This is a genomic window from Kineosporia sp. NBRC 101677 (assembly GCF_030269265.1).
GTDB classification, from domain to species: domain Bacteria; phylum Actinomycetota; class Actinomycetes; order Actinomycetales; family Kineosporiaceae; genus Kineosporia; species Kineosporia rhizophila.
On record NZ_BSTA01000011.1, the window covers coordinates 1 to 57,671 of the forward strand.

A 57,671-nucleotide genomic window follows, 5' to 3' on the forward strand; every position below is an offset into this window, starting at 1 on the left:
GGGTCGGAGAAACCTGACGAACCAGAGACCATCAGCCAAGTGACCAGAAAATCTTCTGGCCGATTTGGCATCGGTTGTTCAGATGCACTGTTGAGTTCTCAAGGAGCGGACGCTCACCATCCCCCACCTCTCGGTGGCTTCCGGGGCAACCTTTCCAACCTACCCGGCTGACCGGGCGGTGTAAACCTTACCAGAAGATTTTCACTGCCTTGTCCATCCGGCCCCAGGCGGCCTTGAGCGACTCGAACCCGGCGAGGGCCAGAGCTGCTCAGACTTCCAGGGGAGTTGGCTTCGGGACCGGCCACTTTCGTGTCCGTCGCTCCCGCGCTGCCAACACGTAGAACATTACGGATGGCCGACCAGCAGGTCAAATCGCGATGTCAACCTCCACCCGACCAGGCTAAATAACCGTACGTTCACCTGATCTCACGTAACGCAAGAACGGACGAAGGGCTTGCCCACCAGCCGGCGGACAAGCCCTTCGTGAGGCAAGGAGCGAACGACCTACTCCCCCACCAGCTCTACCGCCGCGAGCTGACGCCGGCCCCGGCGCACCAGGATCCACCGGTCGTGCAGCAGGTCCGACGTGCTCACCGTCGCCGTCTCGCCTTCGGTCACCTTCACGTTGTTCACGTAGCCACCGCCGTCGCCCAGGGTGCGCCGAGCCTCCGACTTGCTCTTGGACAGACCAGTGGCCACCAGCAGGTCGATCACCGAGTGCTCGCCCCGCGGCAACTGAGCCTTGGGCAGCTCGGCTAGGGCGTCGGCGAGCGTGCCCTCGTCCAGCCCGGTCAGCTCACCGCCGCCGAACAACGCCTTGCTCGCCTCTTCCACCCGCGTTGCCGCCAGCTCACCGTGCACCAGCCCGGTCATCTCCCGGGCCAGCGCCCGCTGCGCCTCACGTGCCTGCGGCCGGGTGGCCGCCGACTCCGCCAATTCGGCCAGCTCTTCCTCCGAGCGGAACGAGAACACCTTCAGGTAGTCGGCCACCTTCGCGTCCTCGGCGTTCACCCAGAACTGGAAGAACGCGTACGGCGAGGTCATCGTGGGGTTCAGCCAGATCGCCCCGCCCTCGCTCTTGCCGAACTTCGAGCCGTCGGCCTTGGTGATCAGCGGCGTGGCCAGCGCGTGCACGGTCTGCTCGGGGCGCACCCGGTGGATCAGGTCGATCCCCGCGGTCAGGTTGCCCCACTGGTCCGACCCGCCGATCTGCAGCGTGCAGCCGTGCCGCCGGTTCAGCTCCAGGAAGTCCAGCGACTGCAGGATCTGGTAGCTGAACTCGGTGTAGCTGATCCCTGCGTCGGAGTTCAGCCGGGCGCTCACCGCGTCCTTGGCCAGCATCTTGCCCACCCGGAAGTGCTTGCCCAGGTCACGCAGGAACTCGATCGCGCCCAGCCCGGACGTCCAGTCCAGGTTGTTCACCATCTGCGCCGCGTTGGGGCCGGTGAAGTCGAGGAACGGCTCGATCTGACCGCGCAGCTCGTCCACCCAGCCGGCCACCACCTCGGGCGAGTTCAGCACCCGCTCGGCGGTCGGGCGCGGGTCGCCGATCAGCCCGGTGGCGCCGCCGACCAGGGCCAGCGGCCGGTGCCCGGCCTCCTGCAGGCGGCGCATGGTCAGGATCTGCACCAGGTGGCCGATGTGCAGGCTCGGCGCGGTGGGGTCGAAGCCGCAGTAATAGGTGACCGGGCCGGCTCCGAGCGTCTTCTTCAGCGCCGCCTCGTCGGTCGACGTCGAGATCAGATTGCGCCGGCTCAGCTCGTCCCAGACGTTGGCCGCAGGCGCGGAGGTCACGGATTCTTCGGTACTCGCGGTCACCCGCCCAACCTTAGGGCCGACGTCGCCCCGGGCGAGAACCGATTAGTGCCTGAGGACGTCGGTGAGCACCGATGTCCTCAGGCTCCCTATGTGGTCGGTCGCCTTTTGCGAGCAACCGCGGGCCGGTACACCGACACCGTCGGCTCTCCGTCGATCCAGTAGCGCCAGGGCGAATCGGCTCCCGCCGCCACGCCCACCCGGGGGCCGGTGCGCACCTTCGACTGGGGCACCGCCTCCCCCGGCAACACCTGGAGCGAGCTACCCCCACAAAGGTCGCGCCCATCGTCTTCACGCCCGAACCCCAACGCACTGGCGAGCCGCGCCGGCCCCCGAGCCAGATCGATGTCGCGCTTGCTGGTCGGGCGACGCGAGCGCGCGACGTCGATCCCCGAGACCACCTCGCCGGCCCGCATCAGCACCGCCCCCGAGATGCCGGACGGACGGCAGACCAGGTTGGCGCAGTAGTGCATGCCGTAGGTGAAGTAGACGTACAGGTGGCCGGGCGGCCCCCACATCACCTGGTTACGGGGGCGCAGACCGCGGTGCGAGTGGGAGGCCGGATCCTCGCCCTCACCGAGGTAGGCCTCTACCTCGGTGAGCCGGATCTCCACGGCCTGCCCGTCGCGCTCGTGCCGGATCACCGTGCCGAGCAGCGCCGGCGCCACCACCAGAGGCTCGCGGTCGAAGAAGGACCGGGGCAACGGGGCGGGCTGGGCGGTGGGCACGACGGCGATGCTAGGGCCTGGTGACCGGGAGCGCTCCCGGAGTTCCAGCACTTGCGGGCACCACGAACAGACCCTTCATCAGGGCCATCTGATCGCAATCTCCTGCGGCTCGTAATAGCGCGCTGCGGGCGGCTGTTCGACGAGATGGGAGGTGAGTCTGATGCGTGGACCGCGCCATTGCGACCCACGCAGGGCCCAGTCTTACCCCTGCTCCCACAGACGTAAAGACACCATTTTGCCGGGTTCAGCCAAACCCCTTGCTGCACAGCCGTTTTGCTATTTCAGAAATGTTTCGCGGAGGGTTCACGGCGGTAGCTTTGCGTAACAACACTGACCGGTTGTCACAATCTGCCGCCGTGGACCCTCCGCGTTACCGCTCACCCGCGCTGATCGAATCCGGCACCGGCGGAACGGGTTTGATCACGGTTCGGCCTCAGTTGGTGGCCCACTCCCGCAGGCTCTTGATCTCCGCAGCCAGCTCTGCCATCTGCTCCGCGACCCGGCGCGGCGAGGTGCCGCCCCGGCCGTCGCGCGAAGCCAGGGCACCCTCGACGTTAAGCACAGCGCGCACGTCCGGCGTGAGGTGCGGCGAGACCGCGGCCAGGTCCTCGTCGGTCAGGTCCCACAGCTCCACCGGACGGCCCTCGGCGGCGGCCCGCTGCTCGCAGCGCTGCACGCAGGCCCCGGCGATCTCGTGGGCGTCGCGGAACGGCACCCGCTGCCGCACCAGCCACTCGGCGATGTCGGTGGCCAGGGCGAAGCCCTGCGGGGCGAGCTCGGCCATCCGCTCGGTGTGGAAGACCAGGGTGGAGACCATGCCGACCAGGGCGGGCAGGACCACCTCGAGGGTGTCGGCCGCGTCGAAGACCGGCTCCTTGTCCTCCTGCAGGTCCCGGTTGTAGGCCAAGGGCAGGGCCTTGAGCGTGCCCAGCAACCCGGCCAGGTCTCCGATCAGCCGGCCGGCCTTGCCCCGGGTCAGCTCGGCCACGTCCGGGTTCTTCTTCTGCGGCATGATGCTCGAGCCGGTCGACCAGGCGTCGTCGAGGGTCACGAAGGAAAACTCCTTGGTGGCCCAGATGATCACGTCCTCGGCCAGGCCGGAGATGTCCACCCCGACCATCGCGGCCACGAAGGCGAATTCGGCGCCCAGGTCGCGGGAGGCGGTGCCGTCGATGGAGTTCGGCACCGAGGCGCGGAAACCCAGGTCGGTGGCGACGGCTTCGGGGTCGAGGCCCAGCGTAGATCCGGCCAGCGCACCCGATCCGTAGGGCGAGACCGCGGCCCGGCGGTCGAAGTCGCGCAGCCGGTCCACGTCGCGCAGCAGCGGCCAGGCCCGGGCCAGCAGGTGGTGGGCCAGCAGCACCGGCTGGGCGTGCTGCATGTGGGTGCGGCCGGGCATCGGCGCGGTCGGGTGCGCGGCGGCCTGTGCGGCCAGCGCCTCGGCCAGGTCGAGCAGCAGGTTGGCCACCACCCGGGCGTGGTCGCGCAGGAACATCCGCAGCAGGGTGGCGATCTGGTCGTTGCGCGAGCGCCCGGCCCGCAGCCGCCCGCCCAGCTCCGGCCCGAGCCGCTCGATCAGGATGCGCTCCAGGGCGGAGTGCACGTCCTCGTCGTGCGGGGCCGGGCCGACCGCACCCGAGGCCACGTCGGCGTCCAGGCCGTCGATCCCGGCCAGCAGGCCGGCCAGGTCCTCGTCGGTCAGCAGCCCGGCCCGGTTCAGCGCCCGGGCGTGGGCGCGCGAGCCGGCCAGGTCGTAACGGGCCAGGCGCCAGTCGAAGTGGGTCGAGACGGACAACGCGAACATGGCGTCGGCCGGGCCGGCGCTGAAACGTGAACCCCACAGGACCTTGGGCTCGGCGGTCACGGCTTGCTCCTTAGATCGGTTCGCACAAAAGTTCGCACAAAGACGGGTGACGCAGGCCCGGAAAGAGGCCCACGTACGTCTCTAGTTCGAAGTACCGGCGGCCAGCGAGAGGAAACGGTCGGCGACCGCGTCTCCGCCCACCGGGTCGCGGGTGACCACGAGGACGGTGTCGTCGCCGGCGATCGTGCCCAGCACGTCGGGCAGGACCGAGTGGTCGATCGCCGAGGCCAGGAACTGGGCCGCCCCCGGCGGGGTGTGCAGCACCACCAGGTTGGCCGAGGCCTCCGCGGTGACCAGCAGTTCTTCGCAGAGCCGGGACAGCCGGGCGACCAGCATCTCCTGCTCCACCCCGGCCTGCGGGGTGCGGTCGCCGCCCTCTCCGGGCACCGCGTAGACCAGCCCCCCGTCGGGGTGACGGACCTTGACCGCGCTCAGCTCGACCAGGTCGCGCGAGAGCGTGGCCTGGGTGACCGCGACCCCCTCGCCGGCCAGCATCCCGGCCAGCTCGACCTGCGAGCGCACCTGGTTGCGGCGCAGCAGCTCGACGATCCGACGGTGCCGGGCGACCTTGGTGTGGGCCGTCCGGCTGCGGTCGGGCACACTCATCCCGATCGCTCCAGCAACCAGGTGAGCAGCGCCTTCTGGGCGTGCAGCCGGTTCTCGGCCTCGTCCCAGACCACCGACTGGGGGCCGTCGATCACCGGCGCGCTGATCTCCAGACCCCGGTAGGCGGGCAGGCAGTGCAGCACGATCGCCCCCGGCGCAGCCTTGGCCAGCAGTGCCTCGTCCACCGAGTAGTCGGTGAAAATACCGACCCGCTCGCTCTTCTCGGACTCCTGCCCCATCGACACCCAGGTGTCGGTGGCGAGCACGTCGGCGCCGTCGGCGGCCGCCGCCGCATCAGTGGTGACGGCGACCGAACCACCGGTGCTCGCGGCCAGCTCGGACGCCCGCTCGACGACCGCGGGGTCGGGCCGGAAGCCCTCGGGGGCGGCGACCCGCACGTGCATACCCGCGTTGGCGCCGGCCAGCAGGTAAGAGTGCGCCATGTTGTTCGCGCCGTCGCCGAAGTAGGCCAGCGTGAGCCCGGTCAGGCTGCCCTTGTGCTCGCGCACGGTCTGCAGGTCGGCCAGCAGCTGGCAGGGGTGGTACTGGTCGGTGAGGGCGTTCACCACCGGGACGGTGCTGTGCGCGGCCATCGCCTCGATCCGGCTCTGGTCGCCGGTGCGCCAGACGATCGCGGCGGCCTGACGGGTGAGCACCCGGGCGGTGTCCTCGATCGGCTCGCCGCGGCCGAGCTGGCTGCTGCCGGAGTCGATGATCAGCGGGTAACCGCCCAGCTCGGCGATGCCGATGCTGAACGAGACGCGGGTGCGGGTGGAGGACTTGTCGAACAGCACGGCCACGGCCTTCGGCCCGTCGAGGGGCCGGGTGGCCAGGACACCGGCGGCGCGGTCGGCCTTGAGCCGGTCGGCCAGGTCGAGCACCTCGATCAGCTCGTCCGGCGAGAGGTCGTCGTCTTTGAGGAAGTGCCGGGGGCTCATGAGATCTCCTGCGCCGCAAGGTCGAGGGCGGCCGGGAGGGCCGCGATGAACGAGTCCGCCTGCTCGGCGGTGAGAATCAGCGGCGGGGCCAGCCGGAGCGCGTCGGGGGCGACGGCGTTCACGATGAAACCGGCCTCCAGAAGGTGGCTGGCCACGGCGGCGGCCACCGGCTGGGTGAGCTGGACGGCCCGCAGCAGACCGCGGCCGCGCACCTCGGTGACCATCGAATGGCCGGAAAGCCCTTCGGAAAGGCGCTTTCCGATGGTGGTGGCGTTCTCCAGCAGACCGTCCCGCTCGATCACGTGAAGGGTGGCCAGGCCGGCCGCGGCGGCGATCGGGTTGCCGCCGAAGGTGGTGCCGTGCTGGCCCGGGGTCAGCCGCTGGGCGTTCTGCGGCCCGTAGACCACCATCGCGCCGACCGGGATGCCGCCCCCCAGGCCCTTGGCCAGGGTCATCGCGTCCGGGACGACCCGCTCGGACTCGAGCTGGTGGGCGAACCAGGCGCCGGTGCGGCCCACTCCGGTCTGCACCTCGTCGAGGATCAGCAGCGCGTCGTTCGCCTGGGTGAGGCGGCGGGCGGCGGCCAGATACCCCTCGGGCGCGAGCCGGACGCCGGCCTCGCCCTGGATCGGCTCGAGCACCACCGCGGCCGTGTCCTGGTCGACGGCGGCGGCCAGGGCCTCGACGTCGCCCCAGGGCACGTGCACCACGTCACCCGGGAGCGGGGCGAACGGATCACGGTAGGCCGCCTTGGACGTGAGCGCGAGCGCGCCCATCGAGCGACCGTGGAATCCGCCCTGGGCGGCGACGACCTTGGTCCGGCCGGTGCGCCGGGTGAGCTTGAACGCCGCCTCGTTGGCCTCGGTGCCGGAGTTGCAGAAGAACACCGCCGACCCCTCCGGCGCCCCGGCGAGCTCGAGAATGCGCTCGGCCAGGGCGATCTGGAGCGGGTGGGTGAAGAAGTTGGAGACGTGGCCGAGGGTGGCCAGCTGCGCGGTGACGGCCGAGACCAGGAACGGGTGGGCGTGGCCGAGGGCGTTCACCGCGATCCCGCCGAGCAGGTCGAGGTAGCGCCGGCCGTCGGCGTCCCACACGTAGGCGCCCTCACCACGCACCAGAACCCGCTGCGGGGTGCCGAAGACGCCCATCACCGAACGGCCGTAACGCTCGAGCAAGGCGGCCGAGGACTGGCCGGTGAGGTCGACGAGGCTGGTGGACGGGTTGCTGAGATCGGCGCTCATGCGGTGGTCCCGTTCTGGTTCGGGGTGGAGGGGACGACCATGGTGCCCACGCCCTGCGCGGTGAAGACCTCCAGCAGCAGGCTGTGCGCCTCACGGCCGTCGATGACGGTGGCGGTGGGCACGCCGCCGCGCACGGCGCGCAGGCAGGCCTCCATCTTCGGCACCATGCCCGACTGCAGGCCGGGCAGCATCTTCTCGAGCTCGGTGTCGGTGATCTCGGACAGCAGCGAGGAGCGGTCCGGCCAGTCGGCGTACAGGCCCTCGACGTCGGTGAGCACCACGAACTTGCGCGCCTGGAGGGCGATCGCGAGCGCCGCCGCGGCGGTGTCGGCGTTCACGTTGAGCACCTGGCCGTCGTCGTCCGGGGCCACGGTGGAGACCACCGGGATGCGGCCCGCGTCGACCAGGTCGAGCACCGCCGCCGGGTCGACCTCGACCACGTCGCCGACCAGACCCAGGTCGACCGGGGCGCCGTCGATCACGGCATCGCGCTTGGCCGCCAGGAACAGGCCGCCGTCCTCACCGGACAGGCCGATGGCCAGCGGCCCGTGCTGGTTGATCAGCCCGACCAGCTCGCGGCTGACCTGACCGGTGAGCACCATCCGGACCACTTCCATGGTCTCCGGCGTGGTCACCCGCAGGCCGCCGCGGAACTCGCTCTGGATGCCGAGCTTCTTGAGCATGGCCGAGATCTGCGGCCCGCCGCCGTGCACCACCACCGGCTTCAGCCCGGCCGCGCGCAGGAACACCACGTCCTCGGCGAAGGCGCGCTTGAGATCGTCGTCGATCATCGCGTTGCCGCCGTACTTGATCACCGCGATGGCGCCCTGGAACCGCCGCAGCCAGGGCAGCGCCTCGACCAGGACCTCGGCCTTCTGGCCGGCGCTGAGCTTCTCCAGGTCGATCACGACGAGTACGCGCTGTTCTCGTGCACGTACGCGTGGGTGAGGTCGTTGGTCCAGACCGTGGCCGTGGCGTCGCCGGCCTTCAGGTCGATGGTGACGCTCACCTGGCGGGGGTTCAGGTCGATCTGCGCCGGGTCCTCGCCCGGCTCGCTCTTACGGCAGACCCAGACCCCGTTCAGGGCCACGTCGAGGTCGGCCGGGTCGAACTTGGCCGTGGTGGTGCCGACCGAGGCCAGGATCCGGCCCCAGTTCGGGTCCTTGCCGAAGATCGCGGCCTTGAACAGGTTGCTGCGGGCCACCGAGCGGCCGACCTCCACCGCCTCGTCGACCGAGGCGGCGTTGAGCACCTCGATCGCGATGTCGTGGTCGGCACCCTCGGCATCGGTCAGCAACTGCTGGGCCAGGTCGTGGCAGACGGCGGTGACGGCGGCGGCGAACTCGGCGCCGCTGGGCGTGATTCCGGAGGCCCCGGAGGACAGCAGCGCGACCGTGTCGTTGGTGGACTGGCAGCCGTCGGAGTCGAGCCGGTCGAAGGTGACCCCGGTGGCGGCCCGCAGCGCGGCGTCCAGCCCGGCCGAGTCGACCTGCGCGTCGGTCGTGATCACCACGAGCATGGTGGCCAGGGCCGGGGCGAGCATGCCCGCACCCTTGGCCATCCCGCCCACCGTCCAGCCTTCCGGCGAGACGACCGAGGCCTGCTTGGACACCGTGTCGGTGGTCATGATGGCCAGCGCCGCGTCGGCGCCGCCCTCGGGCCGCAGCTCGGCACTGGCGGCGGCCACCCCGGCCAGGAGCTTGTCGCGCTCCAGCAGCGGGCCGATCAGGCCGGTCGAGCAGACCACCACGTCGAGCGGGTCGACCGCGTTGCGGCGGCCCACCTCCTCGGCGGTGGCGTGCGTGGTCTGGAAGCCCTCCGGACCGGTGTAGCAGTTGGCCCCGGCCGAGTTCAGCACCACCGCCCGCAGCCGGCCGTCGGCGATCGCCCGCTCGCTCCACAGCACCGGGTTCGCCTTGCAGCGGTTGCTGGTGAACACGGCGGCGGCCGCGTCGTTCGGGCCGTCGTTGACTACCAGGGCCACGTCGGGGGCGCCGGTGCTCTTCAGCCCGGCGGCCACCCCGGCGGCGCGGAAGCCCTTGGCCGCGGTGACGCTCATGATCTGTTCCTCTTTCCGGAAGGGCTATTCGGCGTTTTCGGTGACGGTGTAGCCGGCGTGGCGCCAGACCGAGGCGGCGACCACCGACTGGGCCGCGGGCACGAGCACCCAGTCGGTGTCGAAGGTGGACACGTTGAGCACCGGGATCCCGGCGTCGGCCAACGGTTTCAGCATCCGCAGGAGCACCCCGATCTGGGAGAACTCCTGCGCCCCGGCGGCCCGGGTGACGGTGAAGGGCCCCTCGACCGGACCGGGCACCGGCTCGGGCAGGCTGCTGGTCGGGCAGACCACGCTGATCTCGTCGGCCGTGCGCGAGACGCTGACCAGCGGGCCGCCGTGCACCCAGTCGGGATCGGGACTTTCGGGAGGCAGACGGACCAGGGCCATCGCCTGCCGGTACTGGATCAGATGCACGAGGCCACCTCCCGGCTCACGGGGCCACCCCGACCAGCGGCAGGCCCAGGGTCTCGGGCAGGTCCAGGGCCAGGTTGGCGGACTGGATCGCACCGCCGGCCGTGCCCTTGGCCAGGTTGTCGATCGCGCTGACGGCGATCACCCGGCCGACCCGCTGGTCCACCGCCACCTGGACCAGGGCGGTGTTGGCGCCGAGCGTGTCGGCGGTGCGGGGCCAGCGGCCCTCGGGCAGCACGTGGACGAAAGCCTCGTCTGCGTAGGTGCTTTCCCAGGCGGTGCGCACCTGCTCGACGCTCACCCCGGGCTTCAGCCGGGCGGTGCAGGTGGCCAGGATGCCCCGGGACATCGGGGCCAGGGTGGGGGTGAACGAGACCCGCACCGGCTCGCCCTGGTTTCCGGCGGCCAGGCCGAGGTTCTGCTCGATCTCCGGAGTGTGGCGGTGCACGCCGCCCACCCCGTAGGGGGTCATCGAGCCCATCACCTCGCTGCCGATCATGTTTGGCTTGGCCGACCTGCCGGCCCCGGAGGTGCCGCTCGCGGCGACCACCACCACGTCGTCGGGCTGCAGCAGACCAGCCGCGAAGCCGGGGGCGAGGGCCAGGCTGGAGGCCGTGGGGTAACAGCCCGGCACCGCGATCCGGCGCGCGCCCCGCAGGGTTTCGCGCTGACGTTCGCCGTCGGGGCGGGGCAGCTCGGGCAGGCCGTAGGCCCAGGTGCCCGCGTGCTCACCGCCGTAGAACTCCTCCCACGCCTCGGCACTCACCAGCCGGTGGTCGGCACCACAGTCGACCACGACGGTCTCGGCCGGGAGCTCGGCGGCGATCTTTGCACTGGCCCCGTGGGGCAGCGCCAGGAAGACCAGGTCGTGCCCACTGAGCTGCTCGGCCGTGGTCGGCCCGAGCACCCGGTCGGCCAGCGGCAGCAGGTGCGGCTGGTGCTCACCGAGTCGCGAGCCGGCGTTGCCGCCCGCGGTGAGCGCCCCGATCTCGATCTGTGGGTGCTGCAGGAGCAGTCTCAGCAGCTCACCGCCGGCGTACCCGCTCGCCCCTGCCACTGCCGCCGTGAAGCCCATAGCGCATGACTATACACAGCGGCGAAATTGTATGCATAGTGCTTTGCGCCACCACCCGGTCACCAATGGTGGACGATCCTGACCGGGAGTCAAGTCGTACGTCGGTGGAATGGTGCGAGGCCCGCGGCCCCGCACCATCACCGGAAACTGCTTACGCGCACAGTGTCGGCGTGCGGGTGGCCTGGTAGGTGCCGGAGACGGTGAACTCCGTGTGGCAGCGCACCACGAAGCCGCGGTAGGTCTTGCGCTCCCCGGTGTGAGGACGCACGACCTCGATCGAGAAGGCCCTGTGCAGATCCAGGTTGGCTCCTGCGCAGTTACCGGGCTTGATCCAGCCCATGTGGCTGCCGTCCAGGAAGTACGGGTGGATCTCGATCCCGACCCCCCGGTTGCAGAACAGGGTGTGCTGCCAGGCCTGGGCCGAGACCGTGTCGGCCGGGGCCACCTCGGCCTTGGCCGAAGCGCCCGCCGCCGGAAGCAGAACGAGGGTGGCAAGAGCCAGGAGAGCAACGACCAGGCTCGAAAGACGACGCATGGTGAGTCCTTTTCGGTGGGTTTCGGGAGCAATGGGCACACGGTTCAGGGCCACCGGAAGTTCACCAAAAGCGAAATGGTGGACGTCTGTGCGCAAGTCGCGCACAGACGTCCACCATTGACGGGGTCGGGTCTACCCCCGCAGAACTGCCCCCGTGCGTTCAGCCGCCAGGGCGACCGCGGCATCGCGAGCTGCCGCAGTCTCTTCCGCGGTCAGCGTGCGGTCCGGGGCCCGGAAGCGCAGCGCGAACGCGAGGGACTTGTGGCCCTCGGGCACCGAGGTGCCGGTGTACACGTCGAACAGCCGCACCGACTCCAGCAGCTCCCCCGCCCCGTCGACCAGGGCGGTGTGCACGTCCTGGGCCTGCACCGCGTTCTCGACCACCAGCGCCACGTCTTCCTTGGCCAGCGGGAACGAGGAGATCGGCCGGGCCGTGACGATCTGGCCGGAAGCGGCGATCAGCACGTCCAGGTCGACCTCGGCGGCGACCGTGCGCGGCGGCAGCCCCAGCGCCGCTACCACCTTCGGGTGCAGCTCACCGGCGTGACCGAAGAGCTGACCGTCGATCTCCAGCCGCGCGCAGCGACCCGGGTGCCACGGCGCGTGGTTCTCGTCCTTCGTGACCGTGGGCTGCACGTTGACCGTGCGGGCCACCAGCAGCGCCGCCTCCAGCGCGTCGGACCAGTCGGCCGGGCGGCCCGGGCCTTCCCAGCCCGGCAGCTCGCGCTGACCGGCCAGGACGATCGCGGCGCGCAGCGGCTGGTGCGGGATCGCCGCGTTCAGCTGCTCCAGCTCGGCCTCGGAAGGACGCTGGGCGACCCCCGGGTGACCGGCCTTCGGCTCGGAGCCGGTGGGCCGGACGACCGCGCCGATCTCGTAGAGCGCCAGGTCGGTGAACCCGCGACCGACGTTGCGCTTGGCCGCCTCGACCAACGTGGCCAGCAGCGAGGTGCGCATGTACGGCTGCTCGTCGGACAGCGGGTTGGCCAGCTTCAGCGCCGTACGACGGGCATCGTCCTTCGGCAGGCCGAACGCGTCGTGCACGGCCGCACCGATGAACGGGTAGGTCAGCACCTCGACCCCGCCGTACTCGGCCAGCGCCCGGGCGACCGAGCGGCGCACCCGCTGGCCGTGGGTCAGACCCCGGCCCGCCGGGGCGACCGGCAGCACCGCGGGGATCTGGTCGTAGCCGCGCAGCCGCGCGACCTCCTCGGCCAGGTCGACCGGCACCAGCAGGTCGGGACGCCAGCTCGGGGCCTGCACGGTGAGCACGTCGTCGCCGGAGACCTCGCAGCCGATCTGCTCGAGGTTCTCCACCACCTGCTCACGGGTGTAGTCCAGACCGACGATCCGGCCCGGGAAGTCGGCCGGCATCTCGATCGTGGCGCCGGGAGCGGCCTCGCCCACGTCGGTGACCGGGCCGATCTCGACCTTCTCACCGCCGTACTCCACGAGCAGGCGCACGGTGAGCTCGGCGGCCACGTCGGCCAGCCGGGTGTCGACCCCGCGCTCGTAACGCTTGCCCGCCTCGGTGCTCAGCTTGTGCCGGCGCATCGTGCGGGCCACCGTGATCGGGTCCCAGTGCGCGGCCTCGACCAGCAGGTTCGTGGTCTCGGCGGAGACCTCGCTGCTGGCGCCGCCCATCACCCCGGCCAGGCTGAGCACCCGCGAGCCCCGGCCCTGCGGGGAGTCGGTGACCAGCAGGTCCTCGGTGTGAAGGGTGCGCTCCACGTCGTCGAGCGTGGTGAGCTTCTCGCCCGCGACGGCCCGGCGCACCACGATCGGCGCGGCCAGCTTGTCCAGGTCGAAGGCGTGCAGCGGGTGCCCCACGGCCAGCATCACGTAGTTGGTGACGTCGACGGCCAGCGAGATCGGGCGCATCCCGGCCTGTTCCAGCCGCTTCTGCATCCAGCGCGGGCTGGTGGCGGTGGCGTCGACGCCCCGCACGACCCGCGCCACGAAGCGGTCGCCGCCGGGCACACCGTTGATCGGGGCCTGGTCGTCGAGTTCCACCGCGAAGCCGTCGGCCGAGGCAGCGGGCACCTCGACCAGCGCCGGGTCGGTGAACCGGGCGCCGGTGGCGTGCGAGTACTCCCGGGCGATCCCGCGCAGGCTGAAGCAGTAACCGCGGTCGGGCGTGACGTTGACCTCGACCGTCTCCTCGGCCAGGCCGAGCAGCGCGATCGCGTCGTCGCCGGGTGCGGCGTCGTCGAAGCCCCACTCGGTGAGCCGGATGATCCCGTCGTGGTCCTCGCCGAGGCCGATCTCCTTGGCGCTGCAGATCATTCCGTCGGACTTGTGGCCGTACGTCTTGCGTGCGGTGATCGCGAAACCACCCGGCAGCACCGCCCCGGGCAGGCACACCACGACCAGGTCGCCCTCGACGAAGTTGCCCGCGCCGCAGACGATCCCGCGCGGGGTGCCCTCACCGACGTCGACCTGGCACCAGCGGATCGTCTTGCCGTTCTTCTGCGGCTCGGGGGTGAACTCCAGCACCCGGCCGACCACCAGCGGGCCGGTGACGTCGCCACCGTGCACCGCCTCCTCCTCCAGCCCGACCCGGACCAGGTCGGCGGCGACCTCGAGAGCGGTTGCGCCGGAAGGCAGCTCGACGTACTCGGCGAGCCAGTTCAGCGGGGCGCGCATCACGCCTCCATTCCGTAGTGCCGGCTGAAGCGGACGTCACCCTCGATCATGTCGCGCATGTCCTCGACGCCGTTGCGGAACATCAGGGCCCGCTCGATCCCGGCCCCGAACGCGAAACCGGTGTAGACCTCCGGGTCGATCCCGCACGCGCGCAGCACGTTCGGGTTGACCATGCCGCAGCCCAGCCACTCGATCCAGCCGGTGCCGCCGCAGGTGCGGCAGTCGTCGAGCTTGCCGTCGCAGACGAAGCAGCGCAGGTCCAGCTCGGCGCTCGGCTCGGTGAACGGGAAGAACGCCGGCCGCAGGCGGGTGGTGACCTCCCGCCCGATCAGGGTGCGGGCGAAGTGGTCGAGCGTGCCCTTCAGGTGGGCCATGGTCAGGCCCTTGTCCACGGCCAGACCCTCGATCTGGGTGAACACCGGGGTGTGGGTGGCGTCCAGCTCGTCGGTGCGGAACACCCGGCCGGGCACCACCACGTAGATCGGCGGTTCACGGTCGAGCATGGTGCGCGCCTGCACCGGCGAGGTGTGGGTGCGCAGCACCAGGCCGCTGTCGACCGGGTCGGCGAAGAAGGTGTCCTGCATCTGCCGGGCCGGGTGGTCCGGGCCGAAGTTCAGGGCGTCGAAATTGAACCAGTCGGCCTCGACCTCCGGCCCCTCGGCGACCTCCCAGCCCATCGCCACGAAGATGTCGGCCATCCGCTCCGAGACGGTCGAGAGCGGGTGCCGGGCCCCGGCCGGGCGGCGGCCGGCCGGCAGGGTGACGTCGACCGACTCCTCGACCAGCACCCGGGCGTCGCGCTCGGTCTCCAGCTCGGCCTGACGGCCGGCCAGGGCCTTGTTCACCTGGCCGCGGGCCTGGCCCACGCGCTTGCCGGCGTCGGCCTTGGCGGCCGGCGGCAACGCGCCGATCTCGCGGTTGGCCAGGGCCAGCGGGCTGCGGTCGCCGGAGTGCTCGAGCCGGGCCTGCTTCAGCGCGTCCAGGTCGCCGGCCGCGGCGAAGGCCGCCAGGGCCTGCGCGACGAACTCGGCCAGCTTCTCCTCGGAGAGCACCGCGACCTGTTTCGGGTCGTAGTCCTTGGTACTCACAGTGTGATCCTCACGTGCTTCATCTTTTCAGACGGTGGCCAGTGGATATTCGGGCAGGAGTGAGGAACGGCGGAACCCGGGGGCTGTTCAGCGGGCCGGGTCCGCCTTGGTAAATCGTTCCTGCCGGCGCTGCTCGCGACGCTGCGCGCGGGCGGTGGCGTACAGGCACACCGTGGCGGCCGTGCCCAGGTTGAGGCTCTCGGCCCGCCCGTGCACCGGCACCCGCACCACGGCGTCGGCCAGTTCGCGGTCGGTCTCGGGCAGGCCCCACGCCTCGTTGCCGAACACCCACGCCACCGGGTTCTCCAGCCAGGGATCACCGATTACGGACGTTTGTGGGCGGCGGTCGGTGGGTGGCTGGACCGCGCGGTCCTCGGCGTCGTCGGCCAGCACGTCGAGGTCGTACTTACCGGCGCCGTCGGCCGCCAGCACACTCACACCCTGGGCCTTCAGCTGCTGCACGGCCTCGGCCAGGGGTACCCCGGCCACGATCGGGAGGTGGAAAAGGCTTCCGGCGGTGGAACGTACGCACTTGGGGTTGTGCACGTCGACGCTCGCGTCGGTGAGTACCACGGCGTCGGCCCCGGCGGCGTCGGCGGCCCGGATCACGGTGCCGGCGTTGCCCGGGTCACGAACCTGCGAAAGCACCGCCACCAGGCGGGGTCTGGCCGCCAGCACGGTTTCGAGGGGCACGGTGATCAGGTCGCAGACCGCCAGCAGCCCTTGCGGCGTGGTGGTTCCGGCCCCGGCCAGCATGGCGGCGAGCACCTCGTCGGTGACGGGGCGCGCGGGCACACCCGCTTCGGCCGCCGCGTGCAGAATCTCGGGGTGCCTCTGGGCGGCCTCGGGGGTGGCGTACAGCTCGCGCAACCCGCCGGGAGCCTCCGGCGCACTGCGCCGATCGCTCGTGAAGGACGTCTTCAGGTTGGTTCTGGCCAGCTGTTCGGCCACTGCCTCCCGCACCGCCTGCGGACCCTCGACCAGGAACCGGCCGGCCCGCAGACGTGCGGAACGCCCGGACAGCCGGGCCACTGCCCTCACCCGGTCGGACCGGGGATTGGACAGCGCCTCGGGCGCCGGGCGTTCCGTCGTCATTTCGCTTCGCTGCATCCGCTGCCCGCTACGGGCGGCGAGGAGCTCAGGCCGCAGAGGTCTCGGCGGCCGCCGGGAGGGCGGCCTTGGCCAGCACGACCAGGGCCGCGAAGGCGGCCTCGTCGTTGACGGCCAGCTCGGCCAGCATGCGACGGTCGACCTCGATCTCAGCAGCCTTCAGGCCCTGGATGAAGCGGTTGTACGTCATGCCGTTCGCGCGGGACGCGGCGTTGATGCGCTGGATCCACAGCTTGCGGAAGTCACCCTTGCGCGCACGACGGTCGCGGTAGGAGTAGACGAGCGAGTGGGTGACCTGCTCCTTGGCCTTGCGGTAGAGGCGCGAGCGCTGGCCGCGGTAACCGCTGGCGCGCTCCAGGACCTCGCGACGCTTCTTCTGGGCGTTGACTGCCCTCTTCACGCGTGCCACGTGAGTACTCCTTGTTTCTGATCACCGGCCGGGACCGGCGACGGGGGTTACGGAAAAGGGAAGGTCAGCGGCCGAGCAGGCGCTTGGCGGCGCGCAGGTTGCCCGGGGCAACCGGCTCGTCGGACGCCAGGCGGCGGGTGCGGCTCGAGGGCTTGCTCTCGAAGTTGTGACGGCGGTTGGTCTGCTCACGCATGAGCTTGCCGCTGCCGGTCACCTTGAACCGCTTCTTCGCACCGCTGTGCGTCTTGTTCTTCGGCACGTCTGTGTCTCCTCATCGATCCGCGAGCGGGCACTCCGGCACGCGGAAGGTGTGTCGGCGCCGGGCGGACGGCCGGTGAAGGCCGCCGCCCGGTGCCTGGCTTACGTCGGCAGCCGTCAGGCGTCGGCTGCCGCTTCCTGCTCGGAGGACGCCGGCTTGCCGGCTTCCTCCGCGGGCTTCGTCTCGGCCGCGGGTCCCGGGGTGGGACGCGGGCCGGGACGCGGGCCGGGGCCCGGGGTCGGTCGCGGACCCGGGGTGGGACGCGGGCCCATCCCGGCGGGCGTGGGGCGCGGCCCCATCCCGGCCGGGGTCGGCCGCGGACCGGCCGGACCCGGGTTGGGACGGGCCCCCGGAGCCGGGGCGGAGCCGCCCGGCGCGGCGGCCGGACGCGGGCTCGGACCGGCCGCAGCCGGACGCGGAGCCCCGCTCGGAGCCGGACGGGACGTCGGCCCACCGGGACGGTCGCCCGAGGGGCGCGGACCCGAAGGACGCTCGCCACGAGGACCGGAGGGACGGTCGCCGTAGGACGGACGGTCGCCACGCGGGCCGGACGGGCGGTCGCCGTAGGACGGACGGTCGCCACGCGGGCCGGACGGGCGGTCGCCGTACGACGGACGGTCGCCACGGGGGCCACCGGGACCGCCGGACGGGCGGGAGGAGTAGGAGGACGGCGCACCGGAGGCAGCGGGCGCGGCGGCAGCCGGCGGCGGCGTGGTGCGCTTGATGAAGATCGGCTCGTCGTCGCTCTCGCCGACGATCTCGGCAGCAGCGGCGGCCGCGACAGCAGCGGTCTTCTCGGCGGCCAGGGCCGCCTCTTCACGGCGGCGCTCGGCGCGGGCAGCCCGCTCCTCGTCCAGCCCGGCCTTCTGCTCGGCCTTGGCCTCGGCCTTCTTCTTGTGCGGGCCGATCACCATGACCATGTTGCGGCCGTCCTGCTTGGGGTTGCTCTCGACGTAGCCGTCCTCGGCGACGTCGGCAGCCATCCGCTGCAGCAGGCGGTAGCCCATCTCCGGGCGCGACTGCTCGCGACCACGGAACATGATCATGACCTTGACCTTGTCACCGGCCTCGAGGAACCGAACGACGTGACCCTTCTTGGTCTCGTAGTCGTGCGGGTCGATCTTCAGCCGGAGCCTGATTTCCTTGAGGACCGTGTGGGCCTGGTTCTTCCGGGCCTCGCGATCCTTGATCGCGGACTCGTACTTGAACTTGCCGAAGTCCATGAGCTTGCAGACCGGCGGCCGCGCCTGGGGCGCGACTTCGACGAGGTCGAGGTCGGCCTCCTGGGCGAGACGCAACGCGTCCTCGACCCGGACGATGCCGACCTGCTCCCCGTTGGGGCCGACCAGCCGCACCTCTGGGACGCGGATACGGTCGTTGATCCGGGGCTCGCTGATGTGTTACTCCTTCGTACGGTCTCGGAGACCGCCGGCAAACAGGAGAAGGCTCCCGGTCGCAGGCGCTCGGGAGCCTCATCAACGGTTCTACGGCAGACGATTGTTCCGTCGCCGTACAGCCCCGCCAGGTACGGCGAGGTGACTCCTCCTGGTCGGGAGGAGCGGACCGGGACCCGAAGCCGTTTCACCCCGAACCTTCCGGGGCGACGGCGCCGGGTGGGAGAGACTCCACTTGGCGCACCGGGCCCTGTCGGTGAACTCGCCGGTTGGGGCAGGTTCGTGACGGGACTCGGTCGGTCAGTGGACCAGAGTAGCAGCCCCGTCGAGGTGCCCGCGACCGTACGTCCCCTGGGTGCTCACCACGGACGTCCGGGATCCGTGGTGGGCACGGATGCCGCCGGCCCGGGCCGCCGAGCAGTCTCGTACCGAGGCCGGTCCGAGGGGGACCGGCACCACTGCGAGGGGACCTCCCGTGACCATCACTTCAGTCGACGAATCCCGGCTCCACGCGTTCGTGGGGCAGGCGGTCATCGACATGGGCGCCGCCATCTCCGGGCTGATGCTGCACCTCGGCGACCGGCTCGGGCTGTACCGCGCCCTGGCCGACGCCGGCCCGATCACCCCCGGCGGGCTGGCCGGGCGCACCGGCACCGCCGAGCGCTACGTGCGCGAGTGGCTGGCCAACCAGGCGGCCGGTGGCTACGTGGTGTACCACCCGGCCGAGGGCACCTTCGAGCTCCCGGCCGAGCAGGCGATGGTGGTGGCCGACGAGACCAGCCCGGTCTTCCTGGGCGGCGCGTTCGAGGCGATCGCCTCCTGCTACGCCGATCACGACCTGCTGGCCGCGGCCTTCCGCAGCGGCGAGGGGATCGGCTGGCACCAGCACGACGGGCGGCTGTTCTCCGGGGTGGTGCGGTTGTTCCGTCCCGGCTACGCCGCGCACCTGGTGGAGAGCTGGCTGCCGGCCCTCGACGGGGTGGTGGCCAAGCTGCGGGCCGGAGCGAGCGTGGCCGACGTGGGCTGCGGGCAGGGCGCCTCCACGGTGATCATGGCGCAGGCCTTCGAGCGCTCCACCTTCGCCGGGTTCGACCTGCACGAGCCCTCGATCGAGCAGGCCCGGCGCAGTGCCCAGGAGGCCGGCGTGGACCACCGGGCCCGGTTCGAGGTGGCCGCGGCCAAGGAGGTGCCGGGCGCCGGGTACGACCTGGTCTGCCTGTTCGACGCCCTGCACGACATGGGTGACCCGGTCGGCGCCGCCCGCCGGATCCACCGGGCGCTGGCCCCGGACGGCACGCTGATGCTGGTCGAGCCGAACGCCGATGACGGCCTGGAGAACAACCTGAACCCGGTCGGGCGCACCTACTACGGGCTGTCCACGGCGATCTGCACGCCCGGCTCGCTGGCGCAGGAGGTCGGGCTGGGGCTCGGCGCGCAGGCCGGGCCGGCGGCGCTGACCGCGGTGCTGACCGAGGCCGGGTTCAGCTCGGTGCGCCGGGCCACCGAGACACCGTTCAACATCGTGCTGGAGGCCAGGCCATAGGGGTGGTCCCGAGCCGGGCCAGTTCGGTGGTGTCGCCCAGCATCGCCTGGGTGCGGGCCCACTGGTAGCGATAGCTGCGCAGGGCTGCGGCCACGGCCTGCAACCGGTCGTGGCCCTCGTGCAGCGGTCTGCCGCCCTGGTGCAGTTCGGCGGCTCGGTCGACCAGGGCGGCGGCCAGCGGGTTGCCGCCGGTGCAGGTCCGGGCCCGCTGGATCCGGCCGGCCGCTCCGGGGAGCTCGGCGAGCACCCCGGCCTCGGCCCAGAGCGCCGCGTACCAGGGGCGCCACAGCCCGTTGAACCACGTCGTCAGCTCTTCCGGCGGGGTGGCCAGCAACCGCACCGCCTCGGCCGGGCGGCCCTGGTGCAGGAGCAGTTCGGCGTCGAAGAACTCACCCGCGTGGATCATCGACATAGGACGTCCCGGGGTCGCCAGGGCGTCCACGATGCCGAGCCATGCGGTGCGGTTGGTCTCGTCGCCCCGCAGCCCGTACATGGCGGCCGCGGCGTAGGCGGCCCGGCTGAAGTTGCCCGCCTGAGGGCGCCCGGCCCGGTCCCAGCCCGCGCGGAAGCCGTCGGCCAGCGCGACGGCCTGGTCCCAGTCGCCGGAGAACACCGTGACCAGCATCAGCCGGGCCGAGGCCAGGTGCCCCTCCTCACGGTAGAACGGCAGATCGCGCAGGCGTTCGGCCAGGGTGCGGGCTCCGGCCAGGTCACCGGCGGCGACCGCTCCGTCGACCGCCATCTGCAGGCTGTCGAACATCTCGAGGGCGGCCACCGAGCGGATCGGCAGCGGGGCCAGCAGTTCGGTGCGGCGGAACGCGCTGGCGGCCGCCGCGCGTACGTCGCCCGAGGCCGCCTGAACCGCCGTGAGCTGGTCGAGAGCGGCGCTCTCGGTCAGCGGGTCGGCGGTTCGGCGGGCCAGGACCAGGGCCTCTTCGATGCGGCGCAGGGTGCCCGGTTCGGCGATCGGCCGCTCGCAGGCCTCGGCGATCAGCAGCCGGGCCCGGGCGGCCGGGTCGTCGCCGGCCAGCTCCCAGCCCCGGGTGATCAGCCGCCGCACCTCGCCCTCGGGCGGCTCGGTGGCCATCAGGCCCGGCCCACGATTGATCAGTTCGGCGTTGCGGGCCAGGTCACCAGCGGCTCCGGCGTGGTCACCGGCCCTGATCGCGGCCTCGGCGGCGAGGTGGCGCAGCCTCAGTGCGTCGAGACCGACGTGCCGGGCCTCGGCGGCGCCGGCCGCGCTGCGGAACACGTCGGCCGCCACTGCGTCGGAGTCGGCCAGAGCGGCGGCCTGTTCGTAGCGGCGCTGAGACTCGGCGGGCATCCCCCGGACGAAGCTGAGTTCGGCCATGCCGATCGCCAGCCGGAAGGCCGGGGCGCGGTGCTGGGGCTGGTCGGCGGCCCAGGTCAGAGCGCTGCGGATCTCGTTGGCGATGAGGTCGAACCGGATCTCGCCGAGCTGTTCGAGGCACCAGAACAGGTGCCGGGTGCGTACCTGGTCGGTCTCCCCCGCCTCCTCCAGAAGGTCGGCGCCGTACTGCCGGACCGTCTCCAGCGCCCGGTAGCGCATCCCCTCCAGCCCGGGGACGGCCACCAGCAGACTGTGCTCGGCCAGGGTGGCCAGGGCGGACTCAGGTTTCCCCGGACCGATCACGGCCGCAGCGGCTTCCGGGGTGAACGGGTCGGCGAACACCGAGCAGCGGCGCAGCACCGCCTGGACCGGATCGTCGAGCAGGGCGTGGCTCCAGTCGAGCGTGGTGCGCAGCGAACGGTGCCGGTCGTCCAGCCGCCGCCCGCCGGTGAGCACGCTCAGCCGGTCGGTCAGTCCGCTCTCCAGCCCGTCCAACCCCAGCGACGCGTGCCGCGCGGCGGCCAGCTCGATCGCCAGGGCCATTCCGTCCAGCGCCCGGCAGAGCCCGGCCACCCTCTCCCGCCCGGCTCGGTCGCCCGGATCGACCGGGCTGCCCGAGGCCGCCGCCCGCCCGTAGAACAGCTCCACCGCATCGGTCTCGATCGTCAGCCCGGGCACGGGGAACACCTGCTCGAACGGCACCAGCAGGCGGGCCCGGCTGGTGGCCAGCACGGTGAGTCCGGGGCCGGCCGCGAGCAGCCGCTCCACCAGCACCACCACGCCGTCGAGCAGATGCTCGCAGTTGTCCAGCACCAGCAGCGTCTGCCGACCGGCCAGCCAGGCCACCACCCCGTCGGCCGCGCTACCGCCCGGACGCTCCCCCAGCCCCAGAGCCTGCGCGATGGCCGGTGCGATCATCTGCGGATCCACCACCGGGACCAGGTCGACGTACCAGACCCCGTCCGCGAAAACGTCTTTCATCTCGGCCGCGACACTCAGCGCCAGACGTGTCTTGCCCACCCCACCCGGCCCGGCGGCCGTCACCAGCCGGTGCGCGGTGAGGGCGGTGCGCAACGACGATCGTTCGGCCTGCCGTCCGACGAAGGGGGTGAGGGGCGTGGGCAAGGTCGTTGTCGCCCGGCGGACGCCACTGCGGGCCAGACCGGCCAAGGCCCGGCGGTCTTCGGCGCCGAGCTTGCGCAGCAGCGAGGAGACGTGGCTCTCCACCGTGCGCACCGAGATGAACAGGCGCGCGGCGATCTCGGCGTTGGTGAGGTGCTCGCCCACCGCGGCGAGCACCTCGCTCTCCCGGTCTGAGATGCCTGCCGGAGCGGCCATGAGCAGATTGTGCCCCGGCCGGCTCCGCCTGTGCTGGACCAAGCCCGAAGAGGAGGTCTGTTCTCAGACCGAGCGGACGGCCAGCCGGACCGAGTCGGTGCGTTCGGTGACCATCTGGTCGGTGAGCAGCAGTTCGCCGATCCGGGTGGTGGTGGCCCGCACCTGATCGCGCTCCAGGCCCGGCGGCAGGCCGAGCACCACGATCAGACCGGCCACCCCGTCCGGCTCGCAGCGGTGGGCCTTCACCTCGGGCACGGCCCGCACCAGGGCGGCGATGCCGGCCAGCAGGTCCGGGTCCTCGGCCGGGGGCACCCAGTCGCGTCCCTGGGCCACTGCCCAGACCGCGGGGCGGGGCAGCACGACCGAGGCACCGGCCGGGTCGATGACGACGCGGGGGCACTCCTCCACCACCGCCGCCTGCGCCGCCCGGGCCGCCTCGACCGGCACCGGCCGGGCCTCGGCGTTCCAGGTCTGCAGGGCGGCGACGCTGGTGAAGACCGGCAGCACCTTGGCCTCGTCCTCGTCGACCAGGGTGACCAGGGCCATGTCGGCACTCTTGTCGCCCTGCGCGGCGACCAGTTCGGCCTCGTCCTCACCGAGCACGGCTACGATCGGGACCATCGCCCGGGTGGGGGCCCAGGCCCGGGTGATCGCCACCAGGTCGCCCCCTTCGAGGGCGGCCAGCAGGGCCGGGTCGGCGGAGCCGTCGTCACCCGGGAAGGGCTGCGCGGTCAGGGTCCGGCCCGACCAGGGCACCCCGGCCGAGTCGGCGGTGTTACCGGTGTTGTCGTGGCTCATCCCGTTCACCCGGCTACGTGCAGCGCCTGCTCGAGGGTGAAAGCACCGCTGTAGAGCGCCTTCCCGACGATCGCGCCTTCCACGCCGACCTTGACCAGGGCCCGCAGGGCGGCGATGTCGTCGAGGTTGGAGATACCGCCCGAGGCCACCACCGGCTTACTGGTGCGCCGGCAGACCTCGGCCAGCAGATCGAGGTTCGGGCCCTTCAGGGTGCCGTCCTTGGTCACGTCGGTGACCACGTACCGGGCGCAGCCGTCCTCGTCGAGGCGGGCCAGCACCTCCCAGAGGTCGCCGCCCTCCTTGGTCCAGCCCCGGCCGGCCAGGGTGGTGCCGCGCACGTCCAGGCCCACCGCGATCCGGTCGCCGAACTGGGCGATCGCGTCGCGGGTCCACTCCGGCTTCTCCAGCGCCGCGGTGCCGAGGTTGATCCGGCGGCAGCCGGTGTCCATGGCCGCCTGCAGACTGGCGTCGTCACGGATGCCACCGGACATCTCGACGTTCACCCCCAGGCCGCTGAGCTCGGCGCAGACCCGGGTGATCAGGTCACGGTTGCTCCCCCGCCCGAACGCCGCATCCAGGTCGACCAGGTGAAGCCACTCGGCCCCGGCCTTCTGCCAGGCCAGCGCGGCCTCGAGCGGGTCGCCGTAGCCGGTCTCGCTGCCGGCCTCGCCCTGGGTGAGACGCACGGCCTGGCCGTCGGCCACGTCGACGGCGGGCAGGAGTTCGAGCTTGCCCGGAGGGGCGGCTTCAGCTTCGGACATGGTTGGGAACCCCTTCGCTGCGGTACCACCGGGCCCGGGAGCAGCCGAGCCGGTGGAGAAAGTCGGCCGCCACGCTACCGCGCCCTCGCTGAGGACGCTGGCGGCCCGTTCCTCACACCGACTTGATGGCCTGTTATCGGCATCGGCGTGGAGAGGTGGGCCCTAGGCGGGTCAATTGGGTGGCCCTGCAGGGGTGAGTGCCTCTACGGACGGCGGCTCAGTGCGGCAGACGGTGCACTCGGTCCGGACGGCATGTTCGGTCCGCACGGCGTACTCGGTCCGGACGGCGGACTTGGTCCAGACGGCTTGCCTGGTCCGGACGGCATGCTCAGTGGGGGCGGCCTGCCCGCCTGAACCGTCTCGCAGGAACACTTCTCTGACCTCGCGGCCTGTTATCGCCCGAAGGTCGATGGATAGGCGGGCGTACCCGGCCCAGATCGGATGACAAAAGCGCGGCGCTCGGGATCGGATGACAAAAGTGGCTCTATGGACCACTTTTGTCATCCGATCCTGGGCGGACGCGGGCCGCGGGTGCCCGCCGGCGACCCCGAGCACCGCCGCGAGGTATCCACCGGGGACAACGACTCGTCATGACCTGCGGCACATTCACGACCCTCTGCCGACGGGCCGACATTCCTCACGGCTCGCACGAACCTCACCGGCCTCACTCGGTCCCTGGCCCCGCCCGGTCCCTGGCCTCACCCGGCCCCTGGCCTCACCCGGCCCCCGGCCCCGCCCGGTCCCTGACCCTTCCCCGGCCGCAGCACCGACGCCGCGATCATGCGAAGTCAGGGCGGGCAGGAGAACTAGAGGGTGCCCAGCCAGTTACGCAGGAGCTGGATCCCCGCGTCGCCGGACTTCTCCGGGTGGAACTGCGCCGCCGACAAGGGGCCGTTCTCCACCGCCGCCACGAACCGCCCGCCGTGCTCGGACCAGGTGACCAGCGGGGGCTTCAGGGTGGCCAGGGGGTCGCCCGGGTCGGGCAGCTCCCACTTCTGCACCGCGTAGGAGTGCACGAAGTAGAAGCGCTCCCGCTCGATGCCCTTGAACAGCACCGACTCCTCCGGCACGTCGACCGTGTTCCAGCCCATGTGCGGCACCACCGTGGAGGGCAGCAGCTCTACGGTGCCGGGCCACTCCCCCAGGCCGGGCACGTCGTCGCGGCCGAACTCCACCGACTTGTCGAAGAGCACCTGGAGGCCGACACAGATACCCAGCACCGGACGTCCTCCGGCCAGTCTCCGGCCGATCAACCGGTCGCCGCCGACGGCCCGCAACTGCTCCGCGACCGACGCGAAGGCCCCGACGCCGGGCACGACCAGGCCGTCGCACGCCTGGGCGCGCTTGAAGTCGGCGGTGAGCTCGACCGTCGCACCGGCCCGCTCCAGCGCCCGGACGGCCGACCGGACGTTGCCGGAGCCGTAGTCGAGCACGACGACCTGGGGTGAGCTCATGCCCAGGAGTCTAATGAACGCGGGTTGCACCCCGGTGACCACCGGGGTGCAACCCCACGATCAGGACGGGTTGGGCTTGGCCTGGACGGCCCGGGCCTTGTTCGACTGGTGCACCGCCCGGCGGTACTCCTTGTTCAGGTTGGTGATGCTCATGAACGGGATCTCCTTCGGGCAGGAGACCGTGCACATCCCGGTGTTCGTGCAGCCGCCGAAGCCCTCGGCGTCCATCTGCTCGACCATGTCCAGCACCCGGGAGGTGCGCTCCGGCTGGCCCTGCGGCAGCAGGTTCAGGTGCGTGACCTTGGCCGAGACGAACAGCGAGGCCGAGCCGTTGGGGCAGGCCGCGACGCAGGCGCCGCAGCCGATGCAGGTGGCGTTGGCGAAGGCCGCGTCGGCGTCCGGCTTCGGGATCCGGGTGCTGTTGCCCTCCGGCGCCGAGCCGGTCGGGGCGGTGATGTAACCGCCGGCCCCGATGATCCGGTCCAGCGCCCCGCGGTTGACCACCAGGTCCTTGATCACCGGGAACGGAGCCGCGCGCCACGGCTCGATGATGATCTCCTCGCCGTCCGAGAAGGCGCGCATGTGCAGCTGGCAGGTGGTGGTCTGCTCGGGCCCGTGGGCCTCACCGTTGATCACCACGCCGCAACTGCCGCAGATGCCCTCCCGGCAGTCGTGGTCGAAGGCGACCGGGTCCTCGCCGTCCATGATCAGCTGCTCGTTGAGCGTGTCGAGCATCTCCAGGAAGGACATGTCGGGCGAGACCCCGTCGAGGTCGTACGCGACCATGCCGCCGGCGTCGTCACCGTTCTTCTGGCGCCAGATCTTGAGCTTGAGCTTCATCACGTACCTTTCGAAAGATCAGGCGTAGGTGCGCTGAGCCGGGTGGACGTAGTCGAAGACCAGGTCCTCCTGGTGAAGGACCGGCTCCTGGGTACCGCCGAAGCGGCCCTGGCCGGCGTACTCCCAGGCGGCGACGAACGAGAACTTGTCGTCCTGCCGCTCGGCCTCGCCCTCGGCGGTCTGGCTCTCCTCACGGAAGTGCCCGCCGCACGACTCCTCCCGCATCAGCGCGTCGATGCACATCAGCTCGCCGAGCTCGATGAAGTCGGCGACCCGGTTGGCCTTCTCCAGCGACTGGTTCAGCTCGGCGCCGGTGCCGGGCACCTTCACCCGCTTCCAGAACTCCTCGCGCAGGTGCCGGATCTCGCTGATCGCCTTGCGCAGCCCGGCGTCGTTGCGGGCCATCCCGCAGTAGTCCCACATGATCTGGCCGAGCTCACGGTGGAAGGAGTCGACCGTGCGGTCACCGTTGATCGACAGCAGCTTGTCGATCCGCTCCTTCACCAGCGTCTCGACCTCGGCCACCTCGGGGGCGTCGGCCGCCACCGGGGCGAACTTGTTGCTGCCGATGTAGTTGTTCAGCACCGTGGGCAGGATGAAGTAGCCGTCGGACAGGCCCTGCATCAGCGCCGAGGCACCGAGCCGGTTGGCGCCGTGGTCGGAGAAGTTGGCCTCACCGGCGGCGAACAGGCCGGGGATGGTGGTCTGCAGGTCGTAGTCGACCCACAGCCCGCCCATCGTGTAGTGCACGGCCGGGTAGATCCGCATCGGCTGCTTGTACGGGTTCTCGGAGGTGATCCGGGCGTACATGTCGAAGAGGTTGCCGTACTTCTCCCGCACGGTGGCCTCGCCCATCCGCTTGATCGCGTCGGCGAAGTCGAGGTAGACCCCCTGCCCACCGGGACCGACCCCGCGTCCTTCGTCGCAGACGTTCTTGGCTGCGCGAGAGGCGATGTCACGCGGCACCAGGTTGCCGAACGCCGGGTAGATGCGCTCCAGGTAGTAGTCGCGCTCTTCCTCGGGGATCTGCTCCGGCGGGCGGTTGTCGCCCATCTGCTTGGGCACCCAGATCCGGCCGTCGTTGCGCAGCGACTCGCTCATCAGGGTGAGCTTGGACTGGTGGTCGCCCGAGCGCGGGATGCAGGTGGGGTGGATCTGCGTGTAGCACGGGTTGCCGAAGTAGGCCCCGCGCCGGTGCGCCCGCCAGATCGCGCTGGTGTTGGAGCCCTTGGCATTGGTGGAGAGGAAGAAGACGTTGCCGTAGCCGCCGGTGGCGAGCACCACCGCGTCGCCCAGGTGCGTGGACAGCTCACCGGTGACCAGGTTGCGGGCCACGATGCCGCGGGCCCGGCCGTCGACGATGACCAGGTCGAGCATCTCGTGGCGGGCGTACATCTCCACGTTGCCGGCGTCGATCTGCTTCGACAGCGCCTGGTAGGCGCCGATCAGCAGCTGCTGGCCGGTCTGGCCGCGGGCGTAGAAGGTGCGCTGCACCTGCACGCCGCCGAACGAGCGGGTGTCGAGCAGGCCGCTGTACTCACGGGCGAACGGCACGCCCTGGGCCACGCACTGGTCGATGATCTTCACGCTGTTCTCGGCCAGGCGGTAGATGTTCGACTCCCGGCCCCGGAAGTCGCCACCCTTCACCGTGTCGTAGAACAGCCGGTAGATCGAGTCGCCGTCGTTGCGGTAGTTCTTGGCCGCGTTGATGCCACCCTGCGCGGCGATCGAGTGCGCGCGGCGGGGCGAGTCCTGGAAGCAGAACTGCACCACGTGGTAGCCCTGCTCGGCGAGGCTGGCGCCCGCGGCGCCGCCGGCCAGGCCGGTGCCGACCACGATCACCTTGTGCTTGCGCCGGTTCGCCGGGTTCACCAGCTTGGAGGCGAACTTGCGCCGCTCCCAGCGGGTCTCGATGTCACCGTCGGGGGCCTTGTCGTCGGCGATCGGCTCGCCGACCGAGTAGAACTCGCCCTCGCCGACGAGGCCGCTGCCCTTACCGAGAATCTTGGACAGGTCTGCCATCTCAATCCACCCATCCGAAGACGACGCTGTACGGAACGATCAGGAAGCCGAGCGCGATGGCCACCGCGACCACGCTCGAGAGGGTGCGCAGGGAGGCCGTGGTGGCGCGGTTCCAGCCCAGGGTGTTCGCGGCGCTCCAGAGGCCGTGCCAGATGTGCATGCACAGGGCACCCATGGCCAGCGTGTAGAAGACGACGTTGTACCACTCGTGGAAGCTGGCGGTGACCCGCGCGTAGGGCTCCTTGGAGTCGCTCGGGTTCACCGTCCCGAAGGTCATGTCGAGCAGGTGGTAGACGATGAACAGGGCCAGGGTGACGCCGCCCCAGCGCATCAGCGTGGTGGCGTAACCGCCCTTGCGCCGGGCCTGGTACTTCACCGGCCGGGCCTTCGCGTCGTGCCGGGTCAGCGTGATCGCCGCCCAGAAGTGCGCGACCAGCGCCACGATCAGGCCGATCCGCATGATCCAGAGGAACCAGGACTCGTGCAGGGCCGGCTCGCCGAGGGTGCGCAGCCAGTGCGCGTACTCGTTGAACTCCGGTGCCCCGAAGAAGACCTTCAGGTTCCCGATCATGTGCGCGACGACGAACCCGAGCATGGCCAGTCCGGAGACCGCCATGATCATCTTCCGCCCGATGGTCGAGCGGTGCAGGCTGCCGAATCCCGTCACTCGCGGGTTCTTGCTCAGCGTCTCTACCACGCGGGAAAGGTATTCCCTAGAGGCTGATTAGGTCCAAGAGATGAAGCGTTGGATCTCGATAGGGAGAACCTATGAACCTGGTTACGCTGTGCTCGTGCAACTACAGCAGCTCGTGTATTTCCTCACTGTCGCGGAAACCAAGCACTTCACCCGGGCGGCCCAGCTCCTCGAGATCGCCCAGCCCTCGCTGTCGCAACAGATCCGGGCGTTGGAAGCGTCACTCGGCACGGATCTTTTCGACCGGGTGCGCGGCAACATCACGCTTACCCCGGCGGGCGAGGCGTTACTCCCGATCGCCCAGCGGATCACCGCCGATGTGGAGACCGCGCAGCAGGAGGTGCGCGAGCTGATCGAACTGCGCAGCGGGCGGGTGCGCCTGGGCGCCACCCCGAGTCTGCTCACCGGTCTGGTGCCGGAGGTGGCCAGGCGTTATCGCCGCCGCTACCCCGCGATCCGGCTGGTGCTGGAGGAGAGCGGCTCCCGCGACCTGGTGGCCAAGACCGCCTCCGGGCTGATCGATCTGGCGTTGCTCGTACTTCCACTGCACTCCGACGACCCGGCGCTGGAGACCGTGCCCCTGCTGCGGGAAGACCTGGTGGTCGTTTCGTCTCCCCGCGAGCCGGCTCCCACCGACGGGCGTCCGATTGCCATCGCACAGCTGCGCGGACGTCCTTTGGTGATGTTCCGCAACGGGTACGAACTGCGCGACGTAACCGTGGGCGCCTGCCGTAGAGCGGGTTTTGCCCCGTCACTCGCTGTGGAGGGCGGAGAGATGGACGCGGTGCTGAGCATGGTCGAGGCGGGGCTGGGACTGGCGGTGGTACCCAGCACAGTTGTCGCCGGGCGGTCCACCCACCGGGTCACACCCATTGCCGCTCCGGGTCTGTCGCGCACGATCGGTCTGGCCCACCGCCGGGGCGCTCAGCCCTCCCGGGCAGCGCAGGAACTACGCGCAGAACTTCTGGGCTACCTGGGCAGCGCTTCCGTTGATGGCACGCTCCCGCCCGGTACCGAGCTCATCGCCCCCTCAACCACAAACTAGGGACGTTTGTGAGACTCAGGCTCACAAACGTCCCTAGTTGGTTCGGGCTTTTGGTCAGAGGGAACCCTTGGTGCTGGGGATACCCGTGACGCGGGGGTCGGGCTCGACCGCAACGCGCAACGCGCGGGCCAGCGCCTTGAACTGCGCCTCCACGATGTGGTGCGGGTCGCGACCGCCCATCACCCGGATGTGCATGGCGATGGCCGCGTGGTGCGAGATGGTCTCGAACACGTGCCGGGTCAGCGAACCGATGTAGGTACCGCCGATCAGCACGAACTGCTGCCCCTCGGGCTCCCCCGTGTGCACGCAGTACGGCCGGCCGGACACGTCGACCACGGCCTGCACCAGCGCCTCGTCGAGCGGCACCATCGCATCGCCGAAGCGGCGGATCCCGGCCTTGTCGCCCAGCGCGATCTTCAGCGCGTCGCCCAGCACGATCGCCGTGTCCTCGACCGTGTGGTGCGCGTCGATGTGCAGGTCCCCGGTGGACTGCACGGACAGGTCGATCAGCGAGTGCTTGGCCAGGCTGTTCAGCATGTGGTCGTAGAAACCCACCCCGGTGGAGATCTCTGCCTTGCCGGTGCCGTCCAGGTCCAGTTCGACGACGACGCTGGACTCCTTCGTCGTCCGTTCGATCCGGGCGGTGCGGGACATCGGTTCTCCTCGGGGCGTGCGTCGGGTGGGTCTTCTCGAAAACCTAATGGGGGACGTCCGCGGGCACCCAACCGGGGAACCGGCACCGAGGTGCCGTACCCCGGTCGGCGCGCACCGACGTCTGCAATTTGTTCTAGGCAGGGAGCGGGACGTCGAGCAGGGAGTCGGCGAGAGCGTCCAGGAACGTCGTGGTCTCCCCCTCCGTGCCCGCGGTCACCCGGAGGAAGCCGGGCAGACCGTTGTCGCGGATCAGTACCCCCCGCGAGAGCAGCGAGCGCCACACCGCCTTCTCATCGGCGAAACCACCAACCAGAACGAAGTTGGCGTCGCTGGGGGCCGGCTTCAGGCCGAGCTCCTGGGTGGCGGTGACGATCCGGTCGCGCTGGGCCTTGATCGCCTCGACCGTGTCCAGCAGCACGTCGGAGTGCCAGAGCGCGGCGCGGGCGGCGGCCTGGGTGAGCGAGGAGAGGTGGTAGGGCAGGCGCACCAGGCGGATCGCGTCCTGCACCGCCGGGTGCGCGGCGGAGTAGCCGAGGCGGGCTCCGGCCAGGGCGAACGCCTTGCTCATGGTGCGGGTGACGACCAGCCGCTCACGACCGGGCAGCAGCGTCAGGGCACTCGGGGTGCCCGGACGGGCGAACTCGGCGTAGGCCTCGTCGACGATCACGATGCCGTCGGTGGCGTCGTACGCGGCCCGCACCACCTCGAGGTCGAGCGCCGTGCCGGTGGGGTTGTTGGGCGAGCAGAGGAACGTGACGTGCGGGCGGTGCTGCTCGATCTGCGCCACGGTCTGCTCGACGTGCAGGTCGAACTGGTTCGGGTCGTCGGCCGCCTGACCGGGCCGGCCGCGGTGGCCGTCGATCCAGGTGGCGCCGGTGCCGGTGGCGATGATCGAGTGCATCGAGTAGCTGGGTGAGAACCCGAGCACCCGGCGGCCGGCCCCGCCGAAGGCCTGCAGCAGCTGCTGGAGCACCTCGTTGGAGCCGTTGGCGGCCCAGAGCTGGTCGCGTTCCAGGTCGTGGCCGAGGTAGTTGGCCAGGTCCTCGCGCAGTTCGGTGAACTCGCGGTCGGGATAGCGGTTCAGGTGGCGGGCCTGCTTACGGACGGCGTCGAGGATCGCGGCGACCACCTCACCGGGAACGTCGTAACTGTTCTCGTTGGTGTTCAGCCGGACCGGGACCTCGAGCTGCGGCGCGCCGTACGGGGTGAGACCGCGCAGGTCGTCACGCAGGGGCAGGCGGGCGAGGACCTCGTCCCGGGAGTCGTTGCTCACGGGCGGGAGTCTACTGACCTCTTTCGTTCCCCCCTCCGGTCGCCCGAGGTCGGACTCCGGGTCGCGCTTGGTGCACACTCTGGCTCCACGTTGCCGCTGATACCCCAGTGGCCTGGCATGATCCGCAGGGTCGCGCGGAACCTATCGAGACAGGAGGGTGGGTCGTGGACGAAGTCGGCGCCGGCCGGATCACCGTGCTCGCGGCCGCGTGGGCGCTGCGACGCCCGCGGCAGGCGGCCGCCCTCCAGCGAATGACCGGCGAGGATCGGACCGAGGCCTACCTGTTGTCGCGGGTGCTTACCCAGGATGAGGCTGCCGAACTCACCGCGCTCGGCTGGACCCCGGCCGATCTGCGGCGCCTGGTGCGGTTCGAGCGTCCCCGGTTGCTGGTGCCCAACCCCGTGGCGATCACCGAGGAGAACCCGGACCCGGACGCCTGGGAGCGCCGCTGGTATCCCCCGCCGACCCGGCCCGACCTACCCCGGCGCAATGAGCTGCCCTTCGGCGAACTGGTTGCCTGGGCGCGGATCCGCCCCAGCGACCGGGCGTGGCTGACCGGGGTCACCAGCACCGAACTGCGCTGGCTCGGCCTCCCCAGCATCATGAAGGTTCTGGAGCCGTACCTGACCTCCCCGCTGGGGATCGATCCCGGCACCGCGTTGCCGCAGGCCCGCCGCTACGTGCCGTTCACCTTGTTCGAGACCGCGGTGCGCGCCCGGGGCGGGGTCGACCCGAGCATGTTCCGGGAGCGGATCGACTCGGTGCTGAGCAGCCGCTGGATCCATGAGGTGCCGGAATGGGAGACCGCAGGCTGGATCTCGCACCCCGCCCAGGCTCCGCTGCTGTTCGCTCGGTACGAAGAGGGGGACCACGACCCGAGCACCCGTTGGGAACGCTGGCGAGCGGTTGCCCGCCTGGCCGGGCCGGAGGGCATTCACCCGGCCGACTGGTGGGCGGCCGGCTTCTCCCCTGAGGAGGCGCTGCGGGCGTACGAGAAGAACCGGGTGCCAGACCGTTCGACGCTGGCGGCGATGACCGTGGTCCGGGGCAAGACGCCACGCTGAACAAAAGGTTTCGCCCTGGGTAACAATGGTTTTTTTCCGGTGGGAGGTGTCCGGGTGAGCGAGACCGCGGGACGGCCGTTGCGCGCCGACGCCCGGCGCAACCGGGAACGGTTGCTGCAGGCCGCGGTTCAGGCCTTCAGCCGGGAGGGGCCCGAGGCCTCCCTGGAGGGCATCGCCAAGGATGCGGGCGTGGGCATCGGTACGCTGTACCGGCACTTCCCGAGCCGCGACGAGCTGGTCGAGGCGGCGTACCGCAACGAGCTGGCCAAGTTGTGCGACGCGGCCGAGGACCTGCTGGCCGCCCTGCCCACCGACCAGGCGCTGCGCCGCTGGATGGACCGGTTCTTCGACTACATGAGCACCAAGCGGGAGATGGCCGAGGCGCTGCGGGCAGTCGTCGCCTCCGGGCGCAATCCCTACGCCACCAGCCGTGACCGGATGACGGCGGCGGTGCGGCGGCTGCTCGAGGCCGGGGCCGCGGCGGGCACGCTGCGCAGCGACGTGCGGCCGGAGGACGTGCTGCTCTCGATCAGCGCGATCACCATGGCCGCAGCCGCGCCGGAGCAGCGTGAGCAGGCCGGGCGGGTGCTCGACCTGCTGATGGACGGGCTACGGCTGGGTCAGCGCGCCTAATTTCTTGACCGTGTTCCAGTTGCGGGTGGTGACGGGTGCGCTCTTGACCTTGCCCACGGCGATCGAGAGCTTGCTGTCGGCGAAGCCGTTGGGCAGGCGCAGGTACAGCTCGGTGCCGTGGGCGATGAGCTCGTCCGGTTCCTGGGCAGCTGGAAGCTGGGCCGGGGGCACGGGTCGGTGCATGAAAACCACCGCGTGCCGGGCCCCGTCCTCGTCGGCCGTGGGAAAGGGATTGGCCTGGATGATCGCGGCGAGTTCGGCGCCGGTGCGGGCGAACACGTCGGTGGTCAGGCCCAGCTGCTGCTGAAGCCGGCTCTCGAGTTCCTGGGCGACCTCGGCCGGGTCCCGGTCGGTGCTGACCACGGCCTGACCGCTGGCCATCAGCGTCTTGACCTCGGTGTGCCCGAGTTCGGTGAGCAGCGCCCGCAGATCCGCCATCGGCAGCCTGCGGGCCCCGCCCAGGTTGACGCCGCGCAGCAGCAGGGCCACCCGCATCAGAACCTCGCGGTGACGGCTTCGCCGTGGGCCGGCAGGTCCTCGGCGTTGGCCAGGGCGACCACGTGCCCGGCCACCCCCTCGAGCGCCGCCCGGTCGTAGCTGACCACGTGGATCCCCCGCAGGAACGACTGCACGCTGAGGCCGCTGGAGAAGCAGGCACAGCCCCCGGTCGGCAGCACGTGGTTCGAGCCGGCGCAGTAGTCGCCCAGGCTGACCGGCGAATAGGCACCGACGAAGATCGCCCCGGCGTTGCGGACCCGGGCGGCCACCGCGTCGGCGTCGCGGGTCTGGATCTCCAGGTGCTCGGCGGCGTAGGCGTCGACCACCTTCAGCCCCTGATCGACGTCGTCGACCAGGACGATCGCCGACTGCGGCCCGGACAGCGCGGTGGTGACCCGCTCGGTGTGCTTGGTGGCCGCCACCCGCCGGGCGACCGCCTCCTCCACCTGCGCGGCCAGCTCGGTGGAGTCGGTGACCAGGACCGCGGCGGCCAGCGGGTCGTGCTCGGCCTGGCTGATCAGGTCGCTGGCCACGTGCTCGGGATCGGCGCTGTCGTCGGCCAGCACGGCGATCTCGGTGGGACCGGCCTCGGAGTCGATCCCGATCACCCCGAGCAGCAGCCGCTTGGCCGCGGTGACGTAGATGTTGCCCGGACCGGTGACCAGGTCGGTGGGCTCGCAGATCCAGGTGCCGGCGGCGTCTTTCGCCCCGTAGGCGAACATCGCCACGGCCTGGGCCCCGCCGACCGCGTAGACCTCGTCGATGCCGAGCAGGGCACAGGCGGCCAGGATGGTGGGGTTGGGCAGACCCTCGAAACCGGCCGGGTTGTCGCGCTGCGCCGGGCTGGTGACGGCAATGCCGGGAACGCCGGCCTCCTGCGCCGGAACCACGTTCATCACCACGCTGCTGGGGTAGACGGCCCGGCCGCCGGGCACGTAGAGACCCACCCGGTCGACCGGCACCCAGCGCTCGGTGACCGTGCCCCCGTCGACGACCTTGGTGGTGGTGTCGTGGCGGCGCTGGTCGGCGTGCACCAGGCGGGCCCGGCGGATCGACTCGTCCAGGCCGGCCCGCACCTCGGGGTCGAGCTGGGCCAGCGCCCGGGTGAGGGCCTCGGCCGGCACCCGGACCGAGTCCAGCCGCACGCCGTCGAACTTCTCGCTCAGCTCGACCAGGGCGGCCACACCGTGCTCGCGCACCTGCTCGACGATCGGGCGGACGACGGCGAGCGCCTGCTCCACGTCCAGCTCGGCGCGGGGCACCACGGCCCTCAGGTCACGGGAGGTCAGCTGCTGGCCACGCAGGTCAAGTCGGCGGATCACGGCGGTCAGTCTAAGTGCGTCCCATCGGCCCGGGACGCGGAGGCTGCATGTTTGACTAGTTTGGTCCCGTGGCGACCCGGCTTCCTCTCTTTCCACTCAGCACCGTTCTGGTGCCGGGTCTGGTACTGCCGCTGCACATCTTCGAGCAGCGCTACCGGTTGCTGATCGCCGCGCTGCTCGACCTGCCCGAGGGCGCGCCGCGGCACTTCGGCGTGGTGGCCACCCGGCCCGGCGGCGACCCGGAGACCCTGGAGGGCCTGTACCCGGTGGGCTGCACGGCGCAGATCCGCGAGGTGACGCCGTACGACGACGGTCGCTACGACCTGGTCACCGTGGGCCAGATGCGGTTCTCGCTGCAGGGGCTGGACGCCGCCGCCGAGACGCCGTACCACACGGGCCTGGTCGACTTCATCGGGGAACCGGACGGCCCCGGTGACATCGATGCCGCCGCCGAGCTGGTGGGCCTGCGCTTCGCTGCCTACCGCGACCGGCTGCGGGTGGAGCAGTCCGGGGTGCCGACCGAGCCCCGGGTGCTGTCGTACCTGGTGGCCGCGGCGGCCGTGCTGGAGCTGCCGGAACGCCAGGCCCTGCTGGAGGCGCCGACCACGCACGACCGGCTCACCGCCGAGTTGTCGCTGCTGCGGCGGGAGATCGGGCTGCTGAACGCGTTCAACTCGCTGCCGGCGGTGGAGCTGCTGAAAGAGCCTCCGACCCCGAACTGATCTCCGTACGCCAGAATCACCGGCGTGGCGAAGAAGAAGGATGCAGGTGCGTCGACCCCGGCGGTGAAGCTGCTGACCGGGGCAGGGGTGCCGTTCACCGTGCACACGTTCGAGGCGGAGGACCGCAGCCGGGCCTCGTCCGCACCGCGGGTCTCGTTCGGGTCCGAGGCCGCCGGTGCGCTCGGGGTGGAGGAGTCCCGGGTGTTCAAGACGCTGCTCGCCGACATCGACGGCGGGCTGTGGGTGGCGGTGGTGCCGGTGACCGGGCAGCTCGACCTCAAGGCGCTGGCCGCGGCGGCGGGCGGGAAGAAGGCGGCGATGGCCGACCCGGCGGCGGCCGAGCGCAGCAGCGGCTACGTGGTGGGTGGGATCAGTCCGCTCGGGCAGCGCAAGGCCCTGCCCACGGTGGTCGACGCCTCGGCCCTGGAGCATCCGACCGTGTTCGTCAGCGGCGGTCGGCGAGGGCTGGACCTGGAGCTGGCGCCGGACGACCTGGTGCGCCTGACCCGCGCCCGGACGGCTCCGATCGGACGGGCTGAGTAGTTCCTGGTTTCTCGCCGCCCAGGTCGGGACGGGCCTGCGCAGTCACTGGATTCCCGCCGCCCAGGACAGCACGGGCCTGCGCAGTCACTGGATTCCCGCCGCCCAGGACAGCACGAGCCTGCGCAGTCACCGGACTCCCGCCGCCCAGGACGGCACGGGCCTGCGTAGCTACTGGTTCTCGTCGCGCAGGTCGGGGCGGGCGGCCAGTTCCAGCCGGCGCGACGTCCAGGGCAGGATCGCCCCGACCATGATCACGACCGCGGTGGTGGCGGGCCAGATGAACGCCGAGCCGATGGTGCGCAGCGGCAGTTCCGGGTTGTCCAGCTGGTCGCCGAGCTGCCAGGCGATCACCGCGCCGAGGGTGCAGGTGGCGATCAGGGCCAGCACCCTGCGCACCGGCGTGCGCCCGGGCCAGATCAGCGGGTAGACACCGGTCAGCACACCCGCGACCAGCCCGAGCCCGGCCAGGGTGCCGTCGACCGAGGCCTGCACCTCCTGCTCGTCGCCCAGGTGCTGGGCCGAGGGCAGGACAGCGCGCCAGAGCACGGCGATCAGCACACCCAGCAGCAGCGGGACTACCAGGCTGACCGTCTCACCGGCCAGGACCCGCCGCCCCCCGCCGGGCCCAGCACTCCTACCCCCAGCACTCCTACCCCCGGCGCGCCTGCGACCGGGCGCGCGGGCAGGGGTGTGGGCGGAGGGCTGCTGCCCCCAGGCGTCTGCCCCTAGGTCCGGTCCGGCTGGTCCGGCTGGTCCGGAATCTGGGGTCTGATCGAACGTGCTCATCGGGCGCCAACCCTAACGTCACACGCTCGAACCGTGACTCCCGGTCCACCCGGCCGGGCGCCCCGCCCGGGGCGTCCGACCGGTTCGTGGTCAGCTTCTTCTCAGGAGGCCAGGCAGCTCGGACCGAGCAGCGCCTTCAGGTCGCCGAACAGCGCGGGCGACGGGGTCACCCGCAGCCGGTCGTCGAGCCGCATGGTGGTCTGCCGCCCCGGCTGCACCAGTTTCAGGTGCACCTCCGTGGAGCCGGAATGGTTCACCAGCACGTCTTTCAGCTTCTCCACGGTGGGCGGGGTGCAGCGACTGACCGGCATCGACAGCACCACCGGGCCGTTCGAGCTGACCGTCAGGTCGGGGATGGTGAGTTCCTGCGCGTAGATCGTGGGCACGTCGTCACGCCGGTTGACCCGGCCCTTCACCACGACCACCAGGTCCTCGGCGAGCACGTGCAGCACCGTCTGGTAGGTCTGCGGGAAGAACAGCACCTCGATCGCGCCGCCCAGGTCCTCCACCGTGGCGATGGCCCAGGGGTTGCCGTTCTTGGTGAGCTTGCGCTGCAGCGAGCTGATCATGCCCGCGATCACCACGGTGGCCCCGTCGGGCCGCCCGTCGTCGCCGGTGAGCTGGGAGATCGTGCAGTCGGCGGACTTGGCCAGGATGTGCTCGACACCGAACAACGGGTGGTCGGACACGTACAGCCCGAGCATCTCCCGCTCCGAGGCCAGCAGGACCGACTTCTCCCACTCCCCCTCGGGCACCGGAGGCACCATCGACAGCTGCGGGCCCGAGTCGTCGTCCGTCATCAGGGCCCCGAACAGCGAGTCCTGACCGTTGGCCTCCTGCCGCTTGTCCGAGACCACCGCCTCCACCGCCTGCTCGTGCACCGCGACCAGGCCCTTGCGGGTGTGGCCGAGGGTGTCGAACGCGCCGCCCTTGATCAGCGACTCGATGGTGCGCTTGTTGCAGACCACCAGCGGCACCTTGCGCAGGAAGTCCTCGAAGGAGGTGAAGCGGCCCTTCTCCTCCCGGGCCGCCACGATTGCCTCGACCACGTTCGCCCCGACGTTGCGGATGGCGGTCAGGCCGAAGCGGATGTCCTCGCCGACGGCGGTGAAGTTGGCGCTGGACTCGTTCACGTCCGGCGGCAGCACCTTGATGCCCAGGTGCCGGCACTCGTTCAGGTACAGCGCCGACTTGTCCTTGTCGTCGCGGACACTGGTGAGCACCGCGGCCATGTACTCGGGCTGGTAGTTGGCCTTGAGATAGGCCGTCCAGTAGCTGACCACGCCGTAGGCGGCCGAGTGGGCCTTGTTGAAGGCGTAGTCGGAGAACGGGACCAGCACGTCCCACAGGGTCTTGATCGCCTCGGCGCTGAACCCGTTGTCGAGCATGCCCTTCTCGAAGCCGACGTACTCGGCGTCGAGCACCTCGCGCTTCTTCTTGCCCATGGCCCGGCGCAGCAGGTCGGCCTTGCCCAGCGAGTACCCGGCCAGCTGCTGGGCGATCGCCATGACCTGCTCCTGGTACACGATCAGGCCGTAGGTGGTGCCCAGGATCGGTTCCAGGGCCTCGGCCAGCGAGTCGTGCGGGTAGCTGATCTCCTGCTGCTTGTTCTTGCGCAGGGCGTAGTTGGTGTGCGAGTTGGCACCCATCGGGCCCGGCCGGTAGAGCGCGCCGACGGCCGAGATGTCCTCGAAGTTGTCGGGGCGCATCAGGCGCAGCAGCGAGCGCATCGGGCCGCCGTCGAACTGGAACACGCCCAGCGTGTCACCGCGCTGCAGCAGCTCGTACGTCTTCGGGTCGGTCAGCTCCAGCGACTCCAGCTCCACCGGCTCCTTGCCGTTGAGCACGATGTTCTGCAGCGCGTCGTCGAGGATGGTCAGGTTGCGCAGACCCAGGAAGTCCATCTTGACCAGACCCAGGTTCTCGCAGGTCGGGTAGTCGAACTGGGTGATGATCGCGCCGTCCTGCTCGCGGCGCATGATCGGGATGTGGTCGATCAGCGGCTCGCTGGACATGATCACACCGGCCGCGTGCACACCCCACTGCCGCTTCAGGCCCTCCAGCCCCCGGGCCGTCTCGACCACCTTGGCCACGTCCGGGTCCTGCGCGTGGAGCTGCCGGAACTCCTCGGCCTCCTTGTAGCGCGGGTGCTTGTCGTCGAAGATCCCGTAGAGCGGGATGTCCTTGCCCATCACCGCCGGGGGCATCGCCTTGGTCATCCGCTCACCGAGGGAGAACGGGTAGCCCAGCACACGGCCCGCGTCCTTCAGGGCCTGCTTGGCCTTGATCGTGCCGTAGGTGACGATCTGCGCGACCCGGTCCTCGCCGTACTTGTCGGTGACGTAGCGGATCACCTCACCGCGCCGGCGCTCGTCGAAGTCGACGTCGAAGTCGGGCATCGACATACGCTCGGGGTTGAGGAACCGCTCGAAGATCAGGCCGTGCTGCAGCGGGTCGAGGTCGGTGATCTTCATGGCGTAGGCGGCCATCGACCCGGCTCCCGAACCACGGCCCGGGCCGACCCGGATGCCGTTGTCCTTGGACCAGTTGATGAAGTCGGCCACCACCAGGAAGTAGCCGGCGTAGCCCTTGCTGGTGACCACCTCGCACTCGTAGTTGGCCTGCTTCTGCACCTCGTCCGGGATACCGCCCGGGTAGCGGTGCATCAGCCCGGTCTGGACCTCCTTGATGAACCAGGACTGCTCGTCCTCGCCCTCGGGCACCGGGTAGCGCGGCATCAGCGAGCCGACCGACTCGGTGAAGGAGATGTCGCAGCGCTCGGCGATCTCCAGGGTGTTGTTGCAGGCGTCCGGCAGCTCCGACCACAGCTCGCGCATCTCCTGCGGCGACTTGAGGTAGAACTCGTCGGCGTCGAACTTGAAGCGCTTGGGGTCGGCCAGGGTGGAGCCGGACTGCACGCACAGCAGCACCGCGTGCGCCTTCGCGTCCTCCGGCTTGGTGTAGTGCAGGTCGTTGGTGGCCACCAGCGGAAGGTTGAGCTCGCGGGCCAGCTTGACCAGGTCCTGCTGGATGCGGCGCTCGATGCCGAGCCCGTGGTCCATGACCTCGCAGTAGTAGTTGCCCTCGCCGAACACGTCGCGCCACTCGGCGGCGGCCGCCACCGCCTCCTTGTACTGGCCGAGCCGGAGCCGGGTCTGCACCTCGCCGGACGGGCAGCCGGTGGTCGCGATCAGGCCCTCGTGGTACTTCGAGAGGATCTCGCGGTCCATCCGGGGCTTGTAGAACATTCCCTCCATGCTGGCCAGCGAGGCCAGCCGGAACAGGTTGTGCATGCCGGTGTTGTTCTCGGACCACAGCGTCATGTGCGTGTAGGCACCGGTACCCGAGACGTCGTCGCCGCCGCCGTCGCCCCAGCGGACGCGGGTGCGGTCCTTCCGGTTGGTGCCCGGGGTGACGTAGGCCTCGACCCCGATGATCGGCTTCACGCCGTGCTTCTTGGCCTTCTTCCAGAACTCGTAGGCGCCGAACACGAACCCGTGGTCGGTGGTGGCGACCGCGGGCATGCCCATGCGGGCGGCCTCGGAGAAGAGGTCGTCGATCTTCGCCGCCCCGTCGAGCATCGAGTACTCGGTGTGGTTGTGCAGGTGGACGAAGGAATCGGACGGGCCGGGCACGGGGCGCCTCCAAGCGGTCGGCCGGGCGCCACGAGAGAACTCCCGGGCACAGCGGCTGGTCGGGGACCAGGACGGACACCAGCACTGCGACCGGGAAGGGGCACCCGCCGCCGAGGCGGCCGGTGAGGTCTGGTGCGGGTGGATCGGCAGTCAGTCTAAGTGCCGGGTCCGACAGAATCCGGCAGACCCGGACGACGGGCCCGGTGGACCCGGCGTGTTGAGCACGGATCCGGGACCCGGGCCCGTCCTCGGCCGAACGGCCGAGGACGAAGGGCGTCGATCACGGGCGAAGGGGCCCGGGCTCAGCCCTGGTCGCGCAACCGCTCCAGGGCGACGGCCAGGTCTTCGGGGTAGTTGCTGGCGAACTCCGCCCACTCCCCCGAGCCCGGGTGCTCGAAGCCCAGCTTCACCGCGTGCAGCCACTGCCGGCTCAGTCCGAGCCGGGCCGACAGGGTCGGGTCCGAGCCGTACATCGGGTCGCCCACGCAGGGGTGGCGCAGGGTGGAGAAGTGCACCCGGATCTGGTGCGTGCGCCCGGTCTCCAGGTGCACCTCGACCAGCGAGGCGGCCCGGAAGGCCTCGACCGTCTCGTAGTGGGTGATGCTCGGCTTGCCCCCGGTCACCACCGCCCACTTGTAGTCCTGCCGCGGATGCCGGCCGATCGGCGCGTCGATGGTGCCGCGCAACGGGTCGGGGTGGCCCTGGACCACGGCGTGGTACGTCTTCTCGACCGTGCGGTCGCGGAAGGCCTGCTTCAGCACCGAGTACGCGTACTCGCTCTTGGCCACCACCATCAGGCCGCTGGTGCCGGCGTCGAGCCGGTGCACGATGCCCTGGCGCTCCGGCGCCCCGGAGGTGGCGATGGAGTAACCCGCGGCGGCCAGTCCCTGCGTCACGGTCGGGCCCGTCCAGCCGGGGCTGGGATGGGCAGCCACGCCGACCGGCTTGTCGATGACCACCAGGTCGTCGTCGTCGTGCACGATCCGCATGCCCGGCACCGGCTCCGGCGGGGGCAGCTCGTCCTGCTCGGGCCCGGGCAGCGTGATCTCCAGCCAGGCCCCGGCCCGCAGCCGCTCGGACTTGCCCACGGCCGTGCCGTCGAGCATCACCGCCCCGTCGGTGGCCAGGTCGGCGACGGCGTTACGGGAAAGGCCGAACAACCGGGCCAGTCCCGCGTCCAGCCGTTCCCCGGCCAGGCCGTCGGGAACCGGCATCGAGCGCACCTCAGGCATCGTCGCTCTTCTCGGTGCCCTCGTCCGCCGAGCCGTCCGCCGGCTTGTCCGAGGTGACCCGCTGCCCGTCCAGGCCGATACCGATCACGCTGAGCACCGCGATCAGCACCGCCGCGCAGGTGATGGCGCAGTCGGCCAGGTTGAAGATCGGCCAGTTCGGCAGCTCGAGGAAGTCCACCACGTGCCCGCGGAACACCCCCGGCGAACGGAAGATCCGGTCGGTCAGGTTGCCCACCGCGCCGCCCAGGAGCAGGCCCAGGGCGATCGCCCAGCCCCAGTGCCCCAGGGTGCGGGACATCCGGATGATGAAGATCGCCACCGCGACCGCCACCACCGAGAAGATCCAGGTGGCTCCGGTGGCCAGCGAGAACGCGGCCCCCGGGTTGCGGATCAGGTAGAAGCCGAACACGTCGCCGAGGACGTCGACCCGGCCGCGGCCGGTCAGCTCCTGCACCGCGATGTACTTGGTGAGCTGGTCCAGCCCGAGGACGACCAGGGCGATCAGTGGCACGGCGGCGGAGTAGGCCCGGCGGCGGGCCGACGGCGCGGGCGGGCCACCGGCGTCCTGCGAGGACACCGGCGTCTGGGTGGGCGGGGTGGGCTCAGTCATCGTCCTCATAGGGTGCCATGACTGGCCTGCACCTCCGCACCTACCGCCGTTCCTGCCGCTGCTTGCACGAAACGCACAGCGCCGCCCGGGGGAAGGCCTCCAGCCGCGGGAGCGCGATCGGCTCACCACAGCTCTCGCACACGCCGTAGGTGCCCGCGTCGATCCGCCCGATCGCCTCCTCGGTAGCCAGGATCGCCTCGTCCACCCGGGTCAGCAGCGCCTGCTCGTGCTCCCGCTCGAAGGTCTTGCCGCTGGAGTCGGCCGGGTCGTCACCGGAACCGGCCTGACTGTCGCGGATCACCTCGGCCAGACCGGCCAGCACCGCCTCCCGCTCTCCCCGCAGCCGCACCAGCTCGGTGTTCAGCTCGGCCCGGATGCCCTCGAAGGCACCCTCGGTGGTCGTGGTGGCAGCACCCTTGCGGTCGGTCCGTGGCACGTCGAGGTCCCCCCTACACAGCGCGAAGCGGCACCAGGTCACGCGAGAACCTGGCGCCGCCCGCAAAACGGCTGACGGCAGATTCAGACAAGTCTGAACCCGCCGAGCCGGACTGGCTAGCCGCCCGGGCTAGCCAATGTTCAGTTCTGGCCGCCGAAGGGGTACTGGGCCGGGGCGTCGGAACCCGAGTCGTAGCCACCCCGCGTCGGCAGGGGCGCTCCGTACGGAGCAGCACCGACACCGGCCGGCTGGGACTGCGGCTGCTGCGGGCCCCGGGTGGGCACGACGGCGGCCTTGGACTCCAGCTCACGCAGCTGGCCCTCGAGGTAGGACTTCAGGCGGCTGCGGTACTCGCGCTCGAAGGCGCGCAGCTCGTCGATCTTGCGCTCGAGCAGCGAACGCTCCTGCTCCAGCGAACCGAGGGTCTGACGCTGCTTCTCCTCGGCCTCACGGATGAGCCGGGTGGAGTGCTCGCGCGCCTCGCCGACGATGCGGTCGCGGGTCTGCTCACCGTTGCGCACGTACTCGTCGTGCAGCTTCTGGGCCAGGGCCAGCATGCCGGCCGCGGCCTCGGGGCCCTGCGAGGACGACTCCATGACGGCGGGCACCCGGACCGGCTCCGGCACGACCGCGGCCACCGGCTGCGGAACGGGCGGCGGGGGCGGGGTCGGCATCGGAGCGGGGGCCGGCTCCGGCGCCGACTCGCGGGCGACGTTGGCGCGGGACAGCTCGCCGACGCGTCGCTCGCACGAGCTCAGCTTGCCGCGCAGCTCCTCGTTCTCCTCACCGAGGCGACGGAGTTCGTTGACGACCTCGTCCAGGAAGTCGTCAACCTCGTCCTGGTCGTAGCCCTCACGGAACTTCGTCGCCTGGAAGCGCTTGTTAACAACGTCTTCGGGCGTCAACGCCATCTGGTCACCTCGCGTTGGTCACTCAATCGGAAGTGCGGAGCCGCTGCTACGCCACCGTACCGGAAGCTGACGCTACACAAGGTCGGGGTAGAAGACCACTTCTGGAGCAACGGACCGTCACGTGTCACGCACACTCTGTCACCCAAAGGTGCGGCATACGCCCATTGGGTCTACGGGCGCAGCACCTGCATCAGGATGCTCACTATGAGGAACAACACGATGAAGGCCAGGTCCAGCTGGATCGCCCCGATGCGCAGCGGCGGGAGCAGCCGGCGCAGGGCCTTCAGCGGCGGGTCGGTGCCCGAGTAGATGCCCTCGGCGATCACCAGCACCACGCCCCGGGGGCGCCAGTCGCGGGCGAAGACCTGGATCCAGTCGATCACCAGCCGGCCGATCAGGATGATGAAGAACAGGAAGACGACGTAATAGAGCAGGTACCTGATCACGTCCACGACGGTTACGACTCCGCTTGCACTCAGATTCGGAACGGTCCGGCCCGGGCCGCTTCACGCGGTGCGGGCCGGCCGCAGGGGGACGGCTGCAGTCGAACGGCGTTCACGGTAGCGAACCGGGCATCGATGTATCCGCCCGGATCGCCTAGGATGATCCATGTTGCCCGCTCACCCGGCCGGATCGGCCGGATTCTGGTGGCAACCGTCGTCCTTCTGCATCAGCCGGTACAACGCACCGGCCCACCGTGCGGTGCCCACCCTCGCCCGTCCGGCTCTACGAAGCTGAGCGCAGCGGTACGAACAGGCACACGGCTCACCCGCCGGAGCACGAACTGCCCCTGAGGGCAGCAGCGTCCAGATCCGGGCGCACCTGATCGCCCAGGCACACGTCATGAGGAGCACCCGCGCCCGCCACCAGCAGGTGCTACGGGAGTGCAGGAGAAGCCGAACCGGCCCGGACCTGGAGTCCGGACCGGTTCAGGACTGGTTGAAGAAGGCCGAGCGCTCGGCCGGCCGGACCTTCTCCGGGGTCGCCACCTCGACGTTCGCCGGTGACAGGAGGAAGACCTTGCCGGTCACCTTCTCGATCGACCCGTGGAGACCGAAGACCAGACCGGCGGAGAAGTCGACCAGACGCTTGGCGTCGGAGTCGTCCATGTCCGTCAGGTTCATGATCACCGGAGTGCCGGAGCGGAAGCTCTCGCCGATGGTCTTGGCCTCGTTGTAGGTCCGGGGATGGATCGTGGTGATCCGGTGGATCTCGGCCGAGGGGTGCGCGACCACCCGGGCGATGTTCCCCGTCCCCTGGGCGCGGCCGATCGGGGTGACCGGGGCCCGGCGGGGCTCTTCGCGCTCTTCTTCGTCGTCCACGACCGGATCGAAGTCCTCGTCCTCGTACTCGTCGTACGCCGAGTAGCGGTCGTCGTCCTCGGCAAGGCCCAGGTACACCATGGTCTTGCGCAGTGCGCCGCTCATCGAAACCTCCGCATGTTCGCTCACCCTGCGACGAAGCTACCCGAGGGGCGGCCTCTGACCGAGGACCGCGCTTCCGACACGCAGATGAGTTGCTCCGTGACGCAGCGCTTGCACAAAATCCCCGCTCATGCCACCCGAAATGGCAGCCGCTCCCGGGTGCTTGTTCTGTAGATGCAGCGAGGAGCGCAAAAGTTCAGAAAAGGCCCGATCTGGGTCCCACGTCACAGGCGCCACGGCCATCAGGCCCGCTAACTCAAGGTGATCGGCCCCGACGATCTCGTCGGCCAGCGCCGCCACGTCCGCGGCCACCACACCACCACGGGCCGGGTCGCCGTCCAGACTCAGCTGGATGAAACAGCTCACCTTGTGACCGGCCTCGCCCGCGCCGCGTTCCAGGCCCGGAATCAGCGAAGGGCGGTCCACCGAGTGCACGACGCGCGCGTACCGGCCGACCGCCCGGGCCTTGTTGCTCTGCAACCGGCCGATGAAGTGCCAGGTCAGATCCAGGTCGGCCAGCTCGCCGACCTTGGCCGAGGCCTCCTGGTCGCGGCTCTCGCCGACGTCCCGGACCCCGAGACCGGCCAGCTGCCTGACATCGCTGGCCGGGTACGTCTTGGTGACGACGACGAGTGTCACCTCCGCGGGGTCACGCCCCGCCTCCGCACACGCCGCCGCCACCTGCGCCTGGACCTTCGAGAGCCCGGCGCTCAGTTCTTCTTCGCGATGCACCCGCGAAAGTTACTTGAGGAAGTCCGGCACGTCGAGGTCGTCGTCGTCGAGCACGATCGGCCGGGGAGTACGGGCCGGACGGGGGTCGTTGACCTCGATGACCCGCGGCGGGGTCGGCGTCGGGTCCTTCGGCAGTTCGGTGTAGGTGTTCTGCTCACCGGTGCCCTGCTCGGCGTGCTGCCGCCAGCTCTCCGGCTCCGGCTCGACCGGCGCCGGCGGGTTCAGCGGGGTGGGCTGGGCATACCCGTGCGATCCCGACTGCGCGTACCCGTTGCTGTTCAGCTGCGCGCTGACGGCGGGGATCGGCACCGGCGCGGTGACCGGCTGCTGCTGCGGGATCGGCCCGGCCGACTGCTGCGCGTGCTGGCCGTACTGGTTCTGCTGGGCACTGGCCGGAAGCGGGGTGGCCGCCTGCACGTGGGCCGGACGCGCCTGACTGGACGAGGGCGGTAACTGCTGCCGCCCGCTGACCTGGCCGAGCGCGTTCTGGTCGGCCCGCTTCACCGGGCTGCCGCCGTCGAAGCCGGCCGCGATCACGGTGACCCGGACCTCGTCGCCGAGGGCGTCGTCGATCACCGCACCGAAGATGATGTTGGCCTCCGGGTGGGCGGCCTCCTGGACCAGCCGTGCGGCCTCGTTGATCTCGAAGAGACCCAGGTCGGAGCCACCCTGGATGGACAGCAGCACCCCGTGGGCACCGTCGACGCTGGCTTCCAGCAGCGGCGAGGAGATCGCCGTCTCGGCGGCCTGGATCGCCCGGTCCTCACCCCGCGCCGAGCCGATCCCCATCAGCGCCGAGCCGGCGCCCTGCATCACCGACTTCACGTCGGCGAAGTCGAGGTTGATCAGGCCCGGGGTGGTGATCAGGTCGGTGATGCCCTGGACACCGGACAGCAGCACCTGGTCGGCCGAGCGGAAGGCGTCGAGCACGCTGACGTGGCGGTCGCTGATCGACAGCAGCCGGTCGTTCGGGATGGTGATGAGGGTGTCGACCTCTTCGCGCAGGGAGGTGATCCCCGAGTCGGCCTGGGTCGAGCGGCGCCGGCCCTCGAAGGTGAACGGCCGGGTGACCACACCGATGGTGAGGGCGCCGAGCGACCGGGCGATCCGGGCGACCACGGGCGCGCCACCGGTTCCGGTGCCACCGCCCTCGCCGGCGGTCACGAAGACCATGTCGGCGCCCTTGATCACTTCTTCGATCTCTTCGGCGTGGTCCTCGGCGGCCTTGCGGCCGACCTCCGGATCGGCGCCGGCGCCGAGGCCGCGGGTGAGCTCGCGGCCGACGTCGAGCTTCACGTCGGCGTCGCTCATCAGCAGCGCCTGGGCGTCGGTGTTGATCGCGATGAACTCGACGCCCTTGAGTCCGACCTCGATCATCCGGTTGACTGCGTTGACGCCGCCGCCACCGATACCTACAACCTTGATGACCGCGAGGTAGTTCTGCGGAGCTGCCACGTCGGGGTGCCTCTCGCTCGCCGGATCCTTAGATCCTAACCCTCAACTGGAGGGTTATAGTTATGTCAGCCTGTCCTGATAAGCGAACGTAGGTGTCCACCCGGGGCCTTTCAACGACCGCTGCGGTGTGTCGCCCGGCCGTCTCGATCCCCCTGTCGATCGGCGGGCCGAACGGCCCGCTCACGAGGCGATGGACGGCATCTCCGGAGCCCGTACGTCGTAGGTCCGGGCCTTCTGCCGCAGCAGCGCGGTGAGGACCTCGGCCTTCTGCGCACCGTTCTCCGAGTCGCCCCACTGCACCAGCACCGTGCGCTTGGGCGCGTTCTTCAGCGGGGCGGCCAGCTTCAGCCAGATCCCGTCCGGAGAGCTGGTACCGATCGCGGTCAGCCGGTCGTCCAGGTTCTTCGGCAGGCCGTTCCGGACCGCCAGGGTTGCCCGCAGGTTCTCGACACTCTGCTTCTGGCCCAGCGCGACGTCGATCCGGGGCAGTCCCTTCGGGGTGCTCCGGGCCGGGCGGGTCTCCACGACCACGCCCTCGTCGTCGACCAGCTGGACCATCAGCATCTCGCCGCGTCCGGTGCCGGAGGTGGAGTTGCCCGCCACCCGGCTGGACGGCAGCGCGGCCACCGGTTCGCGTTCGGTCACCTCGACCCGCAGGGTGCCCGGCCAGGCCCGGCTCACCTGCACGTTCTTGACCAGGCGCAGTTGTTCCACCCGGCCCCCGACCTCGGCCGTGCGGGCCAGCAGCAGCGAGTGGCCGAGCTCGGTCTCGGCAGCCGCGCGTACGTCGGCCTCCTTCACCCGGTCCAGTCCGGCGATCTCCACCTGCTCGACCGTGGCCCAGGGAGAGAAGATCGCCCCCCAACCGCCGGCCAGGAGCACCAGCACGATGCTGGTGGTGATCAGGACACGGCGCCGCCGGCGGGCCCGGACCTTCGCCGCGAACCGCTGGGCGGAGGTCTGGGACACCACCGGACGGGTGCGCGCGGGGGCGTACTGCGGCAGCAGCCCGGTGGAGTGGCTGGCCGAGACCGGCCGTCCCACCTTGGCCGTGGGCTTGCGCCCACCCTTGCGCTCAGGCTGACGCTCGGGTTTGCGTTCGGTCGGCCGGGGTGCCTTGGCCGCCGGTTTGCCGGTGCTCTTGCCTGAGGACGACGGCCCGCCCGGTTTGCGTCGGGGGGCAGCGCTACGCCCGGTCGCCGCGCGCGGCGAGGAACTCCGGCCCGGCCGGCGGCCGGGCCCGCTGGAGGAGTTCGGGGTCATGCCGGCCGGTGCGCGCCGTCGCCGGAACGCAGCGCGTCCAGGATGATCGGCCCCAGGGTGGTGACGTCACCGGCCCCGATGGTCAGGACCAGGTCGCCCTTCTGCGCCCGGGCCACGACCTCGGCCACCGCGGCCGAGGCGGCGGCCCGGTAGGCCACCGACGTCTCCGGCAGCCGCACCGCCTTGGCCACCAGCTCGCCGGTGACCCCGGGCTCCGGGTCCTCCCGGGCGGCGTACACGTCCAGCACCACGACCTCGTCGGCCAGCGAGAGGGCCGCGCCGAAGTCGTCGGCGAAGATCCGCGTGCGGCTGAACAGGTGCGGCTGGAACACGGCCAGGACCCGGCCCTCCCCCACCACCGCGCGGGCGGCCTTCAGCACCGCCCGGACCTCGGTGGGATGGTGCGCGTAGTCGTCGACCACCCGCACCCCCTGCTCGGTGCCCTTCTCCTCGAACCGCCGCCGGGTGCCGCCGAAGCTGCGCACGGCGGTCAGCGCCGGCGCCCCGGAGACTCCGAAGTGCCGGGCGACGCACCAGGCGGCCACCGCGTTCAGGGCGTTGTGCACACCCGGCACGCGCAGCGTGACCGGGCCGATCCGGGTGCCGTCGGGGCGGGCCTCGATGGCGAACTGCACACCTTCCGGCGTCTCCTCGAGGTCGACGATGCGCACGTCGTTGTGCTCGCCCAGCCCGTAACGGCAGACCCGCACCGCGTGGCTGGTGAGCTCCCCCTCGGCCTGGGCCAGCACACGGCGCACACCGGCGTCGTCACCGCAGGCCACCACCATGCCGCCGGGCTTGACCCGCTGGCAGAACTCGGTGAAGGCCGCCTCGACCGCCTCCCCGGTGCCGTAGTGGTCGAGGTGGTCGGCCTCGACGTTGGTGATCACCGCGACCTCGGGCTTGTAGAGCAGGAAGGAGCCGTCGGACTCGTCCGCCTCGGCCACGAAGATGTCCCCGGCGCCGTCGTGCGCGCCCTGGCCACCCTCGGTCAGCTCGCCACCGATCGCGAACGACGGGTCCAGGCCGCACTCGCGCAGCAGCACCGTGGTCATGCCGGTGGTGGTGGTCTTGCCGTGGGTGCCGGCGATCGCCACCGGGCGACGGCCGGTCATCAGCGCGGCCAGCGCCTCCGACCGGTGCAGCACCCGCAGGCCCCGCTCGCGCGCCTCGACCAACTCGGGGTTCTCCGGGCGCACGGCCGAGGAGATCACCACGGTGGCCCCGGCCGGGACCTGGTCGGCGCGGTGGCCGATGAACACCGCCGCACCCCCCGCGCGCAGGCCGGCCAGCACCGGGCTGTCCCGGTTGTCGCTGCCGGACACCACCGCACCGCGGGCCAGCAGCAGCCGGGCGATGCCGGACATCCCCGCGCCGCCGATCCCGATCAGGTGCGCGGCCATGATCGGCTCGTCCACCAGCGGGGCACCGTCGGCACTGGTCACGGTGGGCTCACCGGAGATCCGGCCGCCCACCCGGGAACCGCCGATGGTGGGCACGCTGAGCTCGGGGCCCTGGTCCGGCTCGCTCATCGCTTTCCTCCCCGGGTACGAGCCGCCGTCTCGACCATGGTGGCCAGTCGCTCGTCGGCGTCACGGATTCCGAAGCGGGCCGCCGCGTCGCCCATGGCGCGCAGCCGGGCCGGGTCGCTCAGCAGCGGCAGCAGCACGTTCGCCACCCAGGTCGGGGTGCAGGCAGCGTTGTCGATCAGCAGCCCGCCGCCGGCCGCGACCACCGGCTCGGCGTTGTGCCGCTGTTCGCCGTTGCCGATCGGCAGCGGCACGTAGGCGGCCGGCAGCCCCAGGGCGCTGACCTCGCTGACGTTGCCGGCGCCGGAGCGGCAGACCACCGCGTCGGCCGCGGCGTAGGCCAGGTCCATCCGGTCCAGGTACTCGGTGACCACGTAGCCCGGCGGCGGCTCACCGTCGAACGGCACGGTCTTGCCCCGCCCGGCGGTGTGCAGCACCTGGATCCCGGCGCTGTTCAGCAGCCAGGCGGCCTTGCCGAAGGTGTCGTTCAGCTGCTGCGCGCCGAGCGAGCCGCCGGTGACGAAGAGCGTGGTCTGGTTCGGCTTCAGGCCCAGGGCGACCCGGGCCGTCTCCCGCTGCGACTCGCGGTCCAGCGAGGTGATCTGGGTGCGCAGCGGCAGGCCGATCACCTGGGCGTGGCGCAGCGCGGTACCGGGGAAGGTGACCCCGACGTGCGGGGTGAGCCAGGAGCCGAGGCGGTTGGCCAGGCCGGGCCGGGCGTTCGCCTCGTGCACCACGATCGGCACTCCGAGGCGGCGGGCCGCCAGGTAGGCCGGCGACGACACGTAGCCGCCGAAGCCGACCAGCACGTCCGCGTCCCGCAGCACCGCGGCGGCCGCGTCGATCGCCGCCTTCAGCTTCCCGGGCAGCCGCAGGACGGCGGCCGAGGGCTTGCGCGGCAGCGGCACCCGGGGCATCAGCTCGAGGTCGTAACCGGCGGCCGGCACCAGCCGGGCCTCCAGACCCTCGGCGGTGCCGAGCGCGGTGATCCTCGTGTTCGGGTCGCGGCGGCGCAGGCAGTCGGCCAGCGCCAGCAGGGGGGCGATGTGACCCGTGGTGCCGCCCCCGGCGAGAACGACGGAAAGGCTCATCGGCCCCTGCCCTCCCTTCGGACCGGCAGCACGGCCAGCGAGCGCTGCACCAGACCGGCGCGGGCGGCCAGGGCCTCGGCGGCCCCGGACTCACGCCGGGCGAAGCCGAGCACCATGCCGATGGCGGCGAGCATCGTGACAAGGGCCGTACCGCCGCTGGAGACCAGCGGCAGCGGCATACCGACGATCGGCAGCAGGCCGACGACCCCACCGATGTTGATGACGGAGTGGGTGACCACCCAGATCAGAACTCCCGAGGTAGCGATTTTCACGAACAGCTCGTCGCTGCGCAGCACGATCCGGGCCAGGCCGAGACACAGGGTCAGCAGCAGGCCGATCACGAGCAACGTACCGACGAGTCCGAGTTCCTCACCGATGATGGCGAAGATGAAGTCGTTGTGCGCTTCGGGAAGGATGCCCCACTTCTCCCGGCTGGCCCCGAGGCCGAGACCCCACCAGCCGCCGGAGGCGAGGGCCCACTGCCCGTGCACGCTCTGGAAGCAGGCGCCCAGGGCGTTGGCGCTGGAGGCGTCGCAGCCCTCCAGCCAGCTGCCGATCCGGCCCAGCCGGTTGCTGCTGAACAGCACCAGCAGCAGCACCGCGAACAGGAGCCCGACGGAGGCGGCGGCGAAGATCCGCAGCGGGGCCCCGGCCACGAACAGCAGACCGGCGACGATCGCCATCACCACCATTGCGGTGCCCAGGTCCCGCCCGCCGAGGATCAGCAGGAGCAGCACCCCGGCCCCCGGCACCACCGGGATCAGGGCGTGCAGCGGGCGGTCCAGCAGAGCGCGCTTGCGCACCAGCACGGTGGCCGCCCAGACGATCAGCGCGAACTTGCCCACCTCGGCCGGCTGCAGGTTGAACCCGGCGATCGAGACCCAGCCGTAGTTGCCGTTGATCCCGGCCCGGAACGGTGGCACGAAGGTCAGGAACTGCAGCACGAACGCGGTGAGCAGCATCGGCCAGGCCAGGGCCTGCCACATCCGCAGCGGGATCCGGCTGAACAGCACCAGGGCGGGGAAGCCGATCGCGGCGAACAGGGCCTGCCGCCAGAACTCGCTGAACGGTGAGGCGCCGTTGGCGATCGAGATCACGCTGGAGCTGGACAGCACCATCACCAGACCGATGCAGGTCAGCGTGACGGTGGCTCCCAGCACCAGGTAGTACGAGGTGAGCGGCGCGTTGAGCCGCCCGGCCACGCGCAGCGGGAGCGAGGGCCCCGGCGCCGGCAGACCGGCGGCGACACTCACCCCTGCACGTCCTTCACCGCGGCGGCGAAGGCCTGACCGCGGGCCGAGAACGGTTCGCCCTCGGGAGCCGGCAGCACCGGCGAGAGCAGCACGGTGTCGCCAGGCCGGGCCAGTTCGGCGGCCCGCTCGACGGCGGAGCGCATCACCGGCTCGATCTCGGGCATCCCGACAGTCTCCTGGACTCCGGAGTCGGAGACCGGGACATCCGGGGCGTGTCGGCCAAGGGCCTCACGCAGCGCAGCCGTCCCCTCGCCGGGCAGCAGGACCACGCCCCGCAGACGCCCGGCGTACTTCTGCACCACCGCGTCCAGGTCCACCGGGACATCGCCGTAACCACCCGCGATCCACACCACCGACTCGAAGCTGGACAGCCCGGCCGCCGCCGCGAACGCGTCGGTCGCGGCCGAGTCGTCCACCCAGTCGATCTCCCCGCTGCGGGCGAGCAGGTTCAGGCGGTGCGGCAGCGGGTAGTAGTGCCGGAGGCCGTCACGGACCGCGGACGGGGCGACCCCGTACGCCCGCGCCAGCGAGGCGGCGGCCAGGGCGTTGAGCACGTTGTGGGCGGCCAGGACCCCGGCGCCCGCGGTGCGGACGTCCTCAGTCGTCCCCAGCTCCGCGGCCGAGGTGCTGCGCTGCGGCACGAAGGCCCGGTCGCACAGCACGTCCTCGACCAGGCCGAGCATCGAGACCGCGGGCACCCCGCCGCTGAAGCCGATCGCCCGGGCGCCCTCGATCACGTCGGCCTCGCGCACCAGCTCCTCGGTGGCCGGGTCGGCGAGGTTGTACACGCAGGCGATCTCGGTGTTCTCGTAGATCCGCCCGAAGCCGGCCGCCGGATCGGCCGGGCCGACGTTCAGGCAGACCGAGGCCAGCGGCCGCAGCGAGGAGGACCAGCGCAGCTGGAAGTCCGACAGCTGCACGGCCAGCACGTCGTACGCCTCGGGGTGCAGCACCGACTCCAGCAGCGAGGTGCCCGCCTGGCCGGTCGAGGTGGCCCGCTTGCCGGCTGCCGAGAGCATGGTGGCCAGCATCGTGGCGGTGGTGGCCTTGCCCCGGGTACCGGTGATGGTGAGCCAGGGCGCCGGGTTGCGGGCCGGGCGCAGCCGCCAGGCCAGCTCGGCCTCCGACCAGACCGGGATGCCGGCGGCCAGCGCGTCGCGCACCACCGGATTCTCCTCGGTCCACCCCGGGGAGACGACCAGCAGCTCGGCCCCCACCTCGGGCAGGGCGGCCACGTGCTCGGCGCCGAAGCGGATGTCCGCGCCCAGCACCTCGAGCACGGTGCCCCGCTCGCGCCGGTTGCCGGTGTCGTCGACATCCACGATCACCACCTGGGCGCCGCGCTCGAGCAGCGCGTCGGCACAGGCGAACCCGGAGATCCCGATCCCGGCGACGACGACCCGCAGGCCGTCCCACTCGTTGTCCAGAGGGTTGCTCATATACCCACCACCCACTCGGCGTAGAACACTCCGAGACCGAGCGCCACGAAGAGGCCCGCGATGATCCAGAACCGGATGACGATCGTGACCTCACCCCAGCCCATCAGCTCGAAGTGGTGTTGCAGCGGCGCCATCCGGAACACCCGTTTCCCGGTCAGCTTGAACGAGCCGACCTGGATGATGACCGACAGCGTGATCATGATGAACAGACCGGCCAGCGGCACCAGCAGCAGCTCGGTGCGGGTGGTCACGGCCAGACCGGCCAGACCGCCGCCGAGCGCCAGCGAACCGGTGTCGCCCATGAAGATCTTGGCCGGGGAGGCGTTCCACCAGAGGAAGCCGAAGCAGGCGCCCATCACGCAGGCGGCGACCACGGCCAGGTCGCGCGGGTCGCGCACCTCGTAGCACTGCGGGCCGGCCCCGGAGGCCAGCTGGCAGGACTGGTTGGACTGCCAGATCCCGATCATCACGTAACCGCCGAACACCATCACGCTCGCGCCGGTGGCCAGGCCGTCCAGACCGTCGGTCAGGTTCACGCCGTTGCTGGCGCCCGCGATGATGATGTACGTCCAGATCACGTACAGGATCAGGCCGATGACCGGCCCGGCGAAGGCCAGGTCGACCGCGGTGTCCCGGATGAACGAGATCGCCGTGGTGCCGGGCGTGCGGAAGCCGTCGTCGGGGAACTGCAGCGTCAGCACCGCGAACGAGATCGACACGAACGACTGGCCGGCCAGCTTGCCGCCGGCGGTCAGGCCCAGGCTCCGCTGCCGGCTGATCTTGATGAAGTCGTCCAGGAAACCGACCAGGCCGAGACCGGCGATCAGGTAGAGCACCAGCACGCCGGACATGGTCGGGCCGTCCAGCGTGACCGCGTGCGCGACGGTGTAGCCGATCAGGGTGGCGGCGATGATCACCGCCCCGCCCATCGTCGGGGTGCCTCGCTTGACGTGGTGCGAGGTCGGGCCGTCGTCGCGGACGAACTGGCCGTAGCGGCGCTTGACCAGGAACCGGATGAACAGCGGGGTACCGAAGAGCGCGCAGATGAGCGACACGGCCGCGGCGATCAGGACCGTCAACACGACGCTGCCTCTGTCTCTCTCGATCGGTGCCGGGGGAGGTCCGGCGGATTACCGGGACTTGCTGTGGACATGCCAGACATCAGCGCGACGGTCCCCCACACGTGCCGGGGGTCAGTCGTCCGGCGCTCACCGTACCGAGCCACCGCGGGGCGTGTTTCACCGGTTCCGTCCTCCTGCCACCGGGAGAGCCCCGGAACCGTCCGTCCCCTCCAGCACCGCGGCGAGCACCGACCGGTCGTCGAAGGGGTGCACCACCCCGGCGATCTCCTGCCCCCGCTCGTGTCCCTTGCCCGTCACCAGCACGATCCCGTCCGGACCGGCCAGCCGGACCCCGGTCGCGATCGCCTCGCGGCGGTCGGGAACCTCCAGCACCTCGCGGGCGGTCCCGCTGGCCCCGGCCACGGATCGTGCCCCTTCGAGCACCGAAGCCCGGATCTCGGCGGGCACCTCGGAGCGCGGGTTGTCGTCGGTCACCACCACCAGGTCGGCGTGGCGGGCGGCCTCGGCGCCCATCTTCGGGCGCTTGGCACGGTCCCGGTCTCCCCCGGCGCCCAGGACGACCACCAGGGGGCCGCTCCGGGCGGGCCTGAGGGCCTTCAGGGCCGTAGCCACGGCGTCGGGGGTATGGGCGTAGTCGACGACCGCCAGGGGGCCCTGGGCGGCGCCTACCTGCTCCATACGGCCGGGCACCGCGGGCGCCGCGGCCAGCAGGCGGGCCGCCTCGGCCGGTTCGGTGCCGGAGGCGACGAGCATCAGCAGCGCCAGAACGGTGTTGGCAACGTTGAAGTCGCCCGGCAGGGGGCAGTGCGCGTTGAGTGCGATTCCGTCAGGACCCGTAAGGACGAAATCCGTGCCCCCGTCGCGCGGGGACGCGTCGGTCACGCTCCAGTCGGCTTTCCCGACAATGGACGGGTCGGGCGCGGCGGCGGTGGTGAAGGTCACCACCGGGACGGTGGCCTCGCGGGCCAGCCGACTCCCCCACGCGTCGTCCACGCAGATCACTCCCTGCCGTGACCGCGCCGGGGTGAACAGCTCGGCCTTGGCCGCGAAGTAGTCCTCCATCGTGGGATGGAAGTCCAGGTGGTCCTGCGAGAGGTTGGTGAAACCGGCCACGTCGAACCGGATGCCGTCGACCCGGCCGAGCGTGACCGCGTGGCTGGAGACCTCCATCGAGCAGACCTGCACCCCACGGGCGACCATCAGCGCCATCAGCGCGGCCAGGTCGGGCGCCTCCGGGGTGGTGCGGACGCTGTCCACCTGCTCGTCGAGGATCCGGGTGAGCACCGTGCCGATCAGCCCGCAGCGCCGCCCGGCCGCCCGCAGCGCCCCGTCCAGCAGGAACGTCGTGGTGGTCTTGCCGTTGGTGCCGGTGACCCCGAACATCAGCATCTTCTCGGCCGGGGCGCCGAACACCCAGGCCGCCAGCGCTCCCAGCACCTCGCGCGGGTTCGGCACCACCACCAGGGGCAGGCCGCTGTCGGCGGCGACCGCCGCGCCCTCGGGGTCGGTGAGCACCGCGGTGGCGCCCAGTTGCGCGGCACCGGAGGCGAACCGGGCGCCGTGGGTGCGGGCGCCGGGCAGCGCGGCGTAGAGGTCTCCCGGGCGTATCGCCCGGGAGTCCAGACAGACGCCGGTGATCGCGACGTGGCGCGAGGCTTCCGGCACGGTGGTACCGAGAACGTCTGCGACGTCGGCTAGGGAACGGGCGGGCGCGGGATCGCGCAGCGGGGCCGGCACGGTGGTCGAGGCTATCCGGTTTCCGCTACCGCTCAGGACCACTCGAGCGGGAGGTGCGGCTTCTTCGTCCCGGTCGGCTCGATCCCCTGGGAAGTCAGGGCCAGGGACATGATCTCCTTGAACACCGGGGCGGCCACGGTGCCACCGTAGTGGCCGTTCTTCGGGTCCTGGACGAACACTGCGACCACCAGTTCCGGATCGTCCGCCGGGGCCATCCCGACGAAACTGGCCGTGTACGAACCGTCATAGCAGCCGCACTCGGAGCTGTAGCGCTGGGCGGTGCCGGTCTTGCCGGCCACCCGGTAGCCCGGGATCGCGGCGTC

At 71.1% G+C, this 57,671-nt stretch carries 51 protein-coding genes and 1 pseudogene (1 of these 52 running past the window's edge); 6 read left to right on the forward strand and 46 right to left on the reverse strand.

Translation table 11 applies throughout. The features are described from left to right. Positions 1-504: 504 nt before the first annotated feature. The 17 genes and pseudogenes from tyrS to infC form a co-directional block, all read right to left on the reverse strand. Positions 505-1,818: a tyrosine--tRNA ligase gene (gene tyrS, locus QSK18_RS27310; RefSeq protein ID WP_232813017.1), complete on the reverse strand. Its 1,314-nt coding sequence runs from the start codon at positions 1,816-1,818 to the stop codon at positions 505-507. A gap of 86 nt (positions 1,819-1,904) precedes the next feature. After that, positions 1,905-2,543 (reverse strand): DNA-3-methyladenine glycosylase, encoded by a 639-nt coding sequence (locus QSK18_RS27315; RefSeq protein WP_232813016.1) that lies wholly within the window; start codon positions 2,541-2,543, stop codon positions 1,905-1,907. A 433-nt stretch (positions 2,544-2,976) separates the two neighbouring features. After that, positions 2,977-4,407 (reverse strand): argininosuccinate lyase, encoded by a 1,431-nt coding sequence (gene argH, locus QSK18_RS27320; RefSeq protein ID WP_232813015.1) that lies wholly within the window; start codon positions 4,405-4,407, stop codon positions 2,977-2,979. Between the two features lie 81 nt (positions 4,408-4,488). Then, entirely contained in the window at positions 4,489-5,013 is a 525-nt protein-coding gene (locus QSK18_RS27325; RefSeq protein WP_232813014.1) for an arginine repressor, read from the reverse strand. Beyond that, positions 5,010-5,951, reverse strand: a complete 942-nt coding sequence (gene argF, locus QSK18_RS27330) for an ornithine carbamoyltransferase (RefSeq protein ID WP_232813013.1) — start codon at positions 5,949-5,951, stop codon at positions 5,010-5,012. Before argF ends, QSK18_RS27325 begins: the two co-directional genes overlap by 4 nt. Further along, the gene (locus tag QSK18_RS27335; protein WP_232813012.1) at positions 5,948-7,192 is read right to left on the reverse strand and encodes an acetylornithine transaminase; all 1,245 of its coding nucleotides are present in this window, start codon (positions 7,190-7,192) and stop codon (positions 5,948-5,950) included. Before QSK18_RS27335 ends, argF begins: the two co-directional genes overlap by 4 nt. Then, positions 7,189-8,100 (reverse strand): acetylglutamate kinase, encoded by a 912-nt coding sequence (gene argB, locus QSK18_RS27340; RefSeq protein WP_232813011.1) that lies wholly within the window; start codon positions 8,098-8,100, stop codon positions 7,189-7,191. The genes QSK18_RS27335 and argB overlap by 4 nt, the downstream gene beginning before the upstream one ends. Beyond that, on the reverse strand, positions 8,097-9,251 hold the full coding sequence (argJ, locus tag QSK18_RS27345) for a bifunctional glutamate N-acetyltransferase/amino-acid acetyltransferase ArgJ (RefSeq protein WP_232813010.1): 1,155 nt from the start codon (positions 9,249-9,251) through the stop codon (positions 8,097-8,099). Before argJ ends, argB begins: the two co-directional genes overlap by 4 nt. A gap of 24 nt (positions 9,252-9,275) precedes the next feature. Beyond that, positions 9,276-9,665 (reverse strand): ACT domain-containing protein, encoded by a 390-nt coding sequence (locus tag QSK18_RS27350; RefSeq protein ID WP_232813009.1) that lies wholly within the window; start codon positions 9,663-9,665, stop codon positions 9,276-9,278. A 16-nt stretch (positions 9,666-9,681) separates the two neighbouring features. Then, the gene (gene argC / locus QSK18_RS27355; protein WP_285624930.1) at positions 9,682-10,737 is read right to left on the reverse strand and encodes an N-acetyl-gamma-glutamyl-phosphate reductase; all 1,056 of its coding nucleotides are present in this window, start codon (positions 10,735-10,737) and stop codon (positions 9,682-9,684) included. A gap of 151 nt (positions 10,738-10,888) precedes the next feature. Beyond that, positions 10,889-11,272 (reverse strand): hypothetical protein, encoded by a 384-nt coding sequence (locus tag QSK18_RS27360; RefSeq protein WP_232813007.1) that lies wholly within the window; start codon positions 11,270-11,272, stop codon positions 10,889-10,891. Positions 11,273-11,404: 132 nt separating this feature from the next. Continuing rightward, positions 11,405-13,918 carry a phenylalanine--tRNA ligase subunit beta gene (gene pheT, locus QSK18_RS27365; RefSeq protein ID WP_232813006.1) on the reverse strand — a complete coding sequence of 838 codons (2,514 nt, stop codon included), beginning with the start codon at positions 13,916-13,918 and terminating at the stop codon, positions 11,405-11,407. Beyond that, the gene (gene pheS, locus QSK18_RS27370) at positions 13,918-15,006 is read right to left on the reverse strand and encodes a phenylalanine--tRNA ligase subunit alpha (protein ID WP_232813005.1); all 1,089 of its coding nucleotides are present in this window, start codon (positions 15,004-15,006) and stop codon (positions 13,918-13,920) included. The genes pheT and pheS overlap by 1 nt, the downstream gene beginning before the upstream one ends. Positions 15,007-15,093: 87 nt before the next feature. Continuing rightward, complete coding sequence (locus QSK18_RS27375; protein ID WP_232813004.1) at positions 15,094-16,101, reverse strand: TrmH family RNA methyltransferase; 1,008 nt, start codon at positions 16,099-16,101, stop codon at positions 15,094-15,096. A gap of 43 nt (positions 16,102-16,144) precedes the next feature. Beyond that, a complete protein-coding gene (rplT, locus tag QSK18_RS27380; protein ID WP_232813003.1) occupies positions 16,145-16,525 on the reverse strand; it encodes a 50S ribosomal protein L20 in 381 nt (126 codons plus the stop codon). Between the two features lie 64 nt (positions 16,526-16,589). Further along, entirely contained in the window at positions 16,590-16,784 is a 195-nt protein-coding gene (rpmI, locus tag QSK18_RS27385) for a 50S ribosomal protein L35 (protein ID WP_232813002.1), read from the reverse strand. Between the two features lie 782 nt (positions 16,785-17,566). Beyond that, positions 17,567-18,181: pseudogene (gene infC, locus QSK18_RS27390) on the reverse strand (translation initiation factor IF-3); the annotation flags it as partial. A gap of 535 nt (positions 18,182-18,716) precedes the next feature. Here infC and QSK18_RS27395 point away from each other — a divergent pair. Further along, complete coding sequence (locus QSK18_RS27395) at positions 18,717-19,721, forward strand: class I SAM-dependent methyltransferase (RefSeq protein ID WP_352396667.1); 1,005 nt, start codon at positions 18,717-18,719, stop codon at positions 19,719-19,721. On the opposite strand, the gene QSK18_RS27400 is transcribed toward QSK18_RS27395, so the two are convergent. The 7 genes from QSK18_RS27400 to QSK18_RS27430 all read right to left on the reverse strand — a co-directional run bounded on the left by QSK18_RS27400 (position 19,693) and on the right by QSK18_RS27430 (position 28,982). Further along, a complete protein-coding gene (locus QSK18_RS27400) occupies positions 19,693-22,410 on the reverse strand; it encodes an ATP-binding protein (RefSeq protein ID WP_232813000.1) in 2,718 nt (905 codons plus the stop codon). The genes QSK18_RS27395 and QSK18_RS27400 overlap by 29 nt on opposite strands. 63 nt (positions 22,411-22,473) lie before the next feature. Continuing rightward, positions 22,474-23,208, reverse strand: coding sequence for an SseB family protein (locus QSK18_RS27405; protein WP_285624940.1), 735 nt, complete (start codon positions 23,206-23,208; stop codon positions 22,474-22,476). A 5-nt stretch (positions 23,209-23,213) separates the two neighbouring features. Beyond that, on the reverse strand, positions 23,214-23,969 hold the full coding sequence (gene priA / locus QSK18_RS27410; protein WP_285624943.1) for a bifunctional 1-(5-phosphoribosyl)-5-((5-phosphoribosylamino)methylideneamino)imidazole-4-carboxamide isomerase/phosphoribosylanthranilate isomerase PriA: 756 nt from the start codon (positions 23,967-23,969) through the stop codon (positions 23,214-23,216). Between the two features lie 806 nt (positions 23,970-24,775). Beyond that, positions 24,776-25,423: an imidazole glycerol phosphate synthase subunit HisH gene (gene hisH, locus QSK18_RS27415; RefSeq protein WP_285624946.1), complete on the reverse strand. Its 648-nt coding sequence runs from the start codon at positions 25,421-25,423 to the stop codon at positions 24,776-24,778. Between the two features lie 60 nt (positions 25,424-25,483). Then, a complete protein-coding gene (locus QSK18_RS27420; RefSeq protein WP_232812996.1) occupies positions 25,484-26,263 on the reverse strand; it encodes a succinate dehydrogenase/fumarate reductase iron-sulfur subunit in 780 nt (259 codons plus the stop codon). Positions 26,264-26,281: 18 nt separating this feature from the next. Beyond that, positions 26,282-28,285, reverse strand: a complete 2,004-nt coding sequence (locus QSK18_RS27425; RefSeq protein ID WP_232812995.1) for a fumarate reductase/succinate dehydrogenase flavoprotein subunit — start codon at positions 28,283-28,285, stop codon at positions 26,282-26,284. A gap of 1 nt (position 28,286) precedes the next feature. Then, positions 28,287-28,982, reverse strand: a complete 696-nt coding sequence (locus QSK18_RS27430) for a succinate dehydrogenase cytochrome b subunit (RefSeq protein WP_232812994.1) — start codon at positions 28,980-28,982, stop codon at positions 28,287-28,289. A gap of 94 nt (positions 28,983-29,076) precedes the next feature. Between QSK18_RS27430 and QSK18_RS27435 the strand changes: the two genes are divergently transcribed. Beyond that, positions 29,077-30,024 carry a LysR family transcriptional regulator gene (locus QSK18_RS27435; RefSeq protein ID WP_232812993.1) on the forward strand — a complete coding sequence of 316 codons (948 nt, stop codon included), beginning with the start codon at positions 29,077-29,079 and terminating at the stop codon, positions 30,022-30,024. A gap of 54 nt (positions 30,025-30,078) precedes the next feature. On the opposite strand, the gene hisB is transcribed toward QSK18_RS27435, so the two are convergent. Next, positions 30,079-30,678, reverse strand: a complete 600-nt coding sequence (gene hisB, locus QSK18_RS27440) for an imidazoleglycerol-phosphate dehydratase HisB (RefSeq protein WP_232812992.1) — start codon at positions 30,676-30,678, stop codon at positions 30,079-30,081. Between the two features lie 133 nt (positions 30,679-30,811). Next, complete coding sequence (locus tag QSK18_RS27445) at positions 30,812-31,951, reverse strand: histidinol-phosphate transaminase (protein ID WP_232812991.1); 1,140 nt, start codon at positions 31,949-31,951, stop codon at positions 30,812-30,814. Positions 31,952-32,115: 164 nt separating this feature from the next. Between QSK18_RS27445 and QSK18_RS27450 the strand changes: the two genes are divergently transcribed. Together QSK18_RS27450 and QSK18_RS27455 are read left to right on the forward strand one after the other, a co-directional pair. Further along, a complete protein-coding gene (locus QSK18_RS27450) occupies positions 32,116-33,015 on the forward strand; it encodes a hypothetical protein (RefSeq protein WP_285624959.1) in 900 nt (299 codons plus the stop codon). A 54-nt stretch (positions 33,016-33,069) separates the two neighbouring features. Continuing rightward, complete coding sequence (locus QSK18_RS27455) at positions 33,070-33,648, forward strand: TetR/AcrR family transcriptional regulator (protein WP_232812989.1); 579 nt, start codon at positions 33,070-33,072, stop codon at positions 33,646-33,648. Here QSK18_RS27455 and QSK18_RS27460 read toward each other — a convergent pair. Together QSK18_RS27460 and hisD are read right to left on the reverse strand one after the other, a co-directional pair. After that, positions 33,625-34,143 (reverse strand): DUF1697 domain-containing protein, encoded by a 519-nt coding sequence (locus QSK18_RS27460; protein ID WP_232812988.1) that lies wholly within the window; start codon positions 34,141-34,143, stop codon positions 33,625-33,627. The two genes, QSK18_RS27455 and QSK18_RS27460, sit on opposite strands and share 24 nt — an antisense overlap. Continuing rightward, positions 34,143-35,468 carry a histidinol dehydrogenase gene (gene hisD, locus QSK18_RS27465; RefSeq protein ID WP_232812987.1) on the reverse strand — a complete coding sequence of 442 codons (1,326 nt, stop codon included), beginning with the start codon at positions 35,466-35,468 and terminating at the stop codon, positions 34,143-34,145. The genes QSK18_RS27460 and hisD overlap by 1 nt, the downstream gene beginning before the upstream one ends. Before the next feature lie 68 nt (positions 35,469-35,536). Between hisD and QSK18_RS27470 the strand changes: the two genes are divergently transcribed. After that, positions 35,537-36,190: an LON peptidase substrate-binding domain-containing protein gene (locus tag QSK18_RS27470; RefSeq protein ID WP_232812986.1), complete on the forward strand. Its 654-nt coding sequence runs from the start codon at positions 35,537-35,539 to the stop codon at positions 36,188-36,190. A 24-nt stretch (positions 36,191-36,214) separates the two neighbouring features. Next, positions 36,215-36,733, forward strand: a complete 519-nt coding sequence (gene ybaK / locus QSK18_RS27475; RefSeq protein ID WP_232812985.1) for a Cys-tRNA(Pro) deacylase — start codon at positions 36,215-36,217, stop codon at positions 36,731-36,733. Positions 36,734-36,901: 168 nt separating this feature from the next. Here the strand turns inward: ybaK and QSK18_RS27480 are convergent, their stop codons facing one another. The 18 genes from QSK18_RS27480 to QSK18_RS27565 all read right to left on the reverse strand — a co-directional run. Then, the gene (locus tag QSK18_RS27480) at positions 36,902-37,519 is read right to left on the reverse strand and encodes a hypothetical protein (protein ID WP_232812984.1); all 618 of its coding nucleotides are present in this window, start codon (positions 37,517-37,519) and stop codon (positions 36,902-36,904) included. Between the two features lie 101 nt (positions 37,520-37,620). Further along, a complete protein-coding gene (gene dnaE / locus QSK18_RS27485) occupies positions 37,621-41,154 on the reverse strand; it encodes a DNA polymerase III subunit alpha (RefSeq protein WP_232812983.1) in 3,534 nt (1,177 codons plus the stop codon). 302 nt (positions 41,155-41,456) lie between these two features. After that, the gene (locus tag QSK18_RS27490; RefSeq protein ID WP_232812982.1) at positions 41,457-42,386 is read right to left on the reverse strand and encodes an RluA family pseudouridine synthase; all 930 of its coding nucleotides are present in this window, start codon (positions 42,384-42,386) and stop codon (positions 41,457-41,459) included. Continuing rightward, a complete protein-coding gene (gene lspA / locus QSK18_RS27495; protein ID WP_232812981.1) occupies positions 42,379-42,996 on the reverse strand; it encodes a signal peptidase II in 618 nt (205 codons plus the stop codon). The genes QSK18_RS27490 and lspA overlap by 8 nt, the downstream gene beginning before the upstream one ends. 40 nt (positions 42,997-43,036) lie before the next feature. Beyond that, on the reverse strand, positions 43,037-43,432 hold the full coding sequence (locus tag QSK18_RS27500; RefSeq protein ID WP_285624965.1) for a TraR/DksA family transcriptional regulator: 396 nt from the start codon (positions 43,430-43,432) through the stop codon (positions 43,037-43,039). A gap of 140 nt (positions 43,433-43,572) precedes the next feature. Next, positions 43,573-44,343, reverse strand: a complete 771-nt coding sequence (locus tag QSK18_RS27505; RefSeq protein WP_232812979.1) for a DivIVA domain-containing protein — start codon at positions 44,341-44,343, stop codon at positions 43,573-43,575. Positions 44,344-44,513: 170 nt separating this feature from the next. Beyond that, positions 44,514-44,795: a YggT family protein gene (locus QSK18_RS27510; RefSeq protein ID WP_231440701.1), complete on the reverse strand. Its 282-nt coding sequence runs from the start codon at positions 44,793-44,795 to the stop codon at positions 44,514-44,516. 477 nt (positions 44,796-45,272) lie between these two features. Next, the gene (locus tag QSK18_RS27515; protein WP_232812977.1) at positions 45,273-45,770 is read right to left on the reverse strand and encodes a cell division protein SepF; all 498 of its coding nucleotides are present in this window, start codon (positions 45,768-45,770) and stop codon (positions 45,273-45,275) included. Positions 45,771-45,806: 36 nt separating this feature from the next. Then, complete coding sequence (locus QSK18_RS27520; RefSeq protein ID WP_232812976.1) at positions 45,807-46,499, reverse strand: YggS family pyridoxal phosphate-dependent enzyme; 693 nt, start codon at positions 46,497-46,499, stop codon at positions 45,807-45,809. A 9-nt stretch (positions 46,500-46,508) separates the two neighbouring features. Then, positions 46,509-47,954: a cell division protein FtsZ gene (ftsZ, locus tag QSK18_RS27525; RefSeq protein WP_232812975.1), complete on the reverse strand. Its 1,446-nt coding sequence runs from the start codon at positions 47,952-47,954 to the stop codon at positions 46,509-46,511. Between the two features lie 180 nt (positions 47,955-48,134). Further along, a complete protein-coding gene (locus QSK18_RS27530) occupies positions 48,135-49,217 on the reverse strand; it encodes a cell division protein FtsQ/DivIB (protein WP_285624974.1) in 1,083 nt (360 codons plus the stop codon). Then, positions 49,214-50,749, reverse strand: a complete 1,536-nt coding sequence (gene murC, locus QSK18_RS27535) for a UDP-N-acetylmuramate--L-alanine ligase (protein WP_232812973.1) — start codon at positions 50,747-50,749, stop codon at positions 49,214-49,216. Before murC ends, QSK18_RS27530 begins: the two co-directional genes overlap by 4 nt. Beyond that, positions 50,746-51,837 (reverse strand): undecaprenyldiphospho-muramoylpentapeptide beta-N-acetylglucosaminyltransferase, encoded by a 1,092-nt coding sequence (gene murG, locus QSK18_RS27540; protein WP_232812972.1) that lies wholly within the window; start codon positions 51,835-51,837, stop codon positions 50,746-50,748. The genes murC and murG overlap by 4 nt, the downstream gene beginning before the upstream one ends. Beyond that, positions 51,834-53,090, reverse strand: coding sequence for a putative lipid II flippase FtsW (ftsW, locus tag QSK18_RS27545; RefSeq protein WP_232812971.1), 1,257 nt, complete (start codon positions 53,088-53,090; stop codon positions 51,834-51,836). The genes murG and ftsW overlap by 4 nt, the downstream gene beginning before the upstream one ends. Next, on the reverse strand, positions 53,087-54,529 hold the full coding sequence (locus QSK18_RS27550; protein WP_232812970.1) for a Mur ligase family protein: 1,443 nt from the start codon (positions 54,527-54,529) through the stop codon (positions 53,087-53,089). The genes ftsW and QSK18_RS27550 overlap by 4 nt, the downstream gene beginning before the upstream one ends. Further along, a complete protein-coding gene (gene mraY, locus QSK18_RS27555) occupies positions 54,526-55,611 on the reverse strand; it encodes a phospho-N-acetylmuramoyl-pentapeptide-transferase (protein ID WP_232812969.1) in 1,086 nt (361 codons plus the stop codon). Before mraY ends, QSK18_RS27550 begins: the two co-directional genes overlap by 4 nt. Before the next feature lie 156 nt (positions 55,612-55,767). After that, positions 55,768-57,348, reverse strand: coding sequence for a UDP-N-acetylmuramoyl-L-alanyl-D-glutamate--2,6-diaminopimelate ligase (locus tag QSK18_RS27560; protein ID WP_285624983.1), 1,581 nt, complete (start codon positions 57,346-57,348; stop codon positions 55,768-55,770). 32 nt (positions 57,349-57,380) lie between these two features. Further along, positions 57,381-57,671 carry the final stretch of a peptidoglycan D,D-transpeptidase FtsI family protein gene (locus QSK18_RS27565; protein WP_232812967.1) on the reverse strand. It continues 1,851 nt past the right edge of the window, so 291 of the gene's 2,142 nt are visible here — the last part of the coding sequence; its start codon lies beyond the right edge, outside the window; its stop codon occupies positions 57,381-57,383.

What these genes read in the sequence shown, in the direction of transcription:
- QSK18_RS27325 (WP_232813014.1), bottom strand. Translation starts at nt 5,013, where the DNA reads ATGAGTGTGCCCGACCGCAGCCGGACGGCCCACACCAAGGTCGCCCGG.
- argF (WP_232813013.1), bottom strand. Translation starts at nt 5,951, where the DNA reads ATGAGCCCCCGGCACTTCCTCAAAGACGACGACCTCTCGCCGGACGAG.
- QSK18_RS27335 (WP_232813012.1), bottom strand. Translation starts at nt 7,192, where the DNA reads ATGAGCGCCGATCTCAGCAACCCGTCCACCAGCCTCGTCGACCTCACC.
- argJ (WP_232813010.1), bottom strand. Translation starts at nt 9,251, where the DNA reads ATGAGCGTCACCGCGGCCAAGGGCTTCCGCGCCGCCGGGGTGGCCGCC.
- argC (WP_285624930.1), bottom strand. Translation starts at nt 10,737, where the DNA reads ATGGGCTTCACGGCGGCAGTGGCAGGGGCGAGCGGGTACGCCGGCGGT.
- QSK18_RS27360 (WP_232813007.1), bottom strand. Translation starts at nt 11,272, where the DNA reads ATGCGTCGTCTTTCGAGCCTGGTCGTTGCTCTCCTGGCTCTTGCCACC.
- pheT (WP_232813006.1), bottom strand. Translation starts at nt 13,918, where the DNA reads ATGCGCGCCCCGCTGAACTGGCTCGCCGAGTACGTCGAGCTGCCTTCC.
- QSK18_RS27375 (WP_232813004.1), bottom strand. Translation starts at nt 16,101, where the DNA reads ATGACGACGGAACGCCCGGCGCCCGAGGCGCTGTCCAATCCCCGGTCC.
- QSK18_RS27395 (WP_352396667.1), top strand. Translation starts at nt 18,717, where the DNA reads ATGGGCGCCGCCATCTCCGGGCTGATGCTGCACCTCGGCGACCGGCTC.
- QSK18_RS27400 (WP_232813000.1), bottom strand. Translation starts at nt 22,410, where the DNA reads ATGGCCGCTCCGGCAGGCATCTCAGACCGGGAGAGCGAGGTGCTCGCC.
- QSK18_RS27405 (WP_285624940.1), bottom strand. Translation starts at nt 23,208, where the DNA reads ATGAGCCACGACAACACCGGTAACACCGCCGACTCGGCCGGGGTGCCC.
- priA (WP_285624943.1), bottom strand. Translation starts at nt 23,969, where the DNA reads ATGTCCGAAGCTGAAGCCGCCCCTCCGGGCAAGCTCGAACTCCTGCCC.
- hisH (WP_285624946.1), bottom strand. Translation starts at nt 25,423, where the DNA reads ATGAGCTCACCCCAGGTCGTCGTGCTCGACTACGGCTCCGGCAACGTC.
- QSK18_RS27420 (WP_232812996.1), bottom strand. Translation starts at nt 26,263, where the DNA reads ATGAAGCTCAAGCTCAAGATCTGGCGCCAGAAGAACGGTGACGACGCC.
- QSK18_RS27425 (WP_232812995.1), bottom strand. Translation starts at nt 28,285, where the DNA reads ATGGCAGACCTGTCCAAGATTCTCGGTAAGGGCAGCGGCCTCGTCGGC.
- hisB (WP_232812992.1), bottom strand. Translation starts at nt 30,678, where the DNA reads ATGTCCCGCACCGCCCGGATCGAACGGACGACGAAGGAGTCCAGCGTC.
- QSK18_RS27460 (WP_232812988.1), bottom strand. Translation starts at nt 34,143, where the DNA reads ATGCGGGTGGCCCTGCTGCTGCGCGGCGTCAACCTGGGCGGGGCCCGC.
- QSK18_RS27480 (WP_232812984.1), bottom strand. Translation starts at nt 37,519, where the DNA reads ATGAGCACGTTCGATCAGACCCCAGATTCCGGACCAGCCGGACCAGCC.
- QSK18_RS27490 (WP_232812982.1), bottom strand. Translation starts at nt 42,386, where the DNA reads ATGCCTGAGGTGCGCTCGATGCCGGTTCCCGACGGCCTGGCCGGGGAA.
- lspA (WP_232812981.1), bottom strand. Translation starts at nt 42,996, where the DNA reads ATGACTGAGCCCACCCCGCCCACCCAGACGCCGGTGTCCTCGCAGGAC.
- QSK18_RS27505 (WP_232812979.1), bottom strand. Translation starts at nt 44,343, where the DNA reads ATGGCGTTGACGCCCGAAGACGTTGTTAACAAGCGCTTCCAGGCGACG.
- QSK18_RS27515 (WP_232812977.1), bottom strand. Translation starts at nt 45,770, where the DNA reads ATGAGCGGCGCACTGCGCAAGACCATGGTGTACCTGGGCCTTGCCGAG.
- QSK18_RS27530 (WP_285624974.1), bottom strand. Translation starts at nt 49,217, where the DNA reads ATGACCCCGAACTCCTCCAGCGGGCCCGGCCGCCGGCCGGGCCGGAGT.
- murC (WP_232812973.1), bottom strand. Translation starts at nt 50,749, where the DNA reads ATGAGCGAGCCGGACCAGGGCCCCGAGCTCAGCGTGCCCACCATCGGC.
- murG (WP_232812972.1), bottom strand. Translation starts at nt 51,837, where the DNA reads ATGAGCCTTTCCGTCGTTCTCGCCGGGGGCGGCACCACGGGTCACATC.
- QSK18_RS27550 (WP_232812970.1), bottom strand. Translation starts at nt 54,529, where the DNA reads ATGAGCAACCCTCTGGACAACGAGTGGGACGGCCTGCGGGTCGTCGTC.